This window comes from Paenibacillus sp. 23TSA30-6 (assembly GCF_014858585.1).
Classification (GTDB): domain Bacteria; phylum Bacillota; class Bacilli; order Paenibacillales; family Paenibacillaceae; genus Paenibacillus.
This window is the reverse complement of sequence record NZ_SLTL01000010.1, coordinates 1-57671: the sequence shown is the minus strand read 5'-3', so window position 1 is coordinate 57671 and position 57671 is coordinate 1. Positions and strand designations below refer to the sequence as shown.

Genomic DNA, 57671 nt, shown 5'->3' with positions numbered 1-57671 from the left:
CTGGTTACACAATGGGTAGGATTGCTGCAAGGCGTAATACGGTCGGTAAACTGGAGCCATATCAAGATTGAAAGTCGCAAGTACAGCAGATAATTCACCCGTAGCCTCGCCAAAGGAATAGGCAAAGCTTGAATCCTGCTCCAGTGGTGATTTGCCTTCTATGTAATCGAACAGACAGACATATTTGCCGCTTTCCTTCTCAAGCTGAGCGAGTGTCTCTCCCGTCACTGTTCGAATTGGTATCGGCACCCTGAATGATAGAGAATGCATACTCAGCGCCTGCAAAACCGCATGCTCAAATTCAATTTTGTCCCTATCTCTGTGTGTATCGTAGACGCGAAGCACCCCGCTTCGCATACCATCCTTAACAAAATACGTCGTATTATTCCAACCCCCGGTTCGTTTCTGCAACGTTCCGTTCCACTCCGGCCAGTGCCGTCTTAGTATCGCTTCCAAGGATGCATCCTCCCTCTTGCCGGAGATAAAGGTATCCAGCAACCTATCATTTCATTAGCCTTGTGCTTATGAATTTGCAGATATTATAACATATAGACGCCCAATTAAAATTGGACGTCTATTACATCATGTAATGGTCATAGCGTTTACATGCTCCTTTGATATCCTTCATTTCCTCAACTGCTTGTTTCGGATATTTTGCGGGGTAGCACCATAAGCCATTTTAAATTTTTTATAGAAAAAACTCATGCTGTTATATCCAACTTGCTTAAATATCATTTCGAACGGCAGGTTGGTATTCACAACCAGAGAATAAGCTGCATTGAGTTTAATGTTGGCAATAAGCTGAGTATAAGTAAGACCAGTTACTTTTTTTAACTTATTACTTAAATACGTACTATTGTAACTGAAATGATTAGATAATTGCTGCAAGCTTAAATGCTGATAATGCTCTTCCATGTAATTCAGAATAGATGTAATATTATTTTCCTGCTGGTTTAAGTGAATATTATGCTCGCTTTCCAATACACGGACCAATTCTCCAAAAACAATCTGCAAATAAGCCTTGACCAATTCCATCGAATCCTCATACCTTGAAAAATATTCGATTAAGATTCTGCGCAGTATATATTGAAGGTTTTCATTATATTGCGACTCAAAAATAATAAAGTGATTATGGTGCTGATGCTGGAGGACAGAGTTGGCGAGAAATTCGCCAATCAGACTTTTTTTCTTGGATAACCGTTGTAAGAACAGGGAAGAAATCGTTTCTCTTTGCAGCAGGATATTAATAAGGATATCATCTTCTCCCAAAGGAGCGATGCTGTGGGGCACATCCTTATCCAGGACACACACTTGGCCTTCACAAAGCTGAATTTCTTTGCCTGCTATGATTTGATTGCACTTACCTGAATAAACATAGTTTAATTCAATAAATTCATGCATGTGCTCCAGCATCGGAGCAAATCTATTGTGCTTGCTAATATAAATATCATGTTCTCCGAAGAAAAACAAAGCGGGCATACGATACATGTTCTGATTTATATCATAGTATCGTTCGTCCTCCGCTTCTTCGGAAAGATCATTAATAACCTGGTTGTTTTGTTGTTGTAAAAGTTCAATTTCCGTTTTGATTCTCAGCAACTGGTCCAACTCATGAAGGTTCATAAACACTGGCTCCTCCTTCATTATATGATGGAAAAAAGGGCGGCTCTCCGCCCGTTAAAAAAACTACCTATACCTGATGCCTCCCATTAACTGTGAACTGCCGCCTGAACCTTACTGCCCTTTCCTCTAATAGCGATTCCCAGACAGATGAGTGCAGCAATTGTAAACACAATCGCAGAAACGAGGAAGGAAAATGAGGCGGTTTCATTTCCAAACAACATGCCAACTAACTTGATAACATAAGGCGAAGCAAACGCTCCCAAATTGGAGCCTACCATCGCAATTGAAATGGAAATCGTCTCACTGCCTTTAGGCACGATTTTAGTTAGTATGGTAAAAATATAAGGAATAAACAGCGCAAAGCTAAAGCCAATGATAAGCATGGCAACGGTAACCATGGTAACATTCTGAGCAAACCACAGCAGTACAAAACCTGTTGCTGTTAATAGACTGGAGATAAAGGGAGCGTAATTTCTAAACCATTTATAAATTTTACCAAACAAGAAGCCTGCAATCATAGTTGCCAGGGAGAACAGCGTTAACGCCGTTCCTAAAAAACCAGGATTAGGCATATTCTTTTCAGCAATCATAATACCTGTTTTGGTATATACAATCATGATAAAGGTCATAAACAGGAAAAGTGCAGCTCCTAATCCAAGTACAGGTATGGATACTCCGCCGCTCTTGTGGCCCGTTCCTGTTGAACGCTCCGCTGTAGGCTCCACACGCTCTGGTTCGGGAATGATAAAAAAGAATAACAGCGCAACAGGAATGGTGATAGCATAGCATAAAAAGGAAAACTTCCAGTCGATTAAGGCAAGCTGTCCTGCCACAAAAGTAGCTAAGCTGCTTCCGAGCCCTTGAACGGCGCTTTGAAAGCCTACTAATTGGGCACGTTCGTCCCCTTCAAAAAAATCACTAATTAAGCTGACGGCCAGCGAATTGAACATCCCGAGACCTGCACCTAATACCAGACGCAACGCGAGAATCCATGTAATGTTAGTTGTGAACATAGGTAGGATTCCGCCGATGACCACGAGCAAAAGTCCTAGCATGACTGTATTTTTTTTGCCCAATCGGGAAGAGATCGGACCACTCAACAGCACAAACAGCATCATCGTGAAGGATGGAATAGTAACTACGCTTTCAATCAAGGAACTAGAAACCCCTGATAATTGATTCAGCATCATCGGTATGATAGCCGAAATGGCACTCGCTGATGTCAGGACTAACGAAATGGACAGCAACGCCGTTTTAAACAATACTTTGTTTTTTTTATTCATCAAGTTACTCACCTCTAGTCTATGTTATTTAGCCTCTGGTTGCATGGGCAGGAACTTGGGTAGTCTGGCAGTATCTGTACTGGAAGACGTACTTCCCTGAACCGACCGTAAACGTAATTTCATGATCTCCGCTCCTTTGGAAAATCGCCTGTTCACCTGCAATCCCCATTCTCCCAGCCAGCTCCTGTGGTATATAAACAGGCGGATTCTGAATCGACGGATATTGCATGGCAATGGTCTGCTGTAATGCATCCGGCTCCATAACTCCCGGAAGTGTAATCTCAGCCGTCGTATTATGCGGAACGCGAACCGTCATCTGCATTTCTTCATTCACGATTTCCCAATGGACTTCCAGCGCACCATATGGCGTTTCCAGTTTCCCGTGGGCCGAAGTAAGATTAGCAGGCGGTTTAGGAGCTAACCGTGATTTTTTATAACCCGCTTCAAGCACATCAATTCCGGCAATATTTTGGTACATAAAGTCTCCAACTGAACCGTATGAATAGTGATTGAACGAGTTCATATCCGTACTCCAGAACGAGCCGTCCACTTTGATGCTGTCCCAATGCTCCCACATGGTCGTTGCCCCCCGTTCAACCTGATAGAGCCATGAAGGATAATCATTTTGAAATAAAATCTTATAAGCTACATCCGTATAGCCATGGTCGGACAAAACCAGACATAGATAGGGTGTGCCCACAAAGCCGGTATCCAGATGCATATCATTTTTTTCTATGAGCCGTACAAGCTCCTGGATCACTTGCGTTTTATACTTGTCCGGCACCAATCCAAAGTGCAGAGCAACAATCTGTGCAGTCTGGGTATTGGAGGTCAGTTGGCCAGCGTCATCGAAGTAGCGGTTCGCAAAAGCGGTTTTAATCCCCTCATGTAAGCTTTTATATGTGTTGTAATCGGTATAACGATTAAGCAGTCTGGCCGTCTGCGCCAAAATATGAGTCGAATACGCAAAGTAAGCAGTTGCGACCAGTGTTCCGTCGGTCGCCCCAAAATAGCTTCCTTCCTCGCTATCCAGCGCCAGCCAGTCTCCCAGCTGCAAACCGGTATCCCAAAGACATTCTTCGTTCCCCTGGGCACGGATGTAATCCACCCATGCTTTCATACTGTCATACTGCTGAGCTAAAATTTGCTTATCCCCATAGCATTGATATAGGGTCCACGGACATATAACCGCCGCGTCTCCCCATGCTGCTGTCGTTTTGTCCATATTATCCGCAAAGGTTCCTTTGAGGACATCCGGCACTACAAAAGGCACTGCCCCATTCTCCAGCTGGTTATAAGCCAAATCCTTCAGCCACTTTCGGAAAAAGGAAACCGCATTCATATTGAAGCTGGCCGTTCTGGCAAAAATCTGTGCATCACCGGTCCAGCCTAATCTCTCATCGCGCTGCGGGCAATCAGTTGGAACATCCAGGAAATTCCCCTTTTGTCCCCACACAATATTGTGCTGTAATTGATTGAGCTTCGGATCGGATGTCTCAAACACCCCGATATTCTCCATATCCGAATGCAGAACAACGCCCGTAAAATCTTCAATTGTAACGCCATCCGGAAAGCCCTCAAGCTTCACATATTGAAAGCCTTGAAAAGTGAAATGTGGCCGAAATATCTCCTTCCCCTTCCCACTGCAAATGTACGTAATCTGCTGTGCTGCATCACGAATGTTATCTCTGTAAAAGTTCCCTTGCTGATCCAGCACTTCACCATGAACCAGCTTCAAAACCGTACCTTCAGGCGCTTCAACTTTAAATTCCAGCCAGCCTACCATATTTTGGCCCAAGTTAAGCACAAGCTCACCTTTAGGGGTTCGAATGAGCTCAACAGGCTTCAATCGGTTCATCACACGGACAGGCTCATTCTCCTGAGCAACCAGATGACTTAATGGGAACGGGACGATCTGCATCATTTTCCGTTCGGTTAAAGAGCTATGTTCGGGTGCCCGCTGCTCAAGTCTGGCATCATAGATTTCGCCGTTATAAATATCCGACATTAAAATGGCACAGTTCGTTTCTTCCCAAGAAGAATCAGAACAAATGAGTTCAGAACGGCCATCTTCATAACTAATCTCCATTTGAAGTAGCAATGCATTCGTGTCCCCGTAGGTGTCCTTGCGCTTCTGCCAGCCCAGATAACCGCTATACCAGCCTTCTCCCACCGTTGCTGTGATTCGGTTATTTTGTTCTTGAATGGCAGAAGTCACGTCATACGCTTGCACCTGGACACGATCGTTATAATCCGTCCATCCTGGGGTAAAGTAGGCATCGCCCACTTTTTGCCCGTTTAACTCCAGTTCATATAGACCCAGGCTTGTAGCATAAATGACTGCTTTTTTCACTTTCCCCTCAACTGAAAAACACTTGGAAGTGGCAAAAGGAGCTCTTGTCTGAAACTCTTCATTTATGCTCCGCTCCTTCACCGTGATCCATTGTGCTTTCCAGTCCTGCTCATGGAGCAACCCCATCTCCCAAAAGCCGGACTCACTCCATTTCGATTCTTCTGGTTCTGTGTCACCCGCTCCTTGAGCCCACACTTTTACCCGATAATAATATCTTTGTCCTGATTCCAGTGGAGGGCCTTCATATGGAAACAGAATGGATTGATCCGAATAGGCAAAATGATTCCAGATCAGCGATTCAAAAGTAGGATTAACGGATACTTGCAATTGGAACCGTTTTTGTGAAACATACATTTTGTCAGATTCAATCTGCCAACTGAGTCGCGGCTTTTTACAACCAAGTCCAATCGGATTATTTAAATGCTCGCATCTAAGCGCTTTCAATTTTAGCATTCTTATGTCCTCCCTGAGTTCTTCTTTTGTATTTCTATACTTAAATTAAAGCGCTTCCATCGATTATGCGTCAATGTTGTATCCATGCATGTTATATGCTTGATTTACAGGTGTTGAAATTCCACCCCTTATATTGAATCTTAAAATGGATCTATTAGATAAATATGTACTTTTTCAGAGCAGCACTCCTTAAAAAAGCCTGAATCCGTTTGGGGGCGGATTCAGGCTTCATTTTTACTATAAAGTATATTTATTCTTTTTCAGCTAGCTTAGTCCTGTCCGGCTATCGCTTGTTCCGGTGCAGAAGTCGGGTACAAGTGGCAAGCCACCTGCCGACCCAGTGCCGCCTCGGCAAAGAGGGGCTGCACTTTGCTGCAAATGTCCATCGCTGCCGGACAACGGTTATGAAACGCGCAGCCGCTTGGCGGATTTTCCGGGCTCGGCACATCGCCTTTAAGCACGATCCGGTCCCGTTCCGCTTCTGGATCGGCTACAGGTACCGCAGACATCAACGCCTTCGTATACGGATGCAGCGGCTCCTTGAACATTTCTTGGGTGGGTGCGAGCTCCACCAGCTTGCCCAGATACATGACACCAACACGGTCGCTAATAAATTTCACGACCGACAGGTCATGGGAAATGAACATATACGTCAGGTCGTATTGTTTTTGCAAGTCCTTCATCAGGTTAAGCACCTGCGCCTGAATGGACACATCGAGCGCCGAAACCGGCTCATCACAAACGATAAATTTGGGATGAAGCGCCAGTGCGCGTGCGATCCCGATCCGCTGGCGTTGACCACCCGAGAACTCATGCGGATAACGATGTGCATGATAAGGGGACAATCCGACCACTTCGAGCAGCTCTTCCACCCGCTCTTTGAGCTGCGTTTTGCTTAGCTTTTCATGCGTGATGAGCGGTTCTTCCAGCACCTGCTGCACCGTCCATCTTGGATCAAGTGAAGCAAACGGGTCCTGAAATACCATTTGCATATCCGTTCTGAATTTGCGCAGTTGCTCGGTATTCAGCTTCCGTATATCCGTACCGTTAAATAGAATTTCTCCATCCGTCGGCTCGATCAGTCTGAGGATTGCCCGACCTGTAGTAGATTTGCCACAGCCGGATTCCCCCACAATGGCGAGAGTTTCGCCCTGCTGTACCGACAGCGTTATACCATCCACCGCTTTGACTGCTCCCACTTCTTTGGCAAAAAGTCCTTTTTTGATCGGATAGTGTTTTTTCAGGTTACGTATTTCAAGCAGTGTGCTCATGATATCCCTCCTGCTGTAGCAAGCAACGGCATTTGTGCCCGGACTCCACTTCTTTAAGCACCGGTGCCTCCTCACGACAAATTTCCTTGGCAAACTGACAGCGTGGTGCAAAGCGGCAGCCTGCCGGCATGTCCAGCGGATTTGGAACCTGACCCGGAATCGAAGCCAGTCGATCCTGCTCACTGTTCAACTGCGGCAATGAAGCCAGCAAGCTTTGCGTATAAGGATGTTTTGGATCTTTAAAAAGTGTTTTGACATCCGTCTCTTCCACCACCTGCCCGGCGTACATAATAACTACCCGATCACACATTTCGGCTACAACGCCGAGATCATGGGTAATCATCAGAATGGAAGTTCCTTCGGACTTTTGCAGGTCACGCATCAAATCAAGGATTTGCGCCTGAATGGTCACGTCAAGTGCCGTTGTCGGCTCATCGGCGATTAGCAGCTTCGGGTTGCAGACCATTGCCATCGCAATCATAACCCGCTGGCGCATACCACCCGAGAGCTCATGCGGATAAGCAACGGCTACTTTTTCCGGACGCGGGATGCCAACTTTAATCAGCATTTCCACTGCCATGTCCTTGGCTTTATGTTTACTTACACCGTGATGATATCGGGCAGATTCAGCAATTTGTTTGCCGATTTTGAACACGGGATTCAGCGAGGTCATAGGCTCCTGAAAAATCATAGCGATCTCATTACCTCGAATTGAACGCATTTTCCGCTCTGAGTAATCCAGCATGTTTTCGCCGTTAAACCGCACTTCACCAGCAGCTACTTTCCCAAGCCCTTTGGGGAGAAGTTGCATAATGGAAAGGGAAGTGATGCTTTTGCCACACCCGGATTCCCCAACAATCCCGAGTGTTTCCCCTTTGCCAACCGACAGATCGACGCCGTCCACTGCCCGGATGGTACCCGCCGCAGTCTTGAACTCTGTGCGGAGATTGGTTACTTCAAGCAATTGTGCCATGTCCTCTTCCCCCTCCTTGTCCATCATGAATCTTCACGTTTTTATCTAAAAGGACGAGTCTATTCGGACTTGCCCATCGTTTGCAGATGCTTCATGTCTCCGTACAGCTTGGTGATATGTTGAAATTCTTTTTCCGAATGAAAAGAGCATTGGCCGCGTCCATAGGCCTTGGCTGTTTCCACAGCCACTTTAGCAGCCAGCGAAATATCGCCTTCGTGGCTTGCACCCGTTGCACTGCCTGGTACGGGGGCGGCTGCGGTAATCGCTACACCCACAACCGGGGCCGAGGTTGCCACCGCTGGCTGCAAAATGCTGTTGATATGATACAGATCATTGCCGTAAGGTGTAATATCCTGCGTGGTCACAGCAAAAGTAACACACGGTTCGCCGGTTACGGTCTGCACAATATCGACAAGGTCTTCACTGATCCGCAACACGTAGCCCTCACGTACGGTAGGGGAAATAGCAATCCCTTTATGATTGATGACACGATTCCCTTTTGTAGTATCAATCGACAGAATAGCTTCCATCTCGGGAGTCACTTCATACTGGTTCATGGTCAAAATATCTACTGGCGAATCCATAAATGGAACCGGATCATGCGGCTGGGTAGGTGCATCCGGGCAAATATGTGTACAGATAATCACGTCGCCGTCCAGCACATCACCTTTGGACTGCATAGACAAAAGCTTGGCTGCTGCTGAAATCGCTGCTGCCGCGCCATCACCATCAGATACAAATCCGATCATTTCCGGACGTGCTCCAAGTCCGCCAAGACGACCAATCACACCCAGGGTTGGGCAATCGCCACCGCGAATACGACCGTTTTTTCCAACAATAACAACTTTGATAAAATCCGTAGAGCCTTTCTGACCCTCAACGGTTGTGACGCTGATGTCCGCTTGACCCAGTTGTTCCAGATAAGCTTTTACTTCTGCCCCGCTAGCGGACGGGCTGTCCAAAAGATCATATACCTCGTAAACTTGTTTCATCATACGTCTAGCTCCCCTTAAGCTTCTGTTTTTGTTGTGTTCAGATATTTAAGCGCCGTCAAGGCGTATACTTTCGCGGATTGAAGGATCTGCCATACTGGAGCTCTTTCGTTGAAGTTGTGGATGGTTCCCAGGTCGGCAGGTCCATATTGCAATACCGGAATATTATATTTGCGGAATGCACGTGCATCACTGGTTGCCCACTGCAACACGCCATAGGCTTCTTTACCGCTAACCTCAGCGATGGAATCCACAAGATCATGCACAATTGGTTCGGTTGGTGGGGTCCAGTTGGCATTACCGAAAAACCCGAACTGCTTGGGTTCAACGTGAATGTCTACACTAGCAAGTAATTCTTTCGCTCTAGCCAGTACATCCCGATGGTCTACACCAAAAGGAACACGAGAATCCACTTGTACCGTACAACGGTCAGCAACCACATTGACTTTGGTGCCTCCCTGAATCGTACCGATGTTCACTGTTACATGGTCAAAGGCTTGTCCATAAGCCGGGTTTTCCCGTTCGCTTACATAACGCTTGGAAATTTCAATGATCTCTTTGACTTCTTCCGGAATGTCCGGTTCGATGTCCCACAGTTGTTGCAGGGCTTCAATCCCTCTGGCCGCTTTCAAAATAGCACTTTCACCTGCGATCGGTTGCAGACTGCCATGACCCGGCGTACCTTCAACAGTAAACTCAAACCAGCAGCTTCCCTTTTGACCGATTGTCGGGTTTTGCGGGCCTGAAGGCTCTGCGATCACAGCAGCCGTTCCTTCAATCAGCTTTCTTTCCAGCACCCAAGGTACTCCGAGATGGCCCCCGGTTTCTTCGTCTGGAACAACCAGCAGTGACAATGCACCTTCCAGCGGTACACCGAGTTTGGATAACAGCACCATTGTAAATATTAATCCGCCCAAGCCCGCCTTCATGTCCGAAGCGCCGCGACCCAGCAAATATCCGTCACGGATTTCGCCACAAAACGGATCAAAATCCCAGCGGGTACGATCCCCGGCCGGAACAACATCCGTATGTCCGCAGAAGATCAGTTTTTTTCCATCTACGGATTCAGTTCCATAGTCGGAAATAAGATTCCACATATTGGGCCCGGACTCATGTACAGTCGTTTCAATTCCCGCCTCTTTAAGGTAGTCGATAATGAACTGACTGATTTCACGAGAATCACCCGGAGGATTTTCGGAAGGGAACTGAATTAACCGCGAACAAAGCTCCAGTAATTCGTCCTGTCGTTTATCAATTTCATCGAGGACTAACGTTTTCCAATCTGTCATATAAATTCAGCTCCTTAGCATTTTTCGTTGATTTCACTCATATCAGGTGTAAAATGACAGCCTTCGGCTGTAAAAAACCGAAGGCGTCAAGGTAAGTTTCAACACTTATTCTTTATTCAATGAATAGAAGCGGATCACTTCGTCTGGATAGTAAACATATCCTGTGATATCTTTGCCCATACCTACAATCCGGTTGTATTCATACAGGTACGCCCAAGGTGAATCCTGGTTAATAAGCTCTTGCGCTTTGCCATACAGCTCTTTGCGTTTGTTTTCATCTTGCTCTTTGCTTGCTTGTTCCCAAAGCTTATCCACTTCCGAGTTGGCATAATGGATATAGTTGGATGAACCGCCGCTGTACATCAGGAACCCAAGATGGTAACCAGGGTCGTTGACGAAGGAAGTCCATTTGGAAATGTAGGCTGTCAGATTGCCTTCACGCTGTTGTTCAAGGAACTGTGCACGGGCAACGTTGACAACGTTCATTTTTACGCCGATTTTGGCAAGCTCAGCCTGGATTAATACGGCGTCATCCGCCCAATCCTGGAAGCCCGAGCCCAGGGTCAGGTCAAAGCTAAACCCATTAGGATAACCCGCTTCTGTAAGGAGTTGTTTCGCTTTAGTCAGGTCGTGCTTATAGCTGTAACCTGCATCACTATAGCCAGGTGTGTTACTTGCCACAGAACTCTTCATTTGTTTGGCTTGACCGTACATTACGTCATCGATCAATTGCTCGTAAGGTACAGCATAAGAGATCGCTTGACGTACTTTTGGATCATTAAACGGTTTGACTTTATTGTTCATGGCAAAATACAAAATCCGGTTACTTGCGTTGGATTGAACCTTAAGATCGGTGTTGCTTTCCAGCTTCGAGACGTCTTTTGCAGGAATTTCAATCGCCATGTCGACGTCGCCTTTATCCAGCAGCAATACACGGTTAGAAGCTTCTTTGGTAAACTTCATCGTAACTTTGCTTAATTTTGGTGCACCTTGCCAGTAGCTCGCATTGGCATTGAAGACAGCTTCTGATGCAGGGTCCCATTTTTCAAGTGTGAACGGACCGGAACCTGCCGCATGTGTTTTCAGATAATCACCATCACCATTTTCTTTGACAACCTTATCATCCACGATGGAGAAGTTGTACAAAGACAGGATTTGCAGGAACATATGGTTGGGTTGGGACAATGTAATGACAACCGTATGCTCATCCGGGGCTGTAGCCGTTTTAATGGAGCTCATGCCGTAAAGGAAGCTGCCGGAATCGGAATTTTTAAGCCGCTCCAGGGAATACAGCACAGAATTGGCTGTTAGCGGGTTGCCGCTTTGGAATTTAACATCATTACGCAAATGGAGCGTGTAGATCAGGTTATCAGCTGATACATTCCATTTTTCAGCCAGCATCGGTTTAATCGCTTCTGTATCTGCAACCTCGCCATTATCTGTAGATTTCTTGCCGTAGGTCACAAGCTGATCATAGAGCGCAAGCACAAGCGTATCGGATGTAAGGTCACTTGCTTCAGCAGGGTCCATCGTTGACCCTCCCTCTGAGTAAGCAAGCGTAATCGCCTTTGATGGGGATGAGGCTTCTGTGCCTTTCTCTCCGGATGAAGCGGACGGGCTATTGGCATTGCTTGCGCAGCCTGCCGTCCAAAGCAGCGTAGACAAGACGATAATTACCGAAAGACTTTTTTTCAACATGCTTACGTTCTCCCCTTTGATGATCTATTTGTTTTATTTGCTGGAACGCAGTCTGGGATCAAGAACATCCCGCAAACCGTCTCCCAGCAAGTTGAAGCCCAAAATAGCTGTTGCAATGCCCAGGCCCGGGAAGGTTACAATCCACCACTCACCGGAAATGATATACGCTCGCCCTTCTGAAATCATCGCGCCCCACTCGGCAATCGGGGGTTTGACGCCAAGACCCAAAAAGCTGAGACTGGCTGATGTCAGGATGGCAAAGCCCATCCCCAGCGTTGCATTCACTAGCAGTGGAGCAAGTGCATTGGGTAGAATGTGGCGAAACAAGATGGTTCGGTTGGTTACACCAATGGCCCGGCTGGCCTCAACAAACTCTTTTTCCCGCAGAGAAATGGTTTGTCCGTGAATCAGTCTGGCGAATTCAGGAATACCTACAATGCCCACGGCAATTAGTGCACTCATCAGCCCTGGCCCCATTGCTGCGGCAATAGCCATAGCGAGTACCAGTGATGGAAAAGCAAGCAGGATATCCATACAGCGCATAATAATGCTGCCCATTCGACCGCCGTAGAAGCCGGCGATGGCTCCAAGGGGTACGCCGATGACGAATGAGATCGCCACGGCGATCATCCCTGTCCATATGCTGATTCTCGCCCCGTAGATGACACGGCTGAGAATGTTACGTCCGTAATTATCAGTCCCAAACCAATGTTCTGCGCTTGGTGGCAACAGCTTGTTACCCGGATCGGTTACGTAAGGATCATATGGTACGATCCATGATGAGAGAATTGCGATCAACGTCCATCCCACAATGAAGATGAATCCGATTAAAGCCAGTTTGTTGCTAAACAACAATCGCCAAAAGCTCTTTCGTTTCGGTATAGCGGCTGCGTTTGGCTGAGGTACAGCCGCTTTTGCCACCAAATCACTTGCAGTGCTCATCCGAGTACCTCCCCCTACTTTTGTGCTTCGTGTCATTATTCGTACCGGATACGCGGATCAATCAATCCGTAGATCAAGTCAACGCCGAGGTTGATGAAGCTGTAAATTAGCGCACTCACTAAGGTAAAAGCTTGAATGGGTGCGTAATCAGCGGCCAAAATGGAATCCGTCACATAACTGCCGACTCCCGGCCAGGTAAAGATGGTTTCCGTAATAACAGCCCCGCCAATCAGATAGCCAACCTGTAAGCCGAGTACAGTAAGTGTGGGGATAAAGGCGTTAATCAGTGCGTGCTTGTAAATGACAACGCCCTCACGCAGACCCTTTGCTCTTGCTGTCCGGACAAAATCCTGACCAATGACCTCCAGCATGCTGGAGCGCATCATCCGCGCCACAATCGCCATGGTGCCTGTGCTTAGGCATAGAGCAGGCAGAACTAAATGGGATAGACTGCTTTTTAAAGCTACAAAATCACCGGTCATCAGACTATCCATTACATAAAGTCCCGTAATGTGTGTTGGCGGATTGATGTCACCGCCGATTCGACCCATTGGTGCAGGAGCAATCCCCCATTTGGCGTAGAAAATATAAATGAACAACAGTCCGATCCAGAAGATGGGCATACACGCCCCAATCAGGGAAAACACACGTGAAATGTGGTCAACAATCGACTCTTTGCGAGTGGCCGCCAGAATGCCGATCGGGATCGCAACCAGAATCGCAATAATCAAGCTTGCCAGTGCAAGCTCAATAGTGGCCGGAAAGCGGGTAGCAAAATCACTCGCCACCGATTGCCCGGTGTGGTAAGCCTGACCCAAATCACCCTGGAACAACCCGCCTACATAATGAAAGAATTGAATGTACTTCGATTGATCCAGTCCCATGCTGCTGCGAATATTTTCAATCGTCTCAGGTGTAGCCTGTTCCCCCGCAAGCATCACGGCAGGGTCACCCGGAAGCACTCTCGAAATAATGAATGTAATGACGACAATGCCAAGCAGTGCCGGAATCATCTGTATTAATCTGCGTAGTGTGTAAACGGCCACAGCCTGCCCCCCTTATCCGTAATCCCTCGCTTATTTGTCATCTTTTTTATCATCACTTGTTATTTTGATTAATTGTACTAAGGAACAGGAGAAGTAACCACGTCCTGAATAACTAAAAATAATGACGAATTTTGTCGTTTAAGCACTAAAGCAACATGATATGTTATATAAATGTTCGTTTTTAGTGGAAGTAATATAAAAAACTAACATTATTATGATGCAGCAACACCGCGTTACCATGTCAATTTATTACGACACAGAAAAAGATCCTTCATCCAACAGGACAAAGGATCTTTGGGGGGAAGCAAGTCTTCACTTACCTCTCCTGAATTAAAATGTGATTGCCACTCTACAAATTCCCGGTCACGACAATGCCGTCTGACTGCTCCAACTGCGCTCTCACCCAGCCTGTAAAAGAGTCTATAAAAGCACGCATTTCCAGCTCACTGGCGGGCCAGTCATCCAGTTCCAACAATATCTCACGCCACACCGGTTCCGAAATCGGATTATCCCAACAAGGATCAAAGGACTCATACGTTTCTCCTGTATCAGGATCGATAAGCGGATATTTTGACTTTAATGCAGGCAACAGCAAGTCAAAGTCATCCGCATAGATAAAGATCATCTCCTCCATATCCGGTTCGTACGCATCCTGATAACCCAGCGGTGCAAAAGTATATCCTATATTCAAGCGAGGCCCGCTGTAACGGTAAACCATCGTCGGAATCTCTCTTTTTTTAGCCATCTCTTCAACTTCCTTCTGATTTTCTTGAACTTTCTTAAAGCTATTATAATAGATAGCCAGACTATACAGTTTATGAATTAGCAAATTAAGAACTTCCAACTATTCTTCACTTCAAGCGATAAACGAAACAGGCTTCCCGCTCGTTTGTTTACGGGAAGCCTAATTCATTAATCACACGATCTGTTTATTTATCCACCTTCTGAGCCACAGGCTCTTGATCACCTTTACCTCTTCTTATCCCCAACACAACGACAGCCATTATAGCTACCAGCACCGCTATAAGAGCAAAGGGAGTATACTTATCTACCCGATAAAGAGTGGTCGTTAAAATAGGAGCAATGATCGCAGAAATTCCCTGTACAGCAGCGACCAAACCTGCTGCTCCGCCTTGTTGTTCTTTACTGACAGCAAGAGAAGCACCCGCAATAAGGAACAGAGAACCGAGCAAAATCATCGGCTTGGGTTGCCATTTCAGCCATTTCAGCCATTTCATCTGAACGATCTGTACGATCAGCATCGCTGCCCCGGAAAACATGAGCCCAAAGGAAACGACACTTGCTGTTTCTTCGGATGAGAGGCCTTATTGATCTTGAAAATAAAATCCGCCTATAACCTGGATGGTCACAATACTTATCATCGTAACCAAGCCTACAAACAAATACATTCGTAGACCCGGTTGAAGAGGGTTAATCCGAGCTGGCTTTTGCTGAATAACAGGTTGTGCAGCAGGAATCGCCAGCAGGGCCACTACAAAAGCAACGGCTGCAATCACGATTCCAAAATACAAAGGCCATAGCAGCCCTATTAAAGTAAAGGCACCCGCAATAGCGGACCCAAATACCAGTCCAAGTCCATTAGCCGCGCTAATACATGACGTTGACCGGAAAGCGCAAACTGTAGTTCGATCATTTGCCAGTGGAAAGCAAAGTGGGTAGGGTACGGCTCGTGATATTGAATATGTGAATACACAATTTGAATTCACACGCATCCACCTCAAATGTTTTCACTCATCCTGATACTCCAAATGAGAATCGTTATCAATAATATTAGCTCAATATGAGGATAAAGGCAAAAAGCCTGCATATAGATGCAGACTCAGCTAACTTTTTACCAGATTCGCTATATGCGTAACCCGGTTTCTCCCGCCGCTCTTGGAAACATAAAGAGCCGTATCGGCTTTATGAAGAATCGATTGGTCCGTATCCTCTGGCGTAACCGTCCCTACGCCAATACTAACCGTAATTTTATAGGCTCCCCAATCCGTGGAAGCAATTGTGGAGCGGTATCTTTCTGCAGTAAGGGTAGCATTCTCTTGAGTGCTCCTCGGAAGAATAATCACAAATTCCTCACCGCCATAACGAGCGAAAATGTCCACATCTCGTGACATAGATTGGAGTAATTGAGCCATTTTGCTAAGCACTACATCGCCTACGGGATGCTCATAAGTATCATTAATATTTTTAAAATGATCGATATCAATAATAACCAGAGAAAAAAGCAACTGCTTCTCTTGAAAGGATGTTAGGCTGGCTAGTAGCTTCATTCGTAGCCTGATACAATTCCTGAAGCTTGGTTTTGGTGCGCAGAATATCCTTCTCATGTTCAATCCGCTTACGCATAATAACCACGACACAGTCGATAACGGTCTCTTCCTTGCGTTCCTGGCGAACTCCGTTTAGAAGTACAGGCACATCCTGTCGATCCTTTGTCCGAAACGAGAAGTGCATTTCATTGACATGCCCGTACAACTGAATATAAGGATAAAAATAAGTGTGAAAAAACAGCGATGAGGATCTCGGGAGCAAAAGGTTTTCTCCAATTCTTCGGTTAATTCCTGCCGTTCAGGATTCTGCATGACGATAGGTGCCAGATAGCTGGCCCAGCCGATAAAATTCATTTGCATCATATCGAGCAGTTCATCAATATCACTCTTATCAAAGCCTCCATAATAATAGGGGAGGTCATGCACATAACGAGGAGAAGGGCCCCGCATCACGATACGTTCAAAATATTGGGGATTACGGATGGAAGTAAGCATTCCAATCATACTGCTCCCTCAATATGATTTAGTTTTCTCACTCAGGCTCATGAATTCGCAGGATTTCACCCTTAGCTAAGTGTGAGGTAAGAAGGAAACAGAGAAGGCGGTGGAAAGGTTTCTTTTTTTATGATTTTTAGAAGGATTGTAGATACGATTCCCGCTTAAACAGCGGAGAGGACGGAACGATTGTGGAAAAGCGGCAGCGGTCGCCTTTGTATCCGGATTTTTACCGCTAAGTCAAATAAATAAAATCTGGATACAACAGCGATTGGAACAACGTTCCGTTCGCGGAGCGTCCTCACCAAACGCTCACGTATATCCTACTCAAAAACAAGGGCTATCCCAAGCAGCCATTTCATGGCTTTTGGGACAGCCCCATTTTTCATTTGCCCTGGTTCGATTTATTTATTCTGCTTCGGCATCATCAGTCATTTTTTCCACTAAGCTCCGCAAGCCGTGGAAGGGAATCCATTTTTACGGTTGGGATACATATCCATTTAAGATATTGTTTTCGTTTCATAATGTAAATTCAAGCAGCGCGTACCGATTAAAATTGGCACGCGCTGACGGTATGACTTTTATGAAACAGGCACTAAGATTTAATCCAACTGCTCTCCATTGGTTTCGATCACATTCTTATACCAATAAAAGCTCTTCTTTCTGGATCTGGCAAGTGTCCCTTTGCCTTCATTATCCTTATCGACGTAAATGAAGCCATAACGCTTTTTCATTTCACCGGTTCCTGCACTTACCAGATCAATACATCCCCACGGAGTATAGCCTATCAAGTCTACCCCATCAGCAATCGCTTCTTTCATTTGCTCAATGTGTTGTTTCAGATAGTCAATTCGATAATCATCGTTAATTGAACCGTCTTCTTCCACTGTATCTACGGCACCGAGACCATTTTCAACAACCATTAATGGGATTTCATATCGGTTATAAATGTTATTGAGGGACCATCTTAATCCCTGTGGATCGATCTGCCAGTCCCAAGCACTTGCTTTCAAATGAGGATTCTTTAATCCCATGGATAAATTCCCTCCCACCTTCTCCTGGTTGGGATCGGCACTGACACAAGTAGATGAATAATAACTGAAGGTATAGAAATCCACACAGCCTTCTTTAAGGATATTCTCATCATTTTCTTGCATGGCGATATCAATATTATTTTCTTTAAAATATCGCTTGGCAAATCCGGGATAGGCTCCTCTTACTTGAACATCTGAACACAGGAAGTTGCTCAAGTTATCCTTTTGTTGGGCCAGCAGTAAATCATCAGGATGACATGTAAGTGGATACGAACACATATAAGCAATCATACAGCCGATTTTAAAGTCCTTGTTGATTTCATGCCCCAGCTTTACTGCCTTTGCGCTGGCAATAAATTGATGGTGCAAAGCTTGATACAGAACCTGCTCATCCTTCACTGTAGCATGGGCAAGCTCTCCATTCCCCTCCGGCATCATGGCTCCAGCCATGAACGCACCAAAAGACAAGGTTAAAATATTGATTTCATTAAAGGTCAACCAGTATTTTACGACATCTTGATATCTGTTAAAAAGCACTTCACAATATCTCACATAAAAATCTACCACTCTGCGGTCAGACCAGCCATTATATTTTTGAGTTAGATTAAACGGCGCTTCGTAATGTGAGATCGTAACCAAAGGCTCGATATTATACTTTTTCAATTCTGCAAATACACGATCATAGAACTGTAAGCCTTGCTCATTCGGCTCTGCATCATCTCCGTTAGGAAATATTCTTGACCAGGCAATGGACATTCTAAAGACCTTGAAACCCATTTCTGCAAATAATCGGATATCCTCTTTATAGTGATGGAAGAAATCAATAGCCCCGTGACTTGGATAGTTCATTCCTGCTTCCAATACAGGTGTAATTCTTCGGGAAGTCGTATGTGTCCCAGCTGTAATTACATCGGCGGTGCTCAATCCCTTACCGTCTTCGTTATATCCACCTTCAAATTGGTTAGCAGCCGTAGCCCCTCCCCATAAAAATCCTTGCGGAAACTCCAAATTAGTTGTGTTTTTCATTGTTTAATTCCTCCTTAACATTTAATTAAGATTAGACTACGACGGTCAATAAATCCTCTTGATACTCAATCGACTTCTTCTCTGTTTCAATGACATCCAGGTAATTCGCAGTATTGGCAACGATTACAGGTGTGGTCAGAACATAGCCAGCCTCTTTTATCGCTTCCATATCAAACTCCATGAGCAGCTGACCTTTTTTAACAGCATCCCCCTGTTTTACTTTAGGATAAAAATGTTTGCCTTTTAATTTGACCGTATCCTTGCCTACATGGATAAGGACTTCAACACCGTGATCACTGGTAATTCCAATCGCATGACCTGACGAAAATAATGATGTTAATACGCCGTCTACAGGTGAAACGACCTTGCCTTCGGAAGGCTCAATGGCAATCCCTTTACCCAGAGCACCTGTCGAAAAGGCTTCGTCTGTTACTTCAGATAAAGGCTTCACTTCGCCTTTTAATGGACTCATCACAGTCTCTTGTTTGACTAAAATTTCTCCTTTAGCTCCTCCTGTTGTGATGTCTTCCTTATTCGCTTCTTTCACTTCATCATCTTTAAATCCGCTAAAGAACATAAGCAAGAATCCTAATACAAAGCTTACCAAGATTCCAATAATAGCTCCATAAAATCCGCTGTCTATTCCTGCCGGGCTGATATAGCTCGGAATGGCGAAAACACCCAATCCACCGAGGATATACCCTTTCGTTCCCATCATTCCTATAATGCCGCCGCCTACTGCAGCCGCTATACAGCTTAAAATAAATGGTTTCTTGCGTGGTAATGTAATCCCGTAAATCGCTGGTTCTGTAACACCAAAAATCCCCGAGATGACAGCTGGAATGGAAAGTGATCTCAGCTTTGCATTTTTGGTTTTAAACAAAATTGCCAGCACGACACCCGTCTGAGCAAAGGAAGCTCCAAGCGTCGCAGCAAGGATCGGGTCGAATTTGAGCACTGCCAAATTGTTAAGTGCGATCGGAACAAGTCCCCAATGTAATCCAAAGATAACAAACACTTGCCAGAAAGCACCCATGAGTATACCTTCAATAATTGGACTTAAGTTATACACAAAGAGAGTGCCTGCGCCAAGCAGCTGACCAGCCCAAGTTGAGAGAGGTCCAATTGCGATCAGTGCTAATGGAACAATAACTAACAAGGTGAAAAACGGAACCAAAAATGTTCTCACTACGCTAGGGATGACCTTTTTAAAGAAGTTTTCTATTTTTGAGCCTACATAGGTGGATATGATAATCGGAAGAACGGTTGACGCATAGCTCATCAGAATGACCGGAATACCCAAAAATGTTATATACACAGGCGATTCAAATATGGTTCCGCTAAATAAAGTGTACAGCGGTTTGCCCGAGGCTGTTATCGTGCTAAATGTCGGATAAACAAGAGATGCCCCTATGGCCATACCTATAAAAATGTTGGCATTGAACTTTTTGGCCGACGTATACCCCAGGAAAATAGGAAAGAAGTAGAACAAACAATCACCTAAAGCATTGAGAATTTGATAGGTACCTGATGTTGTGGTCAGCAAGCCCAAAGCTACAAATAAGGCAGTGAAGCCCTTAATCATACCTGTGGCACTCAGGACACCAAGCGTTGGTGTAAATACACCTGAAATCGTATCAATGAATCTATTGAACAAACTCACTTTTTCATCTGATACCTCTTCTGAAGACGCTTCCTGGAAACCGCCTAAAGCAATAACTTCAGCGTAAACCTCCGGTACATGGTTACCTATAACAACCTGATATTGTCCGCCACTTTTTACTACTGTAACAACACCATCCATGTTTTTCAAAACCTCTGTATTAGCCTTGCTTTCATCTTTTAGTTTGAAACGCAAACGTGTTACACAATGAGTTAGACTATTCACATTTTCTTTGCCGCCGACATTTTTAATAATGTCTTTTGCTAATGTCTCATACTTCATTGTAACTTCCCCTTTATTTGTATTTGGCATTTTGCATCCATCCCGAGAGCGTTTTCAGCAATATTATAGACTGCCTATATATTGTGCCTTCGAGGGAATTGAACTATTCAAAATAATGGTATTTATAAAAAAGGCGAAACCAAATAGATCAAATTCGATCTAGGTTGGTTTCGCCTGCTTTACCAGTAACAATCCAAGAATTATTTAATTTTGCCTTTGGGTCAAACGCTGAATATGAATCGTTATATACAGCTTTTCCTCATCTGACAATGCCGTGTTCAAGTATTTTTCGATCTTCAGCATACAGCCGTAAGCCTTTTTATACTTGGCTTTCACTTGCCTCCACAAAAAATCGTCTTCCAGTTCTGTTTTTTCTTTTTTATTTAATCGCTGAAAGAAGAATCTTAAATGTGTAATAAATCGCTCATAACTGATTGAGTGTTCATCTATGGTGTTATTATAAGAGTATTTAATAATATTTAAGATATCCTGTATTTTTTGAGTTTGCTGAGCAACATCTGCTACCTTATTGTAGGAGCTGTTTACTTGAGCATTTATTAAATGAAGGGCTATATTACCTGCTTCATCTTCTGACAAGCGTTTGCCTGTTTCGTCTTCAATGAACTCCAGTGCTTTTAATCCAACCCCAAATTCTTTGGGATAAAATTTTTTAATCTCCCAAATTAATGGATTTGTATTTTTAAACCCTTCATCAAACATTTTAAATGCATTGTTCATGTGATCCGTAAGTGAAACATATATATAATCGCTCAATTGTGCTTCTAATATGCTTTTTCCATATTCAATGATGTCATAGCATAACGAAACATATTCTGATGGAACATCCTCTAACAATAACTTGAATTTTTCTGAAGCATCTTTATGTTTAAGCACAAAGACCTTTTCAATTAGATGCTCTTCTACTTGTTCGCCCGCACTCTTTTTGAATGCAATACCACGACCCATAACAACAAATTCATCCCTTTTTGAATCTTTGGCTATTATGGCGTTGTTATTAAATATCTTCGTTATGATCATCTAACTGCCCCCCTTATCCCATCAAATTTAAAAAAGGATTTAGATGCTGGGCGAAATTTCAGATAGGTCACAAGACGGTAATAGCCGATCAAACCTTCGTCGTAAATCAAATTCAAATGCATTGATTTACAACTTCTATTATGAAAACGCATTCATAATAAGGGACAAAGCCTTACGTTTTCCCTGAATGATCTTGAGTGCTCCCAAACCGATCTGATATTCCGTTTTGAAAATGAATATAGTCGGTTAACCACGTCCTATGACATCATTTTTCGGATGTCGATTCGTTGGTCGACGTCATCATCTTTGTTGTTCAGCACTTGTAAGGCTTTATATCACTCACCTTTCTGCAATTATAGCTGGGCCAGATATTCATATCATGCAGGATATCGTAAAGCTTGTATTCTAAAAAAGAAAAGGCAAAACCCAACACATGGAAATCTAATTCCATGCCTCGGGTTTTGCCTTTTCAGTAACAATCCCAAGATCATAATAACATCGTTTTTAAGTTTTGCCAACTAAAATGTTTGCGCTTTCTTTTTTGGAGCAACCACATCAAATACAGCACACTCTCATGGTATAAAATGTCAGCCGCCAATGTAGGACATGCTAATCTTTTTTTTGTTGTTGGCTGTCTGCTCCGTACGTTCATCGGAATACCGGTCTGTGCGTTGTTCCCATACTGAAGTAATCACATCGAGTAATTCCTGGTCATTCGCTCCATTACGAAGCATCTGACGTAAATCAAATCCTCCTGAAGCAAACAAACATGTATAAAACTTGCCATCGCACGATAAGCGGGCACGTGTGCAAGACGAACAAAACGATTCAGAAACCGAAGTAATAAAACCAATCTGTGCATCGCTGTCTTTATAACGGTAACGCTTTGCCACTTCTCCAAAGTAATCCCGATCCATCGGCTCCAGCTCGTACGCATTCTTAAGTCGTTCAACGATTTCTTTTTTGGTTAGTACCTTTTTGAAGCTCCATCCGTTGTCATTACCTACATCCATAAACTCGATAAAGCGAAGGGTTATTCCCTGCTCCTTAAAATAAGCGGCCATCGGCAAAATCTCCGAGTCATTAACGCCTTTTTGAACTACCATATTGACCTTGATTTCAAAGCCGATTTCTCTTGCATATTCGATCTGCTTCAAAATAACATCAGGCTTAATCCCCCGCCCATTCAACCGCCCAAACAGCTCGGGGTCCAGAGCGTCCAGACTGACGTTAAGCCGTCGTAGCCCCGCGTCATAGAGGGGCTTAGCCTGCTGTCCTAGCAGCACACCGTTGGTGGTCAAGCCGACATCTTCCACTCCGTCAATGGACAGGATTTGGGAGACCAGGTCAGGTAGATTCCTGCGCATTAATGGTTCGCCGCCCGTGAGTCGGATCTTTTTTACACCCAGGGATACAAAGAGCTTCGTCAGCCGGTGAATCTCTTCAAACGACAGACATTCATTTTGGGGAAGAAAGGCGTAATCGTCACCGAAAATTTCTTTGGGCATGCAATAGGAACAGCGAAAATTGCAGCGGTCCGTAACCGATATACGCAGGTCACGAATCGGTCGCTGCAACTTGTCTTTCAGTGGATGAAAATTCATACGCCCCCTCCTTTCTAGTTGTTTAGCATCATTATCATTAGCCGCCGCTGACTGGGGGAATGAAGGCTGCAATGTCTCCATCCTGTAATACATCCGTAGACAACGCATACTCCTCGTTTATCGCAATTCGCACAGACTTGATCGGCATATCTGGATATTGATCTGTTATCCAATTGGATAAATCGCCTACCGTTTGGCCCGCCAAATCTGCCAATTCTTCTGTTCTCCCCGTCACCTCACGGAGTCCCGCAAAGTAGTACAGCTTAATCATGACTGATCTCCCCCGGCTTTTTCTTTTGATCTCCGACCCACTGCGTTCCATCTTCCCAAATCTCTCGTTTCCAAATAGGAACTATTTCTTTGATTCGTTCGATAGCGTATTCATTCGCCTCATAGGCATCCGAACGGTGAGGTGAAGAAACGGCAATGACAACGGCGATATCACCGATTTGAAGCTCGCCAATGCGGTGCGCGATTGCTACTCGTGTCCCTTCCCATTTCTGTTCGATTTCGCGACCAATCTCTGTGAGTTTTTTTTGGGACATAGGGACATAGGCCTCATAAGCAAGGTATAAGGTCCGTACGCCTTGAGTCCATTCTCGTACGTGCCCTGTAAAAACAGTCACCGCTCCTGCTTCCGGCCTTAGGACATAATCCGCATAAGCCTGCGGGATAATGGGCTCCGTCACGATTTCAAATACACTCATCTTATCCACCTTCCAGCCACCGGACAAGCCACTCTCCGGTGACAGACTCTTATAAATATTTCTGCCTTTTGTATCTACATCTCATTTAACCGAACAGCTGATGATATAGTTTTTGACCGTTGGCAACACTTCGTACACCGTGTATGAGAAGCCTTCCGTTTTTGAATAAAATCATTCGATGCTTAAAAGCATAAAATTCAACGAAATAAGGAGTTCTTTTTACGCTATCTGCTATAAGCCTGCCCATTTTCTCTGCATCATCGAGCGTGATCGGACGATGGGGGTCTGGAAGAACCTGTACCACATCCCGTCCGCACAGAGCAGCATACGCCGAGCGACGTGATGCCGTCAGTGCAGGAAACGTAGGATATTCTCCACAGGTTGGACAATCTTGGTTACGGATGCGGGAAATCCCTATGTCCATCTGCGTGTTCTCCCATAGATCAAATAGATGAACCTTGCGGCGCATCTTATCATGTCTGCCGCTCAGCCACTTCATGGCTTCTGCACATTGGAGGGCGGCTGTCACCTGGACTGCAGGCGAGATGATTCCAGCCGTATCGCAGGTCTGATTGATCGCAGGCAGCGATGGCAGAAGGCAGCGTAAACAAGCAGACTCGCCCGGCACGAATGGAAAAACAACGCCTGTGCTTCCAACACAGGCTCCGTAAATCCATGGAATTCCTGCCTTCAGTGCAGCATCGTTGATAAGCAGACGAGTTTCGAAATTGTCCGTAGCATCCATCAGCAATATACTTTTGCTAGCAAGTTCTTGAACAAGCTCGGCATCCAAATTATCGAGATATGTGTACAACCGCACGTCTTCTCGTATGGCTTTCAGCCTTTTTTCGGCTGCCATAACCTTAGGCTGCATTTCCGCGGCGTCCTGCTCCGTGAACAGTTGCTGACGTTGCAGATTCGACATCTCTACATAATCCCTGTCAACAAGATGAAGCTCCCCAACGCCCGCTCTTACCAGTGTTTCGGCAATGGCGGAACCCAGTGCCCCGCAACCAATAATGGTGACGACAGCAGCGGATAGATTACGCTGCCCTTCGCCACCAATAGGTCTAAATAAGATTTGTCTGGAATAACGCTCATTCATTAGATTGTGTCCCTTGATAATACAGCCATATGACGAGGATCAGGCTAGCCAGCGCCACTTGGGAGAGTAGCATGAATCCAATGGAATAATGGCCAGTAACGGCATGAATCGTCGACAACAAGATCGGAGGGAAAAAGCCACCGAGACCGCCCATCATGGATACAATTCCGTTAACTATACCTGCTTGTTTATTAAAATAAAATGGAACTAGCTTGAAAATGACGCCGTTCCCCACTCCAGCACATACAGCGATCGCCAAGCAGCCTACTGCATAAAGGGTGATCCCTGGTGAAAAAGCCAAAAGAATCGCAGCGACCGTATAAACAGAGAACGTGCCTACCAGCAGGAACAGAGGCTGAAACCGATCCGCCAGCCAGCCACCGATGGGACGGAAGAAAGTAGCAATCGCAATGAAGCCTGCTGTACGCATCCCTGCATCCACTTTGGTCAGTTCAAAATTTGATACCAGGAAATTCGGCAAGTACACCGTGAACGCTACAAATGAGCCAAATGTAATAAAATAAAAGAGCGAGAAAAACCAAAGCTTCTCATTTTTGTAAACTCCTTTAATTTGTTCCATAATGGGCGTCTTTACTTTAGCTTCATGACGGTCCCCTAAGAGAAAATTCAAAACGATAAAAACAAGCAGCAGAATGAGATACAGCTTCACTGTAGGGGCCCAGCCAATTTGGGTAGCCACAATAGGGGCCGAGAAGGTAGTGATGGCTGTTCCCAAATTTCCTATACCATACATCCCATTTACAAACCCATGCTTTTCCTTTGGGTAATACTTCGGCAGCGAAGTCACCCCAACCGAGAACACAGCTCCTCCAATCCCAAGGAACAAGCCACCGATAATTAAATCCATCATCGTAGAAGCTTCACTGATATAGTAGACGGGAAACAGAAGCAAAATAAAGCTAACGAGAAAAACGATTCTTGCTCCGAAGATGTTGGCATAATAACCAAGCGGAATGCGCAGAATCGAACCAAGTACGACCGGAATCGCCGTGACCATGGCCAATTTTCCGGGTGGAATAGCAATATCCTCCGTAATGAACGGCATAAGAGAAGAAATGATAACCCATACCATGAATCCAAGAATCAAGTTCAATGTTTGTAACGGCAACTGCATTTTTCTAATCATTTAACTCACCTTTTCAACGTTTTTTCTGTCGAATTATTGTTTTGAATTTTCTGTCCCCATTGTAGCCGCTAGCCGATCAGTTCGAATATAGGGGACTCCCCTTTACCTGGCAGGGGACTCCCTGAAAATATAAAAAAGCCGCTTCTATAGGAAGCGGCTTGGTCAGTTCAAGAGATAAGCGTATTTAATTTGTCACATAACTTGGTCAGATCATTCCGATTGATCTGTTGCTCTGCCATAGGAAAAAGTACGGTTTCTTCTTTTATAAAATGTACAGTCAGGACTTCGAAGGCCTCTCCCGCGTTCTTGGTCGCCTCCTGAATTTCATCAAGCGTGAGCAAACTCAGATCGCCCTTCGTTTGATAAAGAAAATGATCGATATAGCCTTCTATTTCACGGTGCTCCTCCTGTATACCGACGAGCGGTCCCTGTTCAAAACCAATGTAGGCTCCTAACAGAGAAAAGAAGTGTTCTTCTTCCTTTTCGGTATGTTTCTTGAGGGGTACCCTAAAATCGATAATCTGCATTCTCAGTTTTTCCAGTTGCTTGCGGCCTTCTTCCAAATCTAGTATTCTGTGCTGCTCAAACCACAATACAATGGCATGCCATTCATCCATCAGATATGTTAGATATCGATGCTCATTTTCAAGAATACGCATGGCAGGTTTGGAAAAGCGCAGTTTCTCATTTTCCAGCACGCGGATTTCCTCCATTCATCGGCTAAAAATCCAGCATTTTTTTCTTTAATGCATATTGGACCAATTCAGGCCGGCTTCTTAAATTCAATTTTTCCATGATTTTCGCTTTGTTCGCTTCCACCGTCTTGACAGAGATGAACAGCTTTTCCGCAACTTCCTTGTTACCGTAACCTTTTGCGACCAGAGGCAGAATCTCCAGTTCCCGCTTGGACAGGATCTCATACGGATCTTCTGATTGTGACGTCGTATCTTTTTTGATGAACTCACGAACGAGAGAGGTGGCCATTTTAGGATGGATATAAGTCCCACCCCCATGAATGGTTCGTATAGCAAGCAATAGCTCCTCATCTGGAGCATTTTTCAAAACGTATCCTGAAGCACCATTCTTTAAAATATGAAAAAGATATTCTTCATCGTCATGCATGGTCAGAATCAGAATTTTAGTATCAGGGTGGTCCTCTTTAATCTTGCCTGTGGCGATCAATCCACTTTCGCCTGGGGGCATGCTGAGGTCCATGATTAGAATATCCGGACGATATTTAGCTACCATCGTATACGCTTCAATGCCATCCGCAGCCGTTCCGACAACCTCCATATCCGATTGGAAGTTCAAAATCATGGAAAATCCGCTTCGCACAATAGCATGGTCATCCGCTAACACAATTTTGATCAAGTCTCTATTCCTCCTCTTGGCCAATCGGAATTTGTAAAAAGACTTTGGTTCCCTGACCAACATTTGAAAGGACGCCAAAACTTCCGCCTACCAGCTCTGCTCGCTCCTGCATGCCATATAAACCTAATCCCGTTCCAATAGGATTGCTCCCCTTTTCAAAGCCAATTCCATCGTCCTCTACAGTCAAACGAAGCGTATGATCGTGCTCAGTCAAAGAAACTTTAACCATGTCTACCTGGGCATACTTCAAGGCATTGAGAACAGCCTCTTGGCAGACACGGTAAATGACCGTTTCCTTTTCACTTCCATATCGCTTTTGGGGAAGATCCGACACAAATTCAACTACAAGACCAAAGCTTTGTTCAACCCTCTTAAAGTGAGAACGAAATGCCGCTTCAAGCCCAAAATCATCAAGTGTGGCGGGGCGTAGTTCCACAGACAGGTTGCGGATATCATCCAGCAATCGCGTCATGGATGCTTCGGTCTGCTTCATGTTTTTGATGAGCTGTTCATCATTCGTCATGTATTTTAACACCCGTAGTTCAACAACCGCGCTCATCAATTCCTGGGCGACGCTGTCGTGCAGTTCCCTGGAAAGCCGTTTACGCTCATTTTCCTGCGCTTCAATGACATGCTTCATCATTTTGTTTTGATACAATTTTTCCTGCGTCTGAAATTGCGGAGTCAAGTCTCTCAACATCAACACCCGTGTTCCATGTTCAGAATCAACTGTGTGAAAAGAAGCGGCATAGGGAACCATTCCGTTGCTCTTCGTTTCCAGATACACCTGAAAAGAAGCGAAATCCTTGGATTCTGGCATATTGAAATAACAGTCAAGGCAGGTGCGGGGCTCCGTTTCGCTTGTATAGCCCCTGCATGTTCCACATAAAGCTCTGTCCTTCCCTTCATAGAGTTGAATGAGGACGTCATCGCCCACAATCTCCTCAGCTGCCGGGTTCATGGCTAGGGTATTCCCTTGTCTATCAAAAAAGAAAATGGCTTCCGTACTGTTCTCAAACAACTTCACCATTAGCGCACTCAAAGAGCCAGTCCCTACAGACAATGTCAATTCACATCACTTCCTTCCCGTTCAACTCTCCAATTCCCCTATGCGCCAAGGCTTCCAAATCACGCATCATGGCTTCGGTCATCAGCTGTTCTTCCCGAAATCCACCAAGCAGTACGCCCGCGACGCGAGCATCATTCCATAGGGGAACAGCCCCGAGACTCTTGAGCTTCTCGGATTGAACGATCGGATAGTTAAACAGGTTGTCTGCCCCCACATATTGATAAACAGATGGAATGAAAACGGATTTCCCGGTTTTAAACACGATTCCTGCTATGCCCTTACCGGATTGCAGCACAATCCGCTTAAAGCGATCATTTAAATTACCGGCTGCATTTTTCCATTTAATTACGTATTGATATTCGGCCGGTTCAACCAGAGCAAGCGCCATGAAATCATAACCGAAATGTTCGCGTATTCGCTCAAGCTCCCTTTGATAATCCATCCTATTATTCATCGCTCTCTCCTAATAGAATTAGGAAAGAAGGCAGAGCCCGCTTTCCTAATTCGATTTATGTCTTCTGTAAAGGATATAACTTCTGCGCACATAATTCAACGGAACACTCCACACATGTACAAGCCGGGTAAACGGCCAGAATGCAAAAATCGCAAAGCCCATAAGTATATGAAGCCTGAAAGACATTGGTACATCTCTCATCAGTGTCGGGTCAACACGGAATATGAATAAACCGCGGAACCAGATCGAGATCGTCTCCCGATAATCGAATTCCGGCTGTACCGCATTCGTCACGAGAGTCGCGAACATCCCCATGCATACAATGGCCAAAAGCAATACGTTTACAATCAAATCAGACGCTGTACTTAAACGGCGTACACTGCGTATTGTAAAACGACGAGAGGTAAGAATCAACATACCGAGGAACGTCATCGCTCCAAATATTCCACCAACATAAACTGCGCCAATATGATACAGATGATCGTTTACACCCAGTGCATGCATCCAGGTTTTTGGTATGCCCAGACCGGATACATGACCCATAATAACCGGGATAATACCCAGGTGGAATAAGAGACTTCCGATCATCAATTGTTTTTTTTCAATAAACTCACTTGATTTTGCTGTCCAATTGAACTGGTCGTTTCTATAGCGGAAAATATGCCCTACAATAAAGACGACCACGCACATATAAGGGAAAATGACCCATAAAAACTGCTCTAGCATCATCATTGCGCGGCTGCCTCCTGTTCTACGCAAGCTTTAAGCGTTTCGCGCAGTCCCTTCACCAGATGAAAATACGGGCTTTCCATTTTTTCCAGTGCTTTAAGCAAATGATATGTGCCGTCTTCCAAGATCGCGATTGGCATGCGGAAGTTTTCTGTCGTCTTCGGATCTTGCGACCATTCGGCGGCATACAGAAATTCACACATGAGCGGAAGGTAATCTGGCAGCTCTCCATCTGGCATTTCAAGACCGTACATCTCATATAGCACCTTTAACTTGACCAACATTTGTCCCCGTTCTTTTGCATCTTCGAATTTAAAGTAAGTCATATATAGTGCACAATTTTTTTGAAAATCAAAGGTTTCTGTATACATTTCCTGAATCTCTTCCATACTGAACCCTTGCATAAGGGACCAGAAGGTGTTCGCATACGCATATGCCGGATGGTTCGGATCAAACGATGCTTCCAGAAAAGCCGGATGAAAATCCAGCTTTTCTGGGTACATGAGTTGCTGGGCGAAAAACCCGAATGATGGCTTGCATTCATACAGCTTCGCTACATTAATCACGCCAAATACCCCCGTAGAAGTTTTCTTCATACATTTCTTTTCCAGTTTTCAAAGGCTCTTCCATGCCCATTGAACTTGCCATACTACAGCCGTCACATCCAGAGCCTGAACCCATGTTTCCCATGGTATCGCCGTAACCCGCAGATCCTTGAGCCCGGTACGGATTCGAATATCCTTCTTTATGCGATGTCGGAATGACGAAACGATCCTCATACTTGGCAATCGCCAGAAGTCGATACATCTGCTCAGTCTGCCGCGGTGTCATACCGATGCGCTCAAGACGGCTTTCATCGAAAGATTGTCCTGTGGACTGGGCACGCATATAGGAGCGCATCATAGCCATTCGTTGCAAGGATTCCTTCACGGTTTGCGTGTCGCCCGCCGTTAGCATATTGGCAAGGTACTGAATGGGGGTACGCATCTCTTCGATAGCCGGAAAGATCATATCGGGATTCTCAATCGAGTCTTTCCCTTCAAAGTAATTCATAATCGGACTAAGTGGTGGCACATACCACACCATAGGTAATGTGCGATATTCCGGATGAAGCGGGAATGCCAGCTTGTGCTCAATAGCAAGCTTGTAGACCGGCGAGTTCTGCGCTGCTTCAATCCAGTCCTCCGAGATGCCGTCTTTTCTCGCTTGAGCAATCACTGCCGGATCACTTGGATCCATGAACAGGTCGCACTGCGCTTTATAAAGTTCTTTCTCATCCTGCGTAGAAGCGGCCTCAAGCACCCGATCCGCGTCATACAGCATAACGCCGAGATAGCGAATTCGTCCTGTACATGTCTCGGAGCAGACTGTCGGCAGACCAGCTTCCACACGCGGGAAACAGAAGGTACATTTTTCTGCTTTGTTCGTCTGCCAGTTAAAGTACACCTTTTTGTATGGACAGCCCGTCATGCAATACCGCCAGCCGCGACAAGCTTCCTGATCCACGAGCACGATTCCGTCCTCATCCCGTTTGTACATGGCGCCCGAAGGACATGACGCGACACAGCTTGGATTTAGGCAATGTTCGCAAAGCCGTGGGAGATAAACCATGAACGACTTCTCAAAGTTAAATTTAATCTCTTCTTCGATTTTCTGAATATTTGGATCAAGCGGACCAGTTACATGCGCACCCGCCAGATCATCTTCCCAGTTTGGACCCCATTCCAAATCCATTTTTTCACCCGTTACCGCAGAATGCGCGCGTGCCACAGGTGAATGCTTCTGTTCGCCAGCGTTGGTCAGTTGCTCGTAATTATAAGTCCAGGGCTCATAATAATCTTTCATTTCCGGCATGTCTGGATTGTAAAAAATCTTACCCAGTGCTATCTTGGACAGCTTGTTGCCTGACTTCAGTTCCAGTTTCCCTTTGCGGAGCTGCCAGCCCCCTTTATATAATTCCTGATCTTCCCAGCGCTTCGGATAACCGATACCCGGTTTGGTTTCCACATTGTTAAACCACATATATTCCGCACCTTTGCGGTTCGTCCAGGTTGTTTTACATGTCACGCTGCACGTATGGCAGCCAATACATTTATCCAGGTTCATGACCATGGCAATTTGAGCTTTAATCTTCAAGCCAGTTAACCTCCTTCATTTTACGTACCGCAACGTACACATCACGCTGGTTGCCGATCGGACCATAATAGTTAAATCCATAACTAAGCTGAGCATATCCACCGACCATCTGAGTTGGTTTTAGATGAATTCTTGTCGGAGCGTTATGACTACCACCGCGTGTATCCGTGATTTCAGAGCCTGGCACTTGAATGTGCTTATCCTGAGCATGGTACATGAACATCGTTCCTCTTGGCATCCGGTGGCTGACAACCGCCCGGGCAGTTACAACGCCGTTACGGTTGTATACCTCTACCCAGTCATTGTCGGCAAGATCGTGTTCCTCTGCATCTTCGTTGTTGATCCACACCGTAGGACCTCCACGAAACAATGTAAGCATATGCTGGTTATCCTGATAGGTGGAGTGAATATTCCATTTACCATGCGGTGTCAGATAACGGAGCACAAGTGAATCTTGCCCGCCTTTTATTTCCCGGTCGCGAGGGCCAAACACCATTGGCGGCAGCGTCGGTTTGTAGATTGGCAATGATTCCCCAAATTGTTGGAAAATCTCATGATCAATATAAAAATGCTGTCTTCCCGTCAAAGTACGAAACGGAACGAGACGTTCAATATTCGTTGTAAATGGTGAATAGCGGCGTCCCTTCTTATTCGATCCAGTGAATACCGGTGTCGGTATAACTTCACGCGGCTGTGCCGTGATACTTTGGAAGGTGATTCTTTCCGCTGCCCGATCGGCCGAGATATCTTTGAGTTCCACACCGTGAAGCTCTTCTGCCCGCTCATAAGCCTTTTGCGAAACCCGTCCATTAGTCGCGGATGAAAGGTGAAGAATTGCATTGGCCACTTGGCGAGCTGTCTGAATTTTCGGTAGCCCGTCTTTAATGGACTCATCATAATAAACTCCATTCAACTTTTTCATTTCCTCATATTCGTCCGCCACGGAGAAGCTGACGCCATGTGCACCTGCTTTGCCGGTAATCAAATTCGGACCGAGTGAGATGAATTTATCATGAATTTTTGTATAATCGCGTTCAATAATACTGAAATTCGGCATAGTTTTACCCGGAATTGCTTCAATCTCGCCCTTCGTCCAATCCTTTACAAGACCCATCGACTGTGAAATCTCGCCTATACTGTCGTGTAAGAGCGGTGCGGTCACAAGGTCTTTATATATTCCTGGTAGGTACTCTTTTGCCATATCCGAAAAGACCTCAGAAAGCTGGCGGTAAATATCCCAGTCCGCGCGAGATTCCCACAGTGGATTAACAGCCGGGTTAAACGGATGCACGAAAGGATGCATGTCTGTTGACGATAAGTCTGTTTTTTCGTACCAAGTTGCAGCCGGAAGCACGATGTCCGCATACAATGGGGTCGTTGTCATCCGAAAATCAAGTGCAACCATCAGATCAAGCTTTCCTTCTACATCTTCTCTCCAAACGATTTCCTCAGGCTTCTGTTCTTCATTCGGCCGAGCAAGCAGGGCATCGGATGCTCCGAGTAAATGTTTCATGAAATACTCTTGTCCCTTCGCCGAACTGGAAATCAGATTTGACCGCCAAACAAAGAGTGAACGCGGGAAGTTTTCGGCTGCCCCAGGATCTTCTACAGCAAAGCGTGTCTTACGTGATTTAATCTCTTCTACAGAATGATTAATGATGTCCTCGTTGGACTTCTTGCCTAATTGTGCCGCCTCTTCAGCGAACAGCAGGCTGTTTTTATTAAACTGTGGATAAGAAGGCAGCCACCCCAGGCGCGCTGCGAGCACGTTGTAGTCTGCTGGATGTGTGTAACTAACATCCCCGCCAATCGGTGACTTCAAGCTGTCTGTTCCACTTTCTTCATAACGCCACTGCTCCGTTGCAAAGTAGAAAAATGATGTCGCATTTTGCTGCCGAGCCGCCCCTTGCCAGTCTTTTGCAAAGGCAATCGTTGACCAGCCTTCGATTGGGCGGAGCTTTTCTTGACCAACATAATGCGCCCAGCCTCCACCGTTTACACCTTGGGAAGCAGTCAACACGACCAGATTCAAGATGGATCGATAGATCGTGTCACTATTGAACCAGTGATTGATACCCGCACCCATAATAATCATGGAGCGCCCTTTAGTATCGATAGCATTTTGAGCAAATTCCCGAGCAATCTGTACCACAACTGACGCCTTCACACCTGTGATCTTCTCCTGCCAGGCAGGGGTATAATGCGAAGCTTCGTCGTAATAATTCTTGGCGTTATGAGGGCTGTCATTGCGTGCGACACCGTACTGGCTCATCATCAAATCGTACACGGTTGCTACGTAACGTTCCGAGCCATCTGCCAAGCGTACTTTTTTGGCTGGAATTACACGTTTGAACGTTCCATTACCGGCGTTATCAAAGTAAGGGAATACGACTTCTTCCCATTGCTCGCCATGACCTTCCACAGTGAGCGCGGGCTCAACCTTTGTTCCATCTTCCCGTTCCAGAATCAGGTTCCATTTCTTATCCTGCTCCCAGCGCTGTCCCATCGTACCGTTCGGGACCAGCATTTCCCCCGCCGCTTCGTCATATATGACTGGCTTCCAGTCTGCATGCGGCGATACATCCCCAAGGTCACTCGCCCGTAGAAAACGTCCACCTTTCCAGACTCCTTCGTGTGGATCAAGCAGAATCATAAACGGCATATCCGTATATTGTTTGGCATAGTTAATGAACATCGGTTCTTGGCGCTCTTTGTAGAACTCATCGAGAATAACATGCGTCATAGCCTGGGCTACGGCAGCATCTGTACCCGGATGTGGTGCAAGCCAGTTGTCAGCGAACTTCACATTCTCCGCCAAGTCGGGAGCCACTGATACGACTTTTGTTCCCTTATAACGTACTTCCGTCATAAAATGAGCGTCTGGCGTCCGGGTAAGTGGTACGTTCGATCCCCACATGATCAGGTAACCCGCATTGTACCAATCAGAAGATTCCGGTACATCCGTCTGCTCACCCCAAATTTGAGGAGATGAAGGCGGAAGGTCGGCATACCAATCATAGAAACTCAACATCTGTCCACCGAGAAGCGAAATGAATCGGGCTCCTGAAGCGTAGCTTATCATTGACATCGCCGGGATTGGCGTAAAGCCCGCGATGCGGTCGGGACCATACTTACGAATGGTATAGATGAGCTGCGCCGAGATCAGACGCAGGACATCGTCCCAAGCGACACGGACATGACCGCCTTTTCCGCGAGCTGATTTGTAGAGCTTGGCTTTCTCAGGGTCTTCTACGATGCTTGCCCATGCGTCTACTGGATTCGTATGCTCCTTAATGGCGGCTAACCAAAGCCGCAATAACTTACCGCGCATATAGGGGTATTTCACGCGTAATGGACTGTATTCATACCAGGAAAATGTAGCCCCACGCGGGCATCCCCGCGGTTCAAATTCTGGCATATCTACACCGCAGGAAGGATAATCGATCTGTTGATTTTCCCAGGTAATGATGCCGTTTTTCACAAAAACCTTCCAACTACAGGAACCGGTGCAGTTCACTCCGTGCGTCGTCCGAACCACTTTGTCGTGAGACCAACGCTGACGGTACACGTTTTCCCATTCTCTATTTTTTTCCTCAAGGATTGACCAATTTCCCGAATAGCTTTCGATCGGTTTAAAAAAGTTGAGGTTGTATTTTTTTTTCATCGATGACCAACACTCCTTTTTAGAATGAATCATCCCAACGCAAGTTCCATGGGAAGGTTCATTCGCTTACTCTCATTATGTAATTCATTCATCTCTGTTCCCATTAGGGAATGTCCTATAGCGCTACAGGAAATCCCTCGTTCTATGGAAAGATACAAAAAAGCCTCCCTCTGCTAAAGGGAAGCTTATATGAAGTGATTAATTGTTCTTTTGGCCCGTTAACAGGAGCATGATAAAAGAAATGAGTATGATAGAGCATGTCCAGGCCCAGGCCATAGGAAGATGACCAGAATCCACCGCAATATAAATGGCCGTCGGAATCGTTTGTGTTTTACCCGGAATATTTCCGGCAATCATCAGCGTAGCACCAAATTCGCCCAGACCGCGGGCAAAACCGAGTATAAAGGCGGCTTTAAAAGAAGGGAAAATTAAAGGGAAGGTGATATATCGGAAAACCTGCCATTCACTTGCACCCATCGAACGTCCCGCGTTTTCCAAGTCCCGGTCAACAGAAGACAATCCCATTCTCAGCGTCCGATAGACAAGAGGAAAAGCCACTACCACCGCTGCTATAACCCCTGCCCACCACGAGAATACAATTGGTTCTCCAAACCATTGCTCTACAAAACGTCCGAACCCGCTTTTTCGTCCAAGTAATATGAGCAATAAAAAACCAACAACCGTCGGTGGGAGTACCAAGGGCAGCATAAGCACGGTTTCAACGACCGTTTTCCCTTTAAATAATCCTAACCGCGACATGGACCATGCCACAAGCAAGCCTAATATGATTACCAGAACGCTGGATAACAGTGCAACCTGCAACGATAATCGGATAGGAGACCAATATTCATTCCAATCTATATCTTGCATGTTCACTTCGGTATGGTAAATCCATACTTAGCCATAATATTCAGAGATTCTTGCGATTGTAGGTATGCATAAAAGTCTTCGGCTTCTTGAATGTGCTTTGAAGCTTTGACAATCCCGATTGGATACTCAACAGGTGAATAGGTTTTGGGATCCACTTCAAAGGCGATTTTTGCCTTTTGTGAAGTCAATGCATCTGTTTTATATACAAATCCGACATCTGCATTCCCAGTTTCCACATATTGCAGCACTTGTCTAACGTCTTTCGCTTGAACCAGCTTGCTCTGTAACGTGTCCCAAAGCTTCGCTTTCGTCAGCGCTTCCTGTGCGTAGTTGCCCGCAGGAACACTTTCAGGAATTCCGATCGCAACTTTCTTCACTTCTTTTTTTGTTAAATCGGTTACACTCGCGATGTTCATCGTCCCGTCTGCAGGGATAACCGCGACCAATTCATTCGTCAGCCACGTTTTTTGTTTTTTCGTATCTATTAACTGCTGATCAACAAGGGACTTCATATTTTTGGTCGAAGCGGACAGAAACAAATCCGACGGCGCTCCTTGCTCAATTTGTTTTTCCAGCGCACCAGAGCCGCCGAAGTTAAAATTCAATTTGATGCCTATATGGGTTGATTCGTATGAATGCTGAATTTCTTTGAGCGCATCCGTTAAACTTGCTGCTGCGGATATGGTAAGCTCAATAGTTTCAGCCGTTTTCGAAGATGTCTGGTTGGAAGATCCGTTCTGACCCGCGCTGCCAACATTTGAATCTAGTTGTTGTTTCGTACCGCATCCTGATAATAATAAAATGATGGAAATAACCAAAACGAAAACAGTGCTACTTTTAATTAATTTTTGCAATTGGTTCGGCTCCTCATGTTAATTCATCATCAATTAATGGGTTTCGCTATTAGCTGTGCCTGTCTTGTACGTTCGATCAGTGTACAATTTTCAAGAAGAATATGATTAAAAATATCTGCTTCCAGGTCTTCTAACCGCTTCAATACGAGACGGTGCGTACCACAAGCTTCCTGCATCGGCTCAAAGCCGTTTGTGATCAAGCGCATTTCCTTCAGGAATTCCACCACCGTTTGATGCTCGTCTTGCAACTTGGATAAAGTTGGATTTAACGCATCTGCTCGTTCCACTGTTGATTCTTCTAAAAATGCTTCAATCATCGGAAACACAAGGTCCTCCTCATTTTGAATATGTTCCGATAATTCCTGTTTAAGCAAGGTGAACAGTTCATTAACTCGACTTAGATGCGGATAACGTTCGCCGTGAACCCGCGTTAGTTTGGTTACATACGGCGTTAACGCCGATAGTTCTTCCCGAAGCTTCGTATGATACTCATTTTGTATATAGGCGATTAGTTCTTTTGGTTCGAGTGAAGGAGGTTGCATTTGCTTATGCTGTGCCTGCTTTTCTTCCACTTCATGTATCTGCGTCAGCAGTTCACCAGCGTGGAGGCCTCGATTGGCTGCCGCTTCACGGAGAGATATTTTCCCTCCACAGCAGAAATCAATCCTCAGTTTGCGGAACAGATCTCCCGTTTTGGGTACTGCTTTCACAATGTCCGCCACCCATGTTTCTTCCGTTAACTGGCTCATCTTCCATTCCTCCATCTTACTTCGATTTTATACTTAACTTTCATTCTACGTCTCCCTTAAAGCTGAACCAATCAGGGGGTTCCCTCTTTCACTAGTGGAAAGAGCCTGATTATAAAAAATCAGAAAGCAACTGTTCAGCCGCTTCTTTCCCTTGAGCGATGCAATCTGGAATTCCAACGCCCCCATAGCCGGCACCACATAGAAAAACACCCGGTAAATCCTGTGCGAAGTCCTGCCTTATCTTCGCCATATGCTCTTTGTGTCCAATTGGATATTGCGGCATAGATCGATCACACCTACTGACTTCGGCGAATTCTGGTTCCGCATCCAGGCCCATTAAATCTTTCAAATCTTTACGCGCGGCATCCACAAGTTGATCGTCTGTCATCTGAATCCACTCCTGTGCACCTGCATGTCCGATATAGGTCCGTAAAAGCGTATATCCTTCAGGAGCAGTATGGCTCCACTTCGTCGAAGACCAAGTACATGCCGTAATCTTTTTGCCTTCTTTGCGGGGGACTAAAAATCCCGTTCCCTCAAAAGCAAGATTAAGATCTGTGTTTTTATAAGCAAGAGCAATATTGGCTACGGAAACATAGTGAATCTTGTGTAACCAGCTAGCGCTTGCAACGCCGGAGAATAATGTAGCCGCTCCAAAAGCTGGAATAGCGCAGATCACCGCATCCGCATCTATTCTTTGTCCATGTTCTAAAATGACCTGATAACCGCTTTCTTTCCTTACTTCAACTACACCTTGCCCCATAACAAAACGTACGGTATCCAGCCTTTCCTTTAGTCGCTCCACGATCGTAGATAATCCTAGCCGATAAGAAAGAAACATACTTTTCTTAGCGATATCCGGCAGTTTGTCTTGTACAGCCGACTTTCTTCCCGCCCCTTTAGACATACCCTTAATCAGACTTCCATGCTTTTGTTCCATTAGTTTAAATTGAGGGAAGGTTGACATGAGGCTCAGGGAATGTGTATCCCCAGCGTAAATTCCAGACAGCAGAGGTTCAGTAATCTGATCCAGAACTTCTTTGCCGAGACGCCGCTTGATAAAATCACCTAGAGATTCGTCCGCATCACCTTTCTTCGCTGGAATGATTAAATCCAGGGCTGCCCGTGCTTTTCCCAGCGGAGAAATAAGCCCTGTCCGAATGAAAGGAGTGAGCTTTGTTGGAATGCCCAGAATGAAGCCCATCGGCATCGTATGAAGTTTGCCCTTATGCAAAATGCAAGCAGATTTGGCTTTCGGGTTTGTCGATACCAGCTCTGCTTCCAGCCCCAACTCCATAGTCAGATCCAATATTGCCGTCTTTCTGGCCAAGAAAGCATCTGGTCCTTTTTCGATCATAAAATCGTTTTGGCGAACGGTTTGCAGCTTTCCTCCCAGACGTTCACTTTTCTCCACCAGTGTAATTTCCACTTCAAGCTGCCTATCCTCAGCCAGTTTTTTCACATAAAAGGCAGCACTTAAACCGCTTATTCCTCCACCGAGAATAACGACTTTTTTAGAACTTTTTTTCATGAAAACACTTTTCCTCTCCAACCCCGGGGATATAAGCGCAATAAGGGTCACTCTCCAAATAGTCTCCTGTTATTGCAAAAGCCCTTGCTCTAGAGCCCCCACAGACGGCCTTGAATTCACAGACTCCACATTTACCTTTAAGTAGGGACTTATCTCTAAGATTCATCATGATCGGAGAGTTGCGATAAATATCTGCCAGGCTATCGTTTCGTACATTCCCGCACATAAGAGGCAGAAAACCGCTCGGGTATACCTCGCCGATATGACTAATAAAAACAAATCCATCTCCATCATTTACGCCTTTAGGAGCACGTCCTAAAACATCTGCCCTCTTTTGTCCGTCTGCTACACTGTTCTCACCTGCTTTGTGCTTTTCCTGCAGTACGACCCTCCGGTAGTGAGGAGCTTCTGTAGCCTTCACACCGTACGGCATCTGTTGCTGTATTTGATACAACCATTTCATTACGGCTTCATGCTCATCAGGAGTAATCATATCTTTCTCCATGCCACGTCCGGTTGGAACAAGGAAAAATAAACTCCATAACACGGCCTGCATTTCCTTTACCCTTTCTGCAATTTGCTCCAGATCATGAAGATTGTACCGGGACACCGTAGTGTTCACTTGAATAGGGATATTCAGTTCCTTTAAATAACCAATTCCTCGCATGGTCGTATCGTAAGAACCCGCTGTACCCCGAAAATGATCGTGAATGTCTGCACATGAACCGTCCAGACTAAACGCCCACCGCGATAACCCAACTTGCTTTGCTTTTTCTACCGCTGTTCGTGTCACTTTAGGGGTGGCACTGGGGGTCATTGAAACCGACAAATTTTTCTCTTCAATTGCATATTGAGCCAGTTCAAACAGATCAGGACGCATTAAAGGATCTCCGCCTGTGAATACAACCAACGGATGATTCATTTCAGCGATTTGATCTATCAGCTTCTTACCTTCTTCTAGTGTCAGTTGGCGAGGATCAGGTTTGTACTGAGCTTCCGCTCTACAGTGAAGGCACTTTAAAGCACAAGCTCGTGTAACCTCCCAGATGACTATAAACGGATCTGTATGATAATCACGCGGCGTTTTCAAAGATATCATTGATGTCTCTCCTTTTAGAAGTATAAAAACAACACAAAAACATAGAGCATCATTGAAAATCCAATTTCCGCCATGCCAACTTGTTTTGCCTTTAATCCGAGTTTAGGAAGCCATATGGCCCGTATCAAAAAAATCAAAAAAGGAACAAACAGAGGTAAATTTAACCAAGTAGCAAACAACAAAATCACCAAATGATAGATGATGGAAGCATAATGGTAACGTATATTTTTTCTTTCACGAATGATCGTTTTGACATACAAAGCAGTTCCGATAAAGTAAAGCATCAAAAGCAAGAATAGCTCTGTTGCTACTCTCCAATCCTCTCCTCCCCCCATATAAATAACGGGGTATATAAAAGAACAAAAGAGTAGAATTGCAACAATGTCATTGAGTAAAGCACGTTCATTTTTCGTTTTTGCAAAATAAATATTAGCCATAAAAAAGAGCAATAGAAGAACTCCATACCAGATTAAGGCAGGCTCAAACCATATCAGTGAAATTAACAAAGGAAGTAATATCACTCCGTATACAACGGCGGGTTTGCGGTATCTTTCACTGCTGCCTGTTTTGATCCATTGGAGGACAGGAAAACTGAATAAGTAGATAAAAAACCAGCACACAAATAGGGGTATATGAATGAGATCCCCTCGAGAAGCAGCTAAACCAAATAAAAATGGAAGAATGAGCATGGCCCAGGCTCCATGTTGATTGGGTATGTATCTGCTCATCCCCTCCAAACCCTTGATCCTTTTTTCACAATCTTTTTTATGTCAGTTATTTCGGTTAATCGATTCATCATCCATTCCCCCAAGATTGAGTTTTATCTTCTAACTTCATTCTAAGTATTATATGAAATCGAACCAATTAGGGAGTTCCCTTTTCCTTAGGGGGGAAAATCCTAACCGGAAAAATAACGCTATTTTCTTATGCTATACTGTACTAAAAAAGGGAACAAAGAAAGGATGAACTGTTATGGGAGGACCTTCTTTACGTCAACTGCATGCTCATCATGCCATTCATCAAGGCGGGCTATCTGGCGCTCTAGATAAGACGAGAGAAGTAGAGGAATTACTCGAAGCAAAAGAATTCAAGGTGGCACGCCAGGCTGCCGACCACTTGATCGAATATTGGGAAACCCGCATTCTCAGCCATGCTGATGCAGAAGAGGAAGGATTCTATCAGGAAATGGTCGAGAAAAAACCGGAACTGCAGGAGGCTGTCGTAAAACTTACACGGGATCATGATCTGCTCCGAATCATTGTAAAAGAGCTCAAAGCGGGGATCCGTGAAGAAGGGCTTACGCCTGAAGTTCTTCAGCAGTTCCACGCGCTTCTGGTTGTCAATGCCATTCATAGTCGGGAAGAAGAACGTTTGTTGTTTGAGGAACCGTCATGATCAAGATGTGACAAACGATTCACTTCCTCTATAAAAACGCACCAAAGAAATAGTCCAACGCCTCTTGTGAGTATCCGTCATCTCCTTGCCAAGCTGCTACGGAATAAAAATCATGATTGCCGTTCTGTCGTTTACGAGGCGTGTCCTGTGGGACCAGCAGTCCGGCATATCCCCACACCTCCATGACTACATCACGCTCGTTTTTGCTGGCTGGAAATACATCCTTCCAGCGCTTTTCCAATTGACGTGCACTGCTTTGAGCATCACAGTTCTGAACAGCTTCGAGCATGTTATGAAGTATAGCCAGATCCTCATCGGAAACCTGAACATCCTCTTCTTGACTGAACAATTCAAGGTCTATCCAGCAATACAGAAGGTGGTTCAGACGAATACCGCCCCATTTGATTCGTTCAAAATTCAGTACATTCAAATCTTCATTGACGTATTCCTTATCGGACATCATTTTATTAAAATTACAATCCCCACAGCTACTGTAATTGGGCAGGACGACAGGCCGCTCACCATAGGTGTGCAAAGGAAGCCTTGCGGTTAATGCCCAGCTCGATAAGGCGCTTCGTATATGAACCTTTTTCGTGGAAAGACTATGCAAAAATGCTGCTGCACTCGTTCTTTTGTAGCTTTTTGCTGGTGCAGCTCATGTAACCTATTTATAATCTCGTTATGTGTAATGGTGATCGGATCGAACATCAAGCCCTTACTTTTGGCATATTCAAAATCCTCACCCGAAAAAGATCCCCGCTCCTGCTTCCAGCCGCTGGAGGACCAGAATGTGTTCATAAGTATTTTTTTGCCTTTTTATCCACAACACATCTCCCTTACTCAGACACATTATCCCACGAAATTGGAAATTCATCGCCCTGGAGCGAAATCTCCACGACAATTAGGCTTGTATCCTTAAAGCATACCGTCACGAAAAAATGCCGACGCAGCAAAGGAACCTGATCAAAGTGATACCAGATATAGTCATTACTCAGCTCCCTCACCGAATGAAAATATTTCGAATAAATCGCATGTTCATCATCGACCTGAATGATTTCCGATTCCCAATTATTCATCACTGCCTCTCCTTCAACCCATGTACAAATCTCCTAAAACGAACTCTCTCTCCGTCCTTAATGGCTCATATGAGTGAAAATGGCACTGCATAATGGGGGCCATAACATGACCCTGGGCATCGATCGGTTGTTCCTTGTCCGGCAAAGCTGCTGTAACTTTACCAATCCAGCTTCTGTTCAATGGAATCGGACGGTCTGCGTCCACCTGTATGAAAAATAGTAGCATTACGTTTCAAAATCGTTCTTAGCTTTTCGATAGAGCCGTTCGACATGTAATCTCTCCTTTATAAAAGAAATGCCACAACTTCCTCACCCGGTGTAAAGCCAAACTGGCTTAATCTATCTTCCAATTCTTGAATCTGCTGGAGATAATGCTCCGGCACAGAAGGCAAATCATTTTCATACACTAACGTTCCTCCAAGTCTGGTACGTGCATATTCAGCACTTTTCCACATCGCCTCAAAAACAGTTTGCGGCTGCACAGTTCGTACCACATCCATACTGAAAATCAAATCTGCAAACCGATCCTCCGCGAGTGTATCCAGCCAGAAAAATCCAGGTTCCGTTCCGGTATGCACATGCAAAATCTCTTCATCCGACATCGTAAACCCACTGAATTCAACGTCAATCAGCCAGTACGTATGTGAATCAGGCTCCACTTTATGGATACCGTTTATAGTTTGGACAGGCTCCTGTTCTAAGTCCAATGCAAGAATGCTCGACACATCCTCACTCCCATGTTCAGGTAAGTTCATGTATGCTCCTCCTCATTACCTGTTATTCTCTTTGTGATTTCCTATAATTCTCAATATATATTAAACTATATTTCATCAAGTACAAAATTCGAGAGGGGAGAAATCATGATGCAAAAATTTTCGCAAAAAGGTGTGGCGTTGTCCCTGCCTGTCATGATATCCGTATCGCTGATAGCTGGAGCGCTGTTTGCCAGTGTGCCTGCGGCGAGCGCGTCTGCTATTAAGGAAACGGTGCAACTATCCGGGCAGACTACTTACTACGGAGAGCTTGAGAACGGTCAGCCGAACGGACGCGGTACGATCAAATGGAGTGAAAACAAGCAGTATTCAGGCGATTTTGTGAATGGTAAGCGTTCCGGTACTGGAAAGTATATCAATCAGTACACCGATGCAGACGGACAAATCCATAAGGTCGTATACAACGGTTCATGGAGCAATGACAATATGAGCGGCAAGGGTACGCAGACTGAAAAAGTAACTCAAATGGACGGAACGATACGTTCGAATGAGATCCAGGTAGGTGCCTTTCAGAAAAATGGATTACAAAATGGCTACAAAGTAATCCACGCTGTCGCTGATCCAGATTACAGCTTCACTTACAAAAATGGAAATGAAGTGCTAAACATCCTGCACAGTAATCAGAATTTAGTCCAAAGGTGGCAAAATGGAGAGCTTTTTTCTGTAAGCTATCAAAATGGCTCCATCCAAAAGGAATACTCCATGTTCCCGGAAGATACAGCCGCCAAAGAACGTCAAAGACAAGCAACTATCAAATATCTTAAAGGAATTACCGCCAAGATCACACCTCACTTGCAGCAGTTCGAAAAGCTGTCCAAGCAGGTTCCTCTAAAATAAAAACTGAAGCGGCGCACATTATACATGGGTTCTAATTCTAATCAAGAGAGCCACTCCGTCAGATGGAAAGCTCCATTTTGAAAAGAGTGGCTCTTTTACGTCCCTATTCCTACCTTTCTCGCTTATTGTTCCTCATGAACTCGTACAAACGACTTATTTTTGCTTTAAATCCCCTTCTTTTTCTAATGTCTGCTAGATTCACTAAAATATATGTAATTATTTTAATCATCCGAGGTAGAAATCATGGCTAAAATTATGGTTCCCCCCGAGAAACTGGAGGCGGTTTCCAGGCAGTTTGCCCAGGCTTGCGAGTTGGGTGTACAAATTTGCGGACAACTGTCACAGCAGATATAGCCATTAACGGTCTTTCGAAAAGCATGACAAACAAAATACGTTGACCATACCCGATGGGAACGAGCGGAAAAAAAGCGCTCCTGAATATACTATAGCTTGGCTCTATCGTATGCAGCTACAAGAGCCACAACCACTGCTGCCGAGTTGGCCGCAGCCAGGTCAAGATTGGAGTCAAAAGTACCCGCCGCTTCTGCTCCGGCAAGATCAGACAGAGAACGAACGGCCAGAAAAGGAATACCAAACTGGTACGCTGTCTGGACGACCGCCGTCCCTTCCATATCCGTCACCTTGGCTTCAGGAAACTGGCTGCGAATAAAGTGGGCCCTCTCAGCCTGGTAGATAAAGGAGTCTGCCGTCGTAATCAAGCCAGTAACGATCTGCCCCTCAATCTTGGTCGCTGCCAGCGTTTTTGTCGCAAAATCAAGCAGCGCTGGCTCGACCGGATAACTTGCCGGCATCTGCGGCACCTGCCCGTAGGTATAGCCGAACGCCGTTCCATCCACATCGCTGTAAGTCAGCTCGGTCGCCACTACGACATCCCCAACACGGAGCGCTGGATCAAGCCCGCCAGCAGACCCGGTATTAATGACAAGCTCCGGGTTAAAGCGCTCAATCAGCAGCGCCGTAGTCAAGGCTGCGTTCGCTTTGCCAATTCCCGATTGCAGCAGTACAACTTCTTTGCCCTGAAGGCGGCCTGTATAAAAAATTCCATTCGCGATCCGGGTCATGCTTATCCCTTCGATCTGCGCTTTCAAACCTGCTATTTCTTCTTCCATGGCTCCGATAATGGCTATACTCAAAGTTCGTTTCTCGCTTCCTCCATACATTCCTTGCATTTTAGTTTATTTTTTAAAAATGCCCGTTGCGGCGATTCTCTGCACCGCCTCCAGTAGCCGTTCTTCACTGTTCACCAGACTCACCCGTACATAGGAAGCTCCGGCACGACCAAAACCTTCGCCTGGAGCCACTGCAACTTGGGCCTCGTCTAATAAAAAGTCCGCAAAAGAAGCGGAGGTATAGCCCTCAGGCACCTTGAACCAGGCGAAAAAAGTTCCTTTGGGTGCGGCTACATCCCAGCCAATACCACGCAACGCCGCAATGAGAACATCGCGTCGCCGCTCATATAATGCCACCAGTTCCCGCACCGGCTCCTGCGAACCCAGTAATGCCACAGCACCCGCATCCTGCACCGCTCCAAAAACAGTGCTGTAAGCATGTGTATGATAATGCTTGAGCGTACCGATAACAGACGCGTTTCCAACAGCAAAGCCGAAGCGCCAGCCAGCCATGTTGTACGTTTTGGAAGCCGTATACATCTCGACACCATATTCCTTGCCGCCGGGGATTTGCAATAGACTGAGCGGCTTATGCCCCCCAAACCCAAGGGCACCGTAAGCAAAATCGTTCATAACCGGAAAACGGTGCTCAGCGGCATAGTCCAACGTCTTCGTCAGAAAATCTGTAGTAGCTACAGCCCCAGTCGGATTGTTCGGATAATTCAGAATGAGCAATTTGACCTGTTGGGCGATTTCTTCCGGCACCGATGTATAATCAGGCAAAAATCCATCCTTTTCATGGAGCGGAATCGTATGGATATGGGCTCTTGCCAGCGCAGCAGCGGAAACATATTGTGGGTACGCCGGGTCGGTGGTCAGCAACCAGTCACCGGGATTTAGCAATGCCTGCGGAATCCCCATTACCCCTATGGCGGAGCCGTTGAATACGGCAACCTCCCGATCGGGATCAAGCTCCACCTGATACTCCCGTTTATAGAACGCGGCGACTGCCTCCAGTGTGCTTTTTTTCCCGTGAAAAGGCGGGTAGCCCTGATTTATCGGTTGATCAACTGCTTCCTTCAAAGCGCTGATGATATGCGCCGGTGTCTGCTGATCCGGGTTGCCGGCTGCCAGATTGATTACATCTATTCCTTTGCTTTTGTACAGGTTCACTTTGTCGTCAATGACGCTAAAATAGTTGTCAGGCAGAGCCTTAACGAGATCAGAGGATGAAAAAATCACGTTCATTGCCACCTTTTATCCATAAGATACAGGCTGACAGTGTCAGCCCGCAGAAGACAGTAACCCCATATTATTTAAAATAGCTTGGCAGCTTATAGCCTTCATAAACCGGATTCGATTTGATGTACTTTTGGAATTCATCTGAATGATACCCCTCAATGATGTCTTTGACGAATGGCTTGTCCTTGTTCTTGCTATCCACAGCCACCACGTTCGTGAATGGGTCTGTCATATTTTCAAGCTGTAATGCCGAGGTCAGCTTCATTCCATTCGAAACGGCAAAGTTCCCCTGAATAGCAGCAAAATCAACATCCTCCAGTGCGCGCGGTCCCTGTGCAGGGTCGGTCGCCACAAATTGCAAATGATGCGGATTAGAAGTGATGTCGTTCACCGATGTTTGCAGTGGATCAATATTATCCTTTAACGTAATCCAGCCCACTTCTTTTAAAATATTCAGCGCACGCAACATATTGACTGGCTCGTTTGGCAGGTTGATTTGAGCACCGTTGCTGACTTCGTCAAGACTGGTATGCTTGCTGGAGTACAATCCCATTGGCGGAGTCGGAACCTGCACAGCTCCAATCAGATCAATATTCTCCCGCTTATTCATAGAATCCAGATAGAGCGAATGCTGGAACACATTAGCATCAATATCGCCATTAGCCACAGCTACATTGGGCTGAACGCCGTCTGTAAATTCTTTATATGTAATCTTATAGCCCTTCTTCTCCAAATACGGAGCCACTCCATTCTTGAACTGATCACTGTATGGACCCGGATTAAAACTGATGTGCAGTTTCTTTTCTTCACTCGCACCATTTCCCACCGTATTCTTACTGCCACAGCCAGAGATAAACAGTGCGACTGCTCCCACCAGCAGTATAAATGGAACCCATTTTTTCTTCATTTCGATTTCTCCCCCTGATATCATCTGCTCTTTGTTAAGTTAGAATGCTGCAATCCAATCAAATTCCGAGTAATCTTATGTGTTTATAAATATTACAATGATATTTTAATAGCTGTCAACAACATTTGACAACACATCTTCTGCATTACAAAAAAGGACCGCATCCGGCGACCCCTTTGATCTCATATTTCACTAGCTCCATAATATCAGGCACACCTGTCTATTTTTAATCACCCCCATAGTTAAGCAAGACAATTCACAAATTGGTCATTTACATTCGTTTCAAATATACCCCACAGGGGTATATTTGAGTGTGGAATTAAAACCCTAAAGGAGCTGTAAATATGAGAAAACAATGGGCTTTGCTCGCTGGTGCAGTTATGATTATTTTGAGCGGGTGCGGGAACAGTAAGATTCCAGACCAGGAGCACACGACAAGCAGCAGTCAACAACATGACACATCAGATATGAACCATTCCACTTCTAGTGAGCTTCCTGCCGGACTAAAAGAAGCTGTAAATCCAGCCTTCAAAGTTGGCAGCCAAGCGATCATCCGAGCTGACCATATGGCAGGCATGAACGACGCTACTGCCACGATTGTTGGTGCTTATACGACTACTGCTTATACGGTTTCATATACTCCAACCACTGGAGGGGAAAAAGTGACTAAACATAAGTGGGTTATTCATGAAGAGATTAAAGATGCGGGCAGCGAGCCCTATGCACCGGGCACGGAAGTTATCCTGGCAGCAGATCATATGAAGGGGATGGATGGGGCCAAGGCTACCATTGATTCCGCGGAGCCAACGACCGTATATATGGTAGATTATACGCCGACTACAGGAGGAGAGCCTGTCAAAAATCATAAATGGGTGACGGAGAGTGAGCTTTCAGCCATTTAGAACTCTCACATCACAGGTTGCTTATGATAGCAAAAGGGAGCCTGACATCAGCTCCCTTTATACGGCTTTATTATGGTTTGGACAAACCTACTTCGCCAGATTTAGCTTGGCATCCTTAATATCATACAAGGTTCCTTGGTTGCTATCTACGAGCTTTTTCATTTGTTTATTGGCCAGTCCGCTTGCAGGAACTATCGCATTAAAAATAACGCCATTTTTCTGTAATTGCTCGTTTATTTCGTCCACTGAAAAACGGGCTTTACCCAGCGCTGTATTTTTATCATGTACGGGTGCATCTGTAATGAATATGATGATTTTGGAATTAGAGCTTTTGGAAAATTTACTTACAGCCAGCTGGATGGCCTCCAGCCCGGATTCTTTCAGATCCCCGCCAGCAGAAGGACGTAACGTATTCAAATTCCCTTTTAACTTGCTCTTATCCGCCGTAAAATCAAAATACTCCAAATCTTTATCTGCTGTTAAATTAATGTCCCGAAATGCAACAACGGCAAATTGGGAGCCTGATGGAACCAAATCAACAAAGCCTTTAACCTTCTGTCTTACATAATCCAGCGTTCCGGTCATACTACTCGTAACATCAATAACGAATACGATATCAGAAGATTTGGTGATGGTATTGGATATGTTGTTCAGTATAGCCGGATTCAATTGTGGCTCAGTGTTGGCCTCGTCTTCATCCATTAATTGTTCACTTTCATTTGTTGTTAAAACCTGTTGCGGGGCAAGAAAGATCACAACACTCTGAGCAGCAATATTCCACTTCACCTTGGCTCCCAGCGCCTCACTTACAAAGCGAATAGGAACCATCACTTTGCCGTTAATTAATCTCGGCGCCGCATTGAGACGCACTAACTTACCATTGATATAGGCATCTCTGGAGCCTACGGTTAACTTGATCGTTGTATTCCCTTTGGTCGCGGTAACGGTCTTCGTAGCACCATCCCATTTCACCTTCGCTCCAAGCGCCTCAAAAACAGCACGAAACGGCACCAGCATACTTCCGCTAATCGAAGTGGCAGGTTGTTCATATTGTTGCAGCTTCCCATCAATAAACACCAAAACCTGAGCTTTGTTATTATTTATGGGAATAAACTGGGGGACAGACGCTGCCGAATTTCCCGACTGATCCATCATTTTAATATAAAAGTAGTACCCGCCCGTAGACAAGTTCAGATTGCTCAAAGGGTAGCTAAACGTTGTTTCCGGATCGAACTGAATGCGTTTAACCAATTGTTCTTCCGAATTTTTCACCATAACGTAGGAAGTGTACGTGGGCTGAATATTTTTCATCTTCAAACGAACTGTAAACGAAGTACCCGAAGAATTGATCGTAAACGTACCCGGAAAGTTTTCTCCAGACGGTATAGACAAAGGAATCTCGGCTGATTCATCTACAGCTTGATCTTCTTTAGACTCGATAACGGGCTGCGTTACTTGAGGTTCATCAACAGATGGAGTGGCCACTGGTTCACTGACCGTTGGAGCCATTTTGGATTCCGCTTCAAGCTGAATGATTCTTGGATCACGGAAAAATGATATTATTGAGAATTTATCGGAGGGCTCTGTGTCGATGGTGTCCAATTTATTGTAGTAAAATTCAATTTTCGCCCCAAAAGGAGGTGCTGGTGCTTTATTTTCAATCGTTAGTGTTTTGTTTACGTAATCAACTGTGAAATCAGAAGGAGAAAAGTGCGTATTGTCAATAATTAAATGGGTCTTGGTGCCTTCTTTAATCACATTGCGGGTCTTTATTTTGAAAGTACGACTCAGACCATCTCCATTAGGAAGAGCTACACCCCACATTTTTCCGGCAGACCATTCCATGTCTGGTTCAATCGGAAACTCAATATAATTCTTTGATCCTGGATAAGGTGCTGCGTGAGTATCCGAAATTGTTATCGTAGAATTAGCATAATCAACCGAAAAATCTCCGGGGAAAATTTCAGTAAGATTGCTGTACAAACGAATTGGAGTACCTTGCTTAATACTATAGTCCATATTAAATTTAAACTCTTTGTTGATCCCGTTACCATCATCAAGTATAAGTATAAGCTTGTTTCCATCTCTTAGTACCATAGAATTGTCTGCATGTGCTCTTTCTGTTCCTACAGCAAACAAACCCATGAGCATCGTTGAAAACATAAATAAAAATATAGTCCTTCTGAACTTCATCCTTATTTCCCCTTTTTGAATCTTTCTTTTTGGTAAATCATAGCATAGGGTTAGATGAAGTTCATTCCATCTGATGACAATTATGGATATTGTGTCTTACTTTTTTTGCTGTTGTTACATATTCATATTTAGCTCCTTGAATTGATTCTCATGCCTGAGTAGCCATTCCTTTCTCCATAAGCCCCCCGCATAACCCGTTAATTTCTGGTTGGAACCAATAATTCGGTGGCATGGAATCACGATACTCAGCTTGTTTTTCCCATTGGCGCTGCCTACAGCTCTAATGGCTTTTTCATTTCCAATCGAAGAGGCAATGTCTTTATAGGCCGCTGTTTCACCGTAGCCTACTTTCACCAAAGCATCCCATACATTTTTCTGAAAATCTGTGCCCTCAAAAGCATAAGGAAACGTAAACTCATAGCGCGTACCTTTAAAATACTCGTCAAGCTGACTAGCGCACGCCTCTAAAACGGGGTGTGAAGTCTCGTCCAGCATCGTGGTAGTTGATGTATCCCGATCAGAGAACATGATAGAATGGACGGCCTCATCTGTGCCCCATATTTCTATCTCTCCAATCGGGGATGCATAATTCAATAAATATAGCCTGCTCATAAAAGGATAATAACCTCCTGTGTCTATAGATCTACAGCATCTATTCACCTGTTCAGCTTCCTGTATTCACTAGGGGAACACTGCTTCAAACAGCGAAATGCCTTATAAAAATTCGAAGGACTTTGAAAGCCCGTCTCATAGCAAATCTCAAGATTGGTACAATCGGTACTTTTAAGCAGATAAGCTGCTTTATCCACTCTTATTTTTTCCAGATAGGTACGCGGGGTTTCTGAGGTTTCCTGTTTAAAGATTCGGTCCAGATAAAAGGGACTTACTCCAGCATAATCCGCAATTTCCTGCAGTACCAGTCGTTCCTTATAGTGATTGACCAGGAAGGTAACCACAGTCTGGACAAGCCTGATATACGGTGAATGATCAATATGAGGTTGACATCTTTTGCAGGCACGAAACCCCGCCTTTTCCACAGTATCGATGTCATCATAAAACTCAACATTTACTTTTTTCGGCTTTTTGGATCGACAGGAAGGTCGGCAGTATATTCGGGTTGTTTTCACCGCGGTAAAAAACAACCCGTCATATTTACGATCACACGCCATAATTTTCTCCCACATTTCTTCAAAAGAAAGATTGATTTCAGCCATGATCGAATATCCTGTCCTTTCTAAAGTTCATCCTCACGCATATAAATGCGAAGTATCTTGTAGCTCTATCAGTTGCTCAGCGTTCTTTTTCAAAGCAGTAATGATATGATCCGAAAATGCATTGCCAAAGCTAAACCGTTTCACTCCTAATTGCTGAACCTTACGGGTATTCGTCAGCCCCGGCAAGGATAAAAGATTAAGCGGAGCATGTACCTGATGTACCACTTCCCTGATCTCTTCATCAACCTTCAACCCCGGAACAAAAATTCCGCTCGCTCCACTCTCCACATACGCTTTTGCTCGTTCGATCGTTTCCAAAAGCGGGGTATCTTTTTGCAAATATGTATCCGTTCTTGCATTTATAAAAAAATCGTTAAATCCATGAGCATCCAGTGCTGCTCTTATTTTGGACAGAAGGTTACTATGCAGAACCACTTCTCGAAGTCCCTTTTGCTGTTTTAATGAATCTTCAATATTAATCCCTGCGACTCCCACATCTGCTGTCCTTAAAACATGCTCGACAATCGTTGCTGTGTCCTCCCCATACCCTGCCTCAATATCTGCCGACACCGGAATCTGGACATGATCTGCAATCGTCTGAATAATCCTTATATGCTGGTCAAAATCAATAAGCTCCCCGTCGGACAATCCAAGCGTATTCGCAATCCCCCAGCTCGTCGTGCCAATCGCCTGAAAGCCTGCCTTCTCCAAAGCCACGGCAGATAACAAGTCCCACGCATTCCCCAAAAACAACAGTTCCTCTGATGTATGAAGTGCTTTAAATTGCTGTATTTTGTTCATGTAATAGCCTCCTGATATGTGATGTAACTCATTTTATCAAGAGGCTGTATTTGTTTCGTCCTCATTCTTGCGCTTATGCTCTCGGGAAATCTTATTTGCTCCGAATCCATTAAGCAAATTGAAAATATTTTCGGCATTCTGTCTTCGGAGGTTGCGAAGCATCTTATGCTAATTGCTCAAAGGATGCTGGCTCAGAGCGGAAAAGACTGCCCTGGAAGCCCGAAACTTGCAAGCTCCTGAAACAGTCTTGTAAAATGTTCCTTAAGTCAAAAGGGAGGTCGTTAGATCAAATGATAGCCGGATGGAAGTTTCCCGGTACTGCGGATATTACGGATTTGCTGCAACGTTAGACGTTGATTGGTAGAAATAATAGATTCTACATCATTCCCACGAATCAGATCATCCAGGTCGGCGAAGCGGCGATTGCCTCTAAAGACTTGAAAATTACCTTTAAACCGTATGCGGGTAAAGAGTACCAGTGTAGCATCGCTGCTTGTAGAAAAGAAACGCAGGCTCTTTATGCCATCGAGAACGGTATCCTTATCACGAATACCTAAATTTGCCGTATATACTCTGCTCGCCCCCCGAAAATTTTCTTCACTAAAGACGGTAAGGCGCGGATACGTTTGAGATACAAATGCTTTGCTGATCATGTTGTAATTCCTCCTTTCCAATTCTAGCTTATGTCCACTGGAAGAATTGGTTTGGGCCTGGGATTACCATTTCACAAAATCGTTCTATGATTTCATAAACACGTAACAGACTTGAAAAAGGAACATATGTTCTGTATAATCTAGCTTAGCACATTGTACAATCCTGAACTAACGGAGATGCGGACATGGACACTAAATTTATTGAGGAACTGCGCGAAATTAGCAGAAATGACAAGCGGAGATCCGAATTTCTCATCAAGGGTATGAAAGAAACACTTCAGGAAAGAAAAGAAAAAAACTTTATCGAAAGATGGATTTGGCGTCAAAAGAATAAGAAGCGTATAGCGCAGAAGTTCAAATCCTGATAGATTCAACAAGCTTTCTCACTAACTGTTTGCAACCTGCAACATTTTGGGTAACACTCACATAATTACATAGAGAGGCAACCGCAAACAGCATCTGAGGAGGATATGAATGGACCTTCAACCTTTCTCTTTAAATATTGGAAGTCAGGATATACAGGATCTGAAAGAAAGACTGCAACGAAACTGTTGGCCGGGATCAGGCGACAATGCTCTGTTCCTCATGGTGCAGCTTTAACGACTCAAGCTCACGAGCGTCCACCCAGAGAGTATGTAGAACGACTTTTTCCCAATGTGATTCGCTGGACTGATCTTCAAAAAGGCGGACTTTTTGTGGCGCTAGAAGAACCCGACGCGATTGTCGGGTTCTTCTCTTATGCTTTGGGTCTTAACCATTGTGCTTCATAGCCCATATCGATCATTGTTGATAATGCGTCTTCAATCTCCCATGTTTCTTTTCCTGTCCATCCGCTTTCTAAACCATGTAGAATCCATGCCCGAACGATTTTCGGATAATTGAGATTATATATTTCCGAGACTCCACTCCTATGATGATACAGTTCGACACCTGTAGCCAATGGACTACCTCCAATGGGATCATTCCATGTCAAAAAGGTAACCAAGAGTGGTGCAATCTTTTTCCCTTCCCAAAAAACTTTTAATACATTAATGCTTTGACCATTCACAAAATGATGATTCAGTAAATATTCATAAGTTTGCCCCTAATTCCATTATTATATCTGTATTTCAGAGGTACAACTATATCTACTTACCTATATACCTTATTCCGTAACACTCACTTGCGTTTGAACTGAGGATCTCCGTGAAAGTAAATACGTAGCCACAATGGCGATAGCGACCCCTGCTGCTCCAAACCAGGTGATGGAAGCCAGCGAAACCTGACCTACAACCACGCCACCAATTCCGGCTCCAGCTGCCATTGCAAGCTGCATCGTAGACTGATTGAGGCTCAGCATTACACCAGAAGACTCTGGTACAAGAGTGACCAGATTATATTGTTGAGTCGGCCCCGATGTCCAGGCTGCGAACGACCAAAGGATCAATAAAGCGAATACTGCGATCAGGGAGTGGGCTGCAAAAGGAAGTAAGAGCAACGAAATCATATGCAGCACCATGCCTCCGAATAACGTAAAGGGAATGCCCTTTCTATCTGCACTGTATCCACCGATTTTCGACCCGATCAGACTGGCAATCCCGAAGGCGAGTAATACGATGCTCAGCATATCCTCTCCTACACCTGATACATCCAGCAAGTATGGTGAGATATAAGTATATGCAAGTGAATAACCTCCAAGCCAAAAGAAGGTAATGCCTAATCCCAAAGCGACTTCGGGCTTTTTTAGAAGAGCAAACTGTTGCAGTAAGGGGACAGGTTTATCTCCTTTTATACGGGGAATCGTCATAGCAATAACAATCAGGGCGATAATCCCTGCCAAAGCGATGCCGAGAAATACGGTTTTCCATCCATATGCGGAAGATATCATTCTGCCAAGCGGAATACCAATAATTAGCGAGGCTGTAAAACCCATGGTGACCGTAGCAATGGAACTGGCCTGCTTGCCGGCTGGAGCAATTTTCGCTGCAATACTCAGTGCTGTAACCACGACCATCCCCGCCCCGAGTGCCATGAGAATACGTGCGGCAATAAACATGCCAAAACCCGGCAGAACAAAGGAGAGCAGATTGGCAACTGCGAACAATCCGAGGGAATACAGGAGCAGTTTACGTCTGTCCATTTTAGCAGTGACTGCCATCAGAATCGGCGTGCCAATCGCGTAAGCAAGGGAGAACACTGTAATTAACTGACCTGCGGCAGCCACCGTAATTCCCATTGTAGTTGCAATTTGATCCAGAATTCCTGAGATAATATATTCAGATGTGCCTACCAAAAAACTGATAATTGCCAAAATGTATACTTTCCACGTGCTCTGCATTTTATATAACGCCTCTTTTCTGTTATATTTTTATATTTTTACAAATATCGAAATTAAGACTAAAAAAATTATGTCATCAGGTATGGGGCATATTTCTTCGCTACTTCAACATCCAGGCTGTAATAAATAAAGGTGCCCTCTTTACGGAACGTCAGCAGCCCGGATTCTGCCATTTGCTTCAGGTGGTGCGATAGCGTTGAAATAGCAACACTGTTCAGCTTCTCACCCAGAACAGAGCAGCATTGGTCACTTTCCTCTTTCAGCAAAAATGCTATTTTGAGACGAGTCGGTTCGCCCAGCGCTTTATATATTTTTACAGCTTGCTGCATATCTGTAGCATCTTTCACCCTGTTCAGCCCCCTTCTACGTCTAATCTTAATTTCGATGTTTGTCGAAATAAAGTTATCACAAACATTTGTAAAAGTAAACCCGCTTATTATAAAGGCACAGCTTTTTTACACTCTGTGGTGTGAATGATGGTCCTTCTTATCCTATAAATACCCCCCCATCCATAAAGGATGGAGGGAAAAATGATCTGAGTAGAAAGGGGGAATCATGGATGCCATGGCGTTAATTCGGGCTTGCCGTGGGTCTGACAATAATTTCATTAACATCTACATCCGCTGGCTGCTCCATGGCATACAGAATAGAACGGGCAATGGCATCAGGCGAAATCGAAATACGACGGTACTCTTTCATTCCTTGCCGGGCCTCTTCATCTGAAATACTGTCAGCAAGCTCAGATTCGGTTACTCCCGGCGATACCAGCGTCACACGAATATCTCCCCCCACCTCCAGACGCAATCCTTCAGAAATCGCCCGAACCGCATACTTCGTAGCGCAATACACCGCTGCAGTCGGGGTTACACTATACGCGCCAATAGAAGCGATATTTATAAACTGACCAAATCCTTGCTTTTTCATAATCGGAAGCCCTGCCGCAATCCCATGCAGAACGCCCCGTATATTTACATCAATCATGCGATCCCATTCCTCTACCTTCAGGGCTTCTAATTTTGAAAGAGGCATCACTCCCGCATTGTTCAAAATTACATCCACACGCCCAAATGTTTTTTCCGCGTACTTAATGAACGCTTCCATCTGGTCCCTCTTAGTCACATCTAGTTGCTGATAATCAGCCGATCCACCGTTAGAACGAATCTCGGATGTCAGAGCCTCCAATCGCTCTGTGCGTCTGGCCCCTAATATCACATGAGCCCCATGGTGAGCAAGTAAACGGGCAGTAGCTTCACCGATCCCACTGCTTGCCCCCGTAATAGCTACGACTTTCCCTTTAATATCCAACATGCTTATTCCTCCCACTATAAATTAATGTTTTCTCGTGTTTCCTCACTCGTTCTTCGATTTTCAATCCTTGACTGATGGAGAGCTG

General features: G+C 45.0%; 55 protein-coding genes and 3 pseudogenes (1 of these 58 running past the window's edge). 5 read left to right on the top strand and 53 right to left on the bottom strand.

Annotated features, from left to right (window positions below):
* The 38 genes and pseudogenes from E0698_RS11400 to E0698_RS11220 all read right to left on the bottom strand — a co-directional run.
* Positions 1-456: the 5' end (the start) of a phosphotransferase gene (locus E0698_RS11400; RefSeq protein ID WP_192511624.1), read on the bottom strand. 552 nt of this gene lie to the left of the window's left edge; only the first 456 of its 1008 coding nucleotides appear in the window; its start codon is at positions 454-456; its stop codon lies off the left edge, out of view.
* Positions 457-624: 168 nt separating this feature from the next.
* A complete protein-coding gene (locus E0698_RS11395) occupies positions 625-1623 on the bottom strand; it encodes an AraC family transcriptional regulator (RefSeq protein WP_192511623.1) in 999 nt (332 codons plus the stop codon).
* An 86-nt stretch (positions 1624-1709) separates the two neighbouring features.
* Positions 1710-2906 carry an MFS transporter gene (locus E0698_RS11390; RefSeq protein WP_192511622.1) on the bottom strand — a complete coding sequence of 399 codons (1197 nt, stop codon included), beginning with the start codon at positions 2904-2906 and terminating at the stop codon, positions 1710-1712.
* 28 nt (positions 2907-2934) lie between these two features.
* Positions 2935-5712, bottom strand: a complete 2778-nt coding sequence (locus E0698_RS11385) for an alpha-L-rhamnosidase (RefSeq protein WP_192511621.1) — start codon at positions 5710-5712, stop codon at positions 2935-2937.
* Between the two features lie 269 nt (positions 5713-5981).
* Positions 5982-6983 (bottom strand): ABC transporter ATP-binding protein, encoded by a 1002-nt coding sequence (locus tag E0698_RS11380; protein WP_192511620.1) that lies wholly within the window; start codon positions 6981-6983, stop codon positions 5982-5984.
* Positions 6967-7956 carry an ABC transporter ATP-binding protein gene (locus E0698_RS11375; protein ID WP_192511619.1) on the bottom strand — a complete coding sequence of 330 codons (990 nt, stop codon included), beginning with the start codon at positions 7954-7956 and terminating at the stop codon, positions 6967-6969. The genes E0698_RS11380 and E0698_RS11375 overlap by 17 nt, the downstream gene beginning before the upstream one ends.
* Before the next feature lie 59 nt (positions 7957-8015).
* Complete coding sequence (locus tag E0698_RS11370) at positions 8016-8951, bottom strand: DUF1177 domain-containing protein (protein WP_192511618.1); 936 nt, start codon at positions 8949-8951, stop codon at positions 8016-8018.
* 14 nt (positions 8952-8965) lie between these two features.
* Positions 8966-10237, bottom strand: coding sequence for a M20 family metallopeptidase (locus E0698_RS11365; protein WP_192511617.1), 1272 nt, complete (start codon positions 10235-10237; stop codon positions 8966-8968).
* Positions 10238-10342: 105 nt separating this feature from the next.
* Positions 10343-11935: an ABC transporter substrate-binding protein gene (locus E0698_RS11360; RefSeq protein ID WP_192511616.1), complete on the bottom strand. Its 1593-nt coding sequence runs from the start codon at positions 11933-11935 to the stop codon at positions 10343-10345.
* Between the two features lie 33 nt (positions 11936-11968).
* The gene (locus E0698_RS11355; RefSeq protein ID WP_192511615.1) at positions 11969-12877 is read right to left on the bottom strand and encodes an ABC transporter permease; all 909 of its coding nucleotides are present in this window, start codon (positions 12875-12877) and stop codon (positions 11969-11971) included.
* 35 nt (positions 12878-12912) lie between these two features.
* Positions 12913-13923 (bottom strand): ABC transporter permease subunit, encoded by a 1011-nt coding sequence (locus E0698_RS11350; protein ID WP_192511614.1) that lies wholly within the window; start codon positions 13921-13923, stop codon positions 12913-12915.
* 349 nt (positions 13924-14272) lie between these two features.
* Positions 14273-14668 carry a hypothetical protein gene (locus E0698_RS11345; protein ID WP_192511613.1) on the bottom strand — a complete coding sequence of 132 codons (396 nt, stop codon included), beginning with the start codon at positions 14666-14668 and terminating at the stop codon, positions 14273-14275.
* A 184-nt stretch (positions 14669-14852) separates the two neighbouring features.
* A pseudogene (locus tag E0698_RS11340) lies at positions 14853-15536 on the bottom strand (MFS transporter); the annotation flags it as partial.
* 231 nt (positions 15537-15767) lie between these two features.
* On the bottom strand, positions 15768-16169 hold the full coding sequence (locus tag E0698_RS27650; RefSeq protein WP_443146909.1) for a GGDEF domain-containing protein: 402 nt from the start codon (positions 16167-16169) through the stop codon (positions 15768-15770).
* Positions 16144-16359, bottom strand: a complete 216-nt coding sequence (locus E0698_RS27645; protein ID WP_443146908.1) for a hypothetical protein — start codon at positions 16357-16359, stop codon at positions 16144-16146. Before E0698_RS27645 ends, E0698_RS27650 begins: the two co-directional genes overlap by 26 nt.
* Positions 16360-16454: 95 nt before the next feature.
* Positions 16455-16721: pseudogene (locus E0698_RS11330) on the bottom strand (alpha/beta fold hydrolase); the annotation flags it as partial.
* Positions 16722-17308: 587 nt separating this feature from the next.
* Positions 17309-18766, bottom strand: a complete 1458-nt coding sequence (locus E0698_RS11325) for a glycoside hydrolase family 1 protein (protein ID WP_192511612.1) — start codon at positions 18764-18766, stop codon at positions 17309-17311.
* A gap of 31 nt (positions 18767-18797) precedes the next feature.
* Positions 18798-20711, bottom strand: a complete 1914-nt coding sequence (locus E0698_RS11320; protein ID WP_192511611.1) for a beta-glucoside-specific PTS transporter subunit IIABC — start codon at positions 20709-20711, stop codon at positions 18798-18800.
* Between the two features lie 204 nt (positions 20712-20915).
* Positions 20916-21749 carry a BglG family transcription antiterminator LicT gene (licT, locus tag E0698_RS11315; RefSeq protein WP_192511610.1) on the bottom strand — a complete coding sequence of 278 codons (834 nt, stop codon included), beginning with the start codon at positions 21747-21749 and terminating at the stop codon, positions 20916-20918.
* Positions 21750-22336: 587 nt separating this feature from the next.
* The gene (moaA, locus tag E0698_RS11310; protein ID WP_192511609.1) at positions 22337-23353 is read right to left on the bottom strand and encodes a GTP 3',8-cyclase MoaA; all 1017 of its coding nucleotides are present in this window, start codon (positions 23351-23353) and stop codon (positions 22337-22339) included.
* A 37-nt stretch (positions 23354-23390) separates the two neighbouring features.
* A complete protein-coding gene (locus E0698_RS11305; RefSeq protein ID WP_149093835.1) occupies positions 23391-23624 on the bottom strand; it encodes a MoaD/ThiS family protein in 234 nt (77 codons plus the stop codon).
* On the bottom strand, positions 23617-24060 hold the full coding sequence (locus E0698_RS11300; RefSeq protein WP_192511608.1) for a molybdenum cofactor biosynthesis protein MoaE: 444 nt from the start codon (positions 24058-24060) through the stop codon (positions 23617-23619). The genes E0698_RS11305 and E0698_RS11300 overlap by 8 nt, the downstream gene beginning before the upstream one ends.
* Positions 24061-24145: 85 nt before the next feature.
* On the bottom strand, positions 24146-25165 hold the full coding sequence (locus E0698_RS11295; protein WP_134913295.1) for a ThiF family adenylyltransferase: 1020 nt from the start codon (positions 25163-25165) through the stop codon (positions 24146-24148).
* Positions 25158-26312 carry a nitrate/nitrite transporter gene (locus E0698_RS11290; protein WP_044647996.1) on the bottom strand — a complete coding sequence of 385 codons (1155 nt, stop codon included), beginning with the start codon at positions 26310-26312 and terminating at the stop codon, positions 25158-25160. The genes E0698_RS11295 and E0698_RS11290 overlap by 8 nt, the downstream gene beginning before the upstream one ends.
* A gap of 167 nt (positions 26313-26479) precedes the next feature.
* On the bottom strand, positions 26480-27010 hold the full coding sequence (locus tag E0698_RS11285) for a hemerythrin domain-containing protein (RefSeq protein WP_192511713.1): 531 nt from the start codon (positions 27008-27010) through the stop codon (positions 26480-26482).
* 22 nt (positions 27011-27032) lie between these two features.
* Positions 27033-27680: a response regulator transcription factor gene (locus E0698_RS11280; protein ID WP_023989699.1), complete on the bottom strand. Its 648-nt coding sequence runs from the start codon at positions 27678-27680 to the stop codon at positions 27033-27035.
* 7 nt (positions 27681-27687) lie between these two features.
* On the bottom strand, positions 27688-28752 hold the full coding sequence (locus tag E0698_RS11275) for an ATP-binding protein (RefSeq protein WP_192511607.1): 1065 nt from the start codon (positions 28750-28752) through the stop codon (positions 27688-27690).
* 1 nt (position 28753) lies between these two features.
* Entirely contained in the window at positions 28754-29206 is a 453-nt protein-coding gene (locus E0698_RS11270) for a GAF domain-containing protein (RefSeq protein ID WP_044647999.1), read from the bottom strand.
* A 45-nt stretch (positions 29207-29251) separates the two neighbouring features.
* Positions 29252-29935: a respiratory nitrate reductase subunit gamma gene (narI, locus tag E0698_RS11265; protein WP_082067264.1), complete on the bottom strand. Its 684-nt coding sequence runs from the start codon at positions 29933-29935 to the stop codon at positions 29252-29254.
* Entirely contained in the window at positions 29935-30501 is a 567-nt protein-coding gene (gene narJ / locus E0698_RS11260) for a nitrate reductase molybdenum cofactor assembly chaperone (protein ID WP_192511712.1), read from the bottom strand. The genes narI and narJ overlap by 1 nt, the downstream gene beginning before the upstream one ends.
* Complete coding sequence (narH, locus tag E0698_RS11255) at positions 30494-32071, bottom strand: nitrate reductase subunit beta (protein WP_028542275.1); 1578 nt, start codon at positions 32069-32071, stop codon at positions 30494-30496. The genes narJ and narH overlap by 8 nt, the downstream gene beginning before the upstream one ends.
* Positions 32061-35735: a nitrate reductase subunit alpha gene (locus tag E0698_RS11250; protein WP_192511606.1), complete on the bottom strand. Its 3675-nt coding sequence runs from the start codon at positions 35733-35735 to the stop codon at positions 32061-32063. The genes narH and E0698_RS11250 overlap by 11 nt, the downstream gene beginning before the upstream one ends.
* Before the next feature lie 198 nt (positions 35736-35933).
* Positions 35934-36611, bottom strand: a complete 678-nt coding sequence (gene modB / locus E0698_RS11245; protein WP_149093831.1) for a molybdate ABC transporter permease subunit — start codon at positions 36609-36611, stop codon at positions 35934-35936.
* On the bottom strand, positions 36608-37459 hold the full coding sequence (gene modA, locus E0698_RS11240; RefSeq protein WP_149093830.1) for a molybdate ABC transporter substrate-binding protein: 852 nt from the start codon (positions 37457-37459) through the stop codon (positions 36608-36610). The genes modB and modA overlap by 4 nt, the downstream gene beginning before the upstream one ends.
* Positions 37460-37488: 29 nt before the next feature.
* Complete coding sequence (gene ric / locus E0698_RS11235) at positions 37489-38208, bottom strand: iron-sulfur cluster repair di-iron protein (protein ID WP_192511605.1); 720 nt, start codon at positions 38206-38208, stop codon at positions 37489-37491.
* A 109-nt stretch (positions 38209-38317) separates the two neighbouring features.
* On the bottom strand, positions 38318-39739 hold the full coding sequence (gene hemG, locus E0698_RS11230; protein WP_192511711.1) for a protoporphyrinogen oxidase: 1422 nt from the start codon (positions 39737-39739) through the stop codon (positions 38318-38320).
* Positions 39723-40838, bottom strand: coding sequence for a TIGR04053 family radical SAM/SPASM domain-containing protein (locus E0698_RS11225; RefSeq protein ID WP_192511604.1), 1116 nt, complete (start codon positions 40836-40838; stop codon positions 39723-39725). The genes hemG and E0698_RS11225 overlap by 17 nt, the downstream gene beginning before the upstream one ends.
* Positions 40839-40852: 14 nt before the next feature.
* Positions 40853-41566, bottom strand: coding sequence for a YwiC-like family protein (locus E0698_RS11220; protein WP_238353958.1), 714 nt, complete (start codon positions 41564-41566; stop codon positions 40853-40855).
* Between the two features lie 244 nt (positions 41567-41810).
* On the opposite strand from E0698_RS11220, the gene E0698_RS11215 reads away from it, so the two are divergent.
* Positions 41811-42233 (top strand): hemerythrin domain-containing protein, encoded by a 423-nt coding sequence (locus E0698_RS11215; RefSeq protein WP_025682831.1) that lies wholly within the window; start codon positions 41811-41813, stop codon positions 42231-42233.
* Positions 42234-42261: 28 nt separating this feature from the next.
* On the opposite strand, the pseudogene E0698_RS11210 reads toward E0698_RS11215, so the two are convergent.
* The 3 genes and pseudogenes from E0698_RS11210 to E0698_RS11195 all read right to left on the bottom strand — a co-directional run bounded on the left by E0698_RS11210 (position 42262) and on the right by E0698_RS11195 (position 44064).
* A pseudogene (locus E0698_RS11210) lies at positions 42262-43031 on the bottom strand (hypothetical protein).
* A 38-nt stretch (positions 43032-43069) separates the two neighbouring features.
* Complete coding sequence (locus E0698_RS11205) at positions 43070-43309, bottom strand: hypothetical protein (RefSeq protein WP_238353957.1); 240 nt, start codon at positions 43307-43309, stop codon at positions 43070-43072.
* Between the two features lie 284 nt (positions 43310-43593).
* Positions 43594-44064 carry a cell division protein ZipA C-terminal FtsZ-binding domain-containing protein gene (locus E0698_RS11195; protein WP_192511603.1) on the bottom strand — a complete coding sequence of 157 codons (471 nt, stop codon included), beginning with the start codon at positions 44062-44064 and terminating at the stop codon, positions 43594-43596.
* A gap of 108 nt (positions 44065-44172) precedes the next feature.
* On the opposite strand from E0698_RS11195, the gene E0698_RS11190 reads away from it, so the two are divergent.
* On the top strand, positions 44173-44919 hold the full coding sequence (locus tag E0698_RS11190; RefSeq protein ID WP_192511710.1) for a hypothetical protein: 747 nt from the start codon (positions 44173-44175) through the stop codon (positions 44917-44919).
* A gap of 443 nt (positions 44920-45362) precedes the next feature.
* On the opposite strand, the gene E0698_RS11180 is transcribed toward E0698_RS11190, so the two are convergent.
* The 3 genes from E0698_RS11180 to E0698_RS11170 all read right to left on the bottom strand — a co-directional run bounded on the left by E0698_RS11180 (position 45363) and on the right by E0698_RS11170 (position 48198).
* Positions 45363-46073, bottom strand: coding sequence for a 5'-methylthioadenosine/adenosylhomocysteine nucleosidase (locus E0698_RS11180; RefSeq protein ID WP_149093824.1), 711 nt, complete (start codon positions 46071-46073; stop codon positions 45363-45365).
* Positions 46074-46115: 42 nt separating this feature from the next.
* Positions 46116-47291 (bottom strand): aminotransferase class I/II-fold pyridoxal phosphate-dependent enzyme, encoded by a 1176-nt coding sequence (locus E0698_RS11175; protein ID WP_192511602.1) that lies wholly within the window; start codon positions 47289-47291, stop codon positions 46116-46118.
* A gap of 70 nt (positions 47292-47361) precedes the next feature.
* Positions 47362-48198, bottom strand: a complete 837-nt coding sequence (locus E0698_RS11170; protein WP_192511601.1) for a MetQ/NlpA family ABC transporter substrate-binding protein — start codon at positions 48196-48198, stop codon at positions 47362-47364.
* A 344-nt stretch (positions 48199-48542) separates the two neighbouring features.
* Here E0698_RS11170 and E0698_RS11165 point away from each other — a divergent pair, with 344 nt between their 5' ends.
* Positions 48543-49100, top strand: a complete 558-nt coding sequence (locus tag E0698_RS11165) for a YdhK family protein (RefSeq protein ID WP_192511600.1) — start codon at positions 48543-48545, stop codon at positions 49098-49100.
* Between the two features lie 87 nt (positions 49101-49187).
* Here the strand turns inward: E0698_RS11165 and E0698_RS11160 are convergent, their stop codons facing one another.
* The 5 genes from E0698_RS11160 to E0698_RS11140 form a co-directional block, all read right to left on the bottom strand.
* Positions 49188-51119 carry a stalk domain-containing protein gene (locus tag E0698_RS11160; protein ID WP_238353956.1) on the bottom strand — a complete coding sequence of 644 codons (1932 nt, stop codon included), beginning with the start codon at positions 51117-51119 and terminating at the stop codon, positions 49188-49190.
* Positions 51120-51407: 288 nt separating this feature from the next.
* Positions 51408-51905, bottom strand: coding sequence for a methylated-DNA--[protein]-cysteine S-methyltransferase (locus E0698_RS11155; RefSeq protein ID WP_134913282.1), 498 nt, complete (start codon positions 51903-51905; stop codon positions 51408-51410).
* Between the two features lie 44 nt (positions 51906-51949).
* Positions 51950-52507 (bottom strand): bifunctional transcriptional activator/DNA repair enzyme AdaA, encoded by a 558-nt coding sequence (locus E0698_RS11150; RefSeq protein ID WP_192511599.1) that lies wholly within the window; start codon positions 52505-52507, stop codon positions 51950-51952.
* A gap of 33 nt (positions 52508-52540) precedes the next feature.
* A complete protein-coding gene (locus E0698_RS11145) occupies positions 52541-53308 on the bottom strand; it encodes an isocitrate lyase/PEP mutase family protein (RefSeq protein ID WP_192511598.1) in 768 nt (255 codons plus the stop codon).
* 281 nt (positions 53309-53589) lie between these two features.
* Positions 53590-53961 carry a hypothetical protein gene (locus E0698_RS11140; protein WP_192511597.1) on the bottom strand — a complete coding sequence of 124 codons (372 nt, stop codon included), beginning with the start codon at positions 53959-53961 and terminating at the stop codon, positions 53590-53592.
* A 185-nt stretch (positions 53962-54146) separates the two neighbouring features.
* Between E0698_RS11140 and E0698_RS11135 the strand changes: the two genes are divergently transcribed.
* Entirely contained in the window at positions 54147-54326 is a 180-nt protein-coding gene (locus E0698_RS11135) for a hypothetical protein (RefSeq protein ID WP_149093814.1), read from the top strand.
* 105 nt (positions 54327-54431) lie between these two features.
* Complete coding sequence (locus E0698_RS11130; protein WP_192511596.1) at positions 54432-54731, top strand: hypothetical protein; 300 nt, start codon at positions 54432-54434, stop codon at positions 54729-54731.
* On the opposite strand, the gene E0698_RS11125 is transcribed toward E0698_RS11130, so the two are convergent.
* From E0698_RS11125 to E0698_RS11110, 4 genes are all read right to left on the bottom strand, one after another.
* On the bottom strand, positions 54698-55009 hold the full coding sequence (locus E0698_RS11125) for a hypothetical protein (RefSeq protein ID WP_192511595.1): 312 nt from the start codon (positions 55007-55009) through the stop codon (positions 54698-54700). The genes E0698_RS11130 and E0698_RS11125 overlap by 34 nt on opposite strands.
* 96 nt (positions 55010-55105) lie before the next feature.
* Positions 55106-56278 (bottom strand): MFS transporter, encoded by a 1173-nt coding sequence (locus E0698_RS11120; RefSeq protein ID WP_134913274.1) that lies wholly within the window; start codon positions 56276-56278, stop codon positions 55106-55108.
* A 68-nt stretch (positions 56279-56346) separates the two neighbouring features.
* Positions 56347-56625 carry a metalloregulator ArsR/SmtB family transcription factor gene (locus E0698_RS11115; RefSeq protein ID WP_192511594.1) on the bottom strand — a complete coding sequence of 93 codons (279 nt, stop codon included), beginning with the start codon at positions 56623-56625 and terminating at the stop codon, positions 56347-56349.
* A gap of 223 nt (positions 56626-56848) precedes the next feature.
* Positions 56849-57586 carry an SDR family oxidoreductase gene (locus E0698_RS11110; RefSeq protein ID WP_134913272.1) on the bottom strand — a complete coding sequence of 246 codons (738 nt, stop codon included), beginning with the start codon at positions 57584-57586 and terminating at the stop codon, positions 56849-56851.
* Between the last annotated feature and the right edge of the window lie 85 nt (positions 57587-57671).

Bases quoted from the DNA above. Each gene is read 5' to 3' on its own strand.
- E0698_RS11395 (WP_192511623.1), bottom strand. From the start codon at position 1,623: ATGAACCTTCATGAGTTGGACCAGTTGCTGAGAATCAAAACGGAAATT.
- E0698_RS11390 (WP_192511622.1), bottom strand. From the start codon at position 2,906: ATGAATAAAAAAAACAAAGTATTGTTTAAAACGGCGTTGCTGTCCATT.
- E0698_RS11385 (WP_192511621.1), bottom strand. From the start codon at position 5,712: ATGCTAAAATTGAAAGCGCTTAGATGCGAGCATTTAAATAATCCGATT.
- E0698_RS11380 (WP_192511620.1), bottom strand. From the start codon at position 6,983: ATGAGCACACTGCTTGAAATACGTAACCTGAAAAAACACTATCCGATC.
- E0698_RS11375 (WP_192511619.1), bottom strand. From the start codon at position 7,956: ATGGCACAATTGCTTGAAGTAACCAATCTCCGCACAGAGTTCAAGACT.
- E0698_RS11370 (WP_192511618.1), bottom strand. From the start codon at position 8,951: ATGATGAAACAAGTTTACGAGGTATATGATCTTTTGGACAGCCCGTCC.
- E0698_RS11365 (WP_192511617.1), bottom strand. From the start codon at position 10,237: ATGACAGATTGGAAAACGTTAGTCCTCGATGAAATTGATAAACGACAG.
- E0698_RS11360 (WP_192511616.1), bottom strand. From the start codon at position 11,935: ATGTTGAAAAAAAGTCTTTCGGTAATTATCGTCTTGTCTACGCTGCTT.
- E0698_RS11355 (WP_192511615.1), bottom strand. From the start codon at position 12,877: ATGAGCACTGCAAGTGATTTGGTGGCAAAAGCGGCTGTACCTCAGCCA.
- E0698_RS11345 (WP_192511613.1), bottom strand. From the start codon at position 14,668: ATGGCTAAAAAAAGAGAGATTCCGACGATGGTTTACCGTTACAGCGGG.
- E0698_RS11325 (WP_192511612.1), bottom strand. From the start codon at position 18,766: ATGAAAAACACAACTAATTTGGAGTTTCCGCAAGGATTTTTATGGGGA.
- E0698_RS11320 (WP_192511611.1), bottom strand. From the start codon at position 20,711: ATGAAGTATGAGACATTAGCAAAAGACATTATTAAAAATGTCGGCGGC.
- licT (WP_192511610.1), bottom strand. From the start codon at position 21,749: ATGATCATAACGAAGATATTTAATAACAACGCCATAATAGCCAAAGAT.
- moaA (WP_192511609.1), bottom strand. From the start codon at position 23,353: ATGAATTTTCATCCACTGAAAGACAAGTTGCAGCGACCGATTCGTGAC.
- E0698_RS11305 (WP_149093835.1), bottom strand. From the start codon at position 23,624: ATGATTAAGCTGTACTACTTTGCGGGACTCCGTGAGGTGACGGGGAGA.
- E0698_RS11300 (WP_192511608.1), bottom strand. From the start codon at position 24,060: ATGAGTGTATTTGAAATCGTGACGGAGCCCATTATCCCGCAGGCTTAT.
- E0698_RS11295 (WP_134913295.1), bottom strand. From the start codon at position 25,165: ATGAATGAGCGTTATTCCAGACAAATCTTATTTAGACCTATTGGTGGC.
- E0698_RS11290 (WP_044647996.1), bottom strand. From the start codon at position 26,312: ATGATTAGAAAAATGCAGTTGCCGTTACAAACATTGAACTTGATTCTT.
- E0698_RS11270 (WP_044647999.1), bottom strand. From the start codon at position 29,206: ATGAATAATAGGATGGATTATCAAAGGGAGCTTGAGCGAATACGCGAA.
- narI (WP_082067264.1), bottom strand. From the start codon at position 29,935: ATGATGCTAGAGCAGTTTTTATGGGTCATTTTCCCTTATATGTGCGTG.
- E0698_RS11250 (WP_192511606.1), bottom strand. From the start codon at position 35,735: ATGAAAAAAAAATACAACCTCAACTTTTTTAAACCGATCGAAAGCTAT.
- ric (WP_192511605.1), bottom strand. From the start codon at position 38,208: ATGAGCCAGTTAACGGAAGAAACATGGGTGGCGGACATTGTGAAAGCA.
- hemG (WP_192511711.1), bottom strand. From the start codon at position 39,739: ATGAAAAAAAGTTCTAAAAAAGTCGTTATTCTCGGTGGAGGAATAAGC.
- E0698_RS11225 (WP_192511604.1), bottom strand. From the start codon at position 40,838: ATGATATCTTTGAAAACGCCGCGTGATTATCATACAGATCCGTTTATA.
- E0698_RS11220 (WP_238353958.1), bottom strand. From the start codon at position 41,566: ATGAGCAGATACATACCCAATCAACATGGAGCCTGGGCCATGCTCATT.
- E0698_RS11215 (WP_025682831.1), top strand. From the start codon at position 41,811: ATGGGAGGACCTTCTTTACGTCAACTGCATGCTCATCATGCCATTCAT.
- E0698_RS11205 (WP_238353957.1), bottom strand. From the start codon at position 43,309: ATGAATAATTGGGAATCGGAAATCATTCAGGTCGATGATGAACATGCG.
- E0698_RS11195 (WP_192511603.1), bottom strand. From the start codon at position 44,064: ATGAACTTACCTGAACATGGGAGTGAGGATGTGTCGAGCATTCTTGCA.
- E0698_RS11190 (WP_192511710.1), top strand. From the start codon at position 44,173: ATGCAAAAATTTTCGCAAAAAGGTGTGGCGTTGTCCCTGCCTGTCATG.
- E0698_RS11170 (WP_192511601.1), bottom strand. From the start codon at position 48,198: ATGAAGAAAAAATGGGTTCCATTTATACTGCTGGTGGGAGCAGTCGCA.
- E0698_RS11165 (WP_192511600.1), top strand. From the start codon at position 48,543: ATGAGAAAACAATGGGCTTTGCTCGCTGGTGCAGTTATGATTATTTTG.
- E0698_RS11160 (WP_238353956.1), bottom strand. From the start codon at position 51,119: ATGGACTATAGTATTAAGCAAGGTACTCCAATTCGTTTGTACAGCAAT.
- E0698_RS11155 (WP_134913282.1), bottom strand. From the start codon at position 51,905: ATGAGCAGGCTATATTTATTGAATTATGCATCCCCGATTGGAGAGATA.
- E0698_RS11150 (WP_192511599.1), bottom strand. From the start codon at position 52,507: ATGGCTGAAATCAATCTTTCTTTTGAAGAAATGTGGGAGAAAATTATG.
- E0698_RS11145 (WP_192511598.1), bottom strand. From the start codon at position 53,308: ATGAACAAAATACAGCAATTTAAAGCACTTCATACATCAGAGGAACTG.
- E0698_RS11140 (WP_192511597.1), bottom strand. From the start codon at position 53,961: ATGATCAGCAAAGCATTTGTATCTCAAACGTATCCGCGCCTTACCGTC.
- E0698_RS11135 (WP_149093814.1), top strand. From the start codon at position 54,147: ATGGACACTAAATTTATTGAGGAACTGCGCGAAATTAGCAGAAATGAC.
- E0698_RS11130 (WP_192511596.1), top strand. From the start codon at position 54,432: ATGAATGGACCTTCAACCTTTCTCTTTAAATATTGGAAGTCAGGATAT.
- E0698_RS11120 (WP_134913274.1), bottom strand. From the start codon at position 56,278: ATGCAGAGCACGTGGAAAGTATACATTTTGGCAATTATCAGTTTTTTG.
- E0698_RS11110 (WP_134913272.1), bottom strand. From the start codon at position 57,586: ATGTTGGATATTAAAGGGAAAGTCGTAGCTATTACGGGGGCAAGCAGT.